This window comes from Gemmatimonadota bacterium (genome assembly GCA_016720805.1).
Lineage (GTDB): Bacteria > Gemmatimonadota > Gemmatimonadetes > Gemmatimonadales > GWC2-71-9 > Palsa-1233.
Genome location: JADKJZ010000015.1, coordinates 160,172 through 202,955 on the forward strand (window position 1 = coordinate 160,172; position 42,784 = coordinate 202,955).

Genomic DNA, 42,784 nt, shown 5'->3' on the forward strand with positions numbered 1-42,784 from the left:
GAGGCCGGTGTCGTGACGGCAGTCGGCCCAGGCAAGGCAGTGATCCGCGCGGGAACCGCCCTCGCTCGGGAGGCGGGGAACAATTCGGTGAACACGAACATCGCCACCGCCGATTTCCCGGTCGAGGTGGTGCGGACGCCGATCGCCAGCTTTACGGTGACCCCGGGAACCGTCGACGCGAAGACCGGTGATGTGCTGCACTTCGGCGTCGACGTGCGCAGCACCGGTGGCGCGTCCATCACGGGTCTCACCCCGACCTGGTCAATGTCGCCGGGGCAGGGGGCGATCACCACGGACGGAGCATTCGTCGGGTACGAGGCCGGGACCTACACGATCGTCGCCAACCTGGGCGAACGGAGTGCCGTCGCCACCGTCCGCCTCACGCCGCGCGACGTGCGTCGGCAGGCGGAGGTGGTCGGCAGGCTCCCGCGCACGCTCTTCACGACGGAAGAGGTCTGGCTCCACCCGAACGGGAAGAACCTCTATCTCGGCACCGGGAGTGGAGGCGACCGGATGTATGCGATCGACGTCAGTGCGCCGGGGGCGCCAGTCGTGACCGACTCGCTCGTGTCGAATACCCGTCGCGTCAACGACATCATGACCACGCCGGACGGCAAGTTCATGGTGCACACCCGGGAAGGGGCATCGGACCGCAAGAACGGCATCGTGATCGCCTCGCTCGAGGACCCAGCGCACCCGAAAGTGATTTCGGAGTTTACCGACGGTGTCACCGCCGGCGTGCACTCGGCGTTCATCTTCCAACAGCCGAAGTACGGCACGCACGTCTACATCACGAACGACGGCACCGGCGCGCTGCACGTGATCGACATCAACGACCCGTACCATCCGAAGCAGGTCGCCGAGTATCGCTTTCCGGGGCCGATGGCGGGGAATTCGCTGCACGATCTCGACATCCAGGATGGCCTGGCCTACCTGTCGAACTGGAACAACGGTCTCGTCATCCTCGATGTCGGCAACGGGATGAAGGGCGGCTCGCCGATGAAGCCCGTGCTGGTGAGCCAGTACAAGTATGACCTCAACGCGCTGTATCGCGATGTCGAGGCGAGCGGCGGCCCGGGGTTCATCCGTGGGACGCACACGGCATGGCGCCACAAGAACTACGTCTTCATCGCGGACGAAGTCTTCCCGGCGAGTCAGGTCGAGGGCGCGAAGGACGCGGCCGCCGGCCGAGCCTATGGCCGCTTGCAGGTGATTGACGTGTCCAACATCGAGCAGCCGAAGTCGGTGGCCTGGTACGAGCCGGAGTTTGGCGGCGTGCACAACGTCTGGGTCGCGGGGGACACGCTCTACATGGGCGCCTACAACGCCGGCTTCCGCACCTTCGACATCTCGGGCGAATTGATGGGCGACCTGCGGGCACAGCAGCGCGAAATGGTCCACGTCAACACGGCCGACATGGAGGGGACCGCTGGCGGCCGCAACACGGCCATGACGTGGGGTGTGGTGGTGCGCGACGGGCTCGCATACGTGAACGACGACAACAACGGATTGTGGATCATCCGGATGAAGCCGAAGCAACCACCCACCGTTCTCGTCCCATGACGCGGTGGGGCTGGATGGCGGGGGCTCTACTGGCCCTGGGGTGCGGCGGATCGCCGCCGACCCCTGCAACGGTGCCCGTCCCCGCGGCGACGCCGGCGGTGACACCAGCGCGTGACTACCTCGTGCTGATCGCCGCGGAGGCTACGGACCAGATCACCCTCGCGCGCTTCGGCGCGGGGGCGCCGCGGGTGGAGCGCGTCCAGGTCACCGGGCTTCAATCCCAGCGAGCCGGATGGACCGCACGGGCTCGCCGTGGCGCCAGGAGGCGCGACCTTTTTCGTGACCACCGCGCACGGAACGCCGTTTGGCTCGCTGTGGAAGTACAACACCGCCACTGGGGCGCAGCTCGGCCGGGTCGAGCTCGGTTCCTTCCCCGCATCGATGCAAGTCTCGCCCGATGGGCATTACGTGTATGTCGTCAACTTCAATCTCCACGGCGACATGGTGCCCTCGTCGGTGTCCATCGTCGCGGCTGACCAGATGCTCGAGGTCGCGCGCGTCGAGACCTGCACGATGCCCCATGGCTCGCGCCTCAACGCGGCAGGGACCCGGCAGTACTCCACCTGCATGATGGACGAGGCGCTGGTGGAGATCGATGCCACCACGTTTGCCGTGGCGCGGCACTTTGTGCTGACCAAGGGCGGGGAACACGGGATGGCGGGGACACCCGCCGCCCACGCGATGGGGGCGACGGGTACGCCGGCCGCTGGGAAGTGCTCGCCGACGTGGGCGCAGCCCTCCCCGGACGGCAGGCACGTCTTCGTCGCCTGCAACGGTTCCAACGACATCGCCGATGTGGACGTCGCGACCTGGGCACTGGTGCGGCGGATCCCGGCGGGGACCGGTGTCTACAATCTGGCGATCACCCACGACGGCACCCGGTTGATTGCCACCAACAAAAGGGCGCAATCGGTGTCGATCTTCGACGTGACGAGTGGCCGTGAGCTCGCACGGATTCCGACCAGGCGCCGCTTCCCCCACGGGGCGGTCGTCAGCGACGATGACCGCTACGTCTTCATCTCGGTCGAGGGGTACGGCAGCGAACCGGGGACCCTCGAGATGATCGACCTGCTGCGGATGGAGCGCGTTGCCGCGCTCGACGTCGGCCAGATGGCCGGCGGGATCGACTTCTGGCGCAGTGAGGCGCGACGGTAATCAGCGCGACGCCGCGCGCCGAATCCCAGTGATCACGATCGGTGGGGTGAGGTTCTGGTCGGTGTGTGGGGCCTGTTGAATCATGCGCACGACGTCCATGCCTGACGTCACCCTCCCGAACACCGCGAACCCCTGGCCATCGAGGTTGCGATGGCCCCCCTCGTCGAGGGCCGCCTGCGCGCCGATGGTGATGAAGAAGGCGGAGGTGGCGCTGTTCGGGCCGCTCCGCGCCATCGAGAGCACGCCATCGCCATGCCGCAATCCGGTGATGCCGGTCCGCTCGAGCGGGATCGGCGCGAAGCCGGAGTCCGGGCGACGTACGGCGCGCGCGTCCCTGGATCACCTCGATCTTCACCGAGTCGCGCGGCTGGTTGTCGGGCGTCACGGTCCGGTGGAAGGCACCCTGGCTGAAGAGCCCGGCGTCCACATACCGCAGGAAGTTGGTCACCGTGATCGGTGCGCGTGCGCTGTCGAGCACGGCGCGGATCTCGCCGCGTTCGGTGTTGATCACGATGGCCACCTGACCCGACTGAGCCGGGGCCGCAACCGGCACCAGCAGCAGGAGGGCGGCGACGCTCGCGAAACGGTGGAAGGTCATCGAGCCACTCCGGTCAGGGCGGTGAGGATCAACAATGCATACTGGGGGCCCTTCCAGGCGTCCGCGGTCTCCTGGTACCACTCGGACGCGCCATGCGCGCCACCGCCGCCACCACCACCGTTGATCGCGATCGCCGGAATGCCCAGGGAGATCGGGATGTTCGCATCGGTGGAGGAGGCGATCGTGCGGGGCATCCAGGTGAGGCCGTCGTCGAGCAGGCCAGCCGCCGCTTTCGCGACGCGCACGAGATAGGCGTCGTCGCGTTGGCCACCCGTCGGCCGGATGCCGATGGTGTCGTAGCGCACCGTGATCGGGGCCTTCGACGCCGGCCAGCGCGCCAGCTCCTCCGCGACCCCGCGCGCCACGGCGGCTCGGACGCGCCGATCCATCTCGAGCAGGTTCTCGGCGGACTCGGAGCGGATGTCCACCTCCATCTGCGCGAGCGGCGTGATCGTGTTGACACTCGTCCCACCGCGCACGATTCCCACATTGAAGGTGGTCTTGGCGCCAGCCGGCGGCTGCAGGTCGGCGATATGGGCGATCGCGCGTCCCAGGGCATGTGCCGGATTCGTCATGCCGAATGCCTCGAAGGAATGCCCCCCGGGACCGGCGAAGGAGATGGTGTAGCGATGGCTGCCGACCGCGCGTGAGACGATCTCGGCGCCGCCCCCGCCGTCGACCGACACGAAGTAGTTGATGGTACCAGGGAATTCGGTGCCGAAGAGGTGACGGGTACCGCGCAGGTTGCCCGGCCCCTCCTCGCCAACGTTGGCGACCAGGTACACCCGCCCCGCGGGCGTGAGTCCGGTTTCCTTCAGCACCTTCGCCAGCGTGAGCAGCACCGCGAGGCCGCGGCAGTCGTCGCCGATTCCTGGCCCGGCGATCCGGTCGCCCGTGCGGGTCGTCTTCACGTCGGTCCCTTCCGGAAAGACGGTATCGAGGTGCGCAGCGAACATCACGGTGGGCCCGCCCCCGGCGCCGAGCTGGCTGATGACGTTGCCGACCGCATCGATGCGCGTGTCGGCGTAGCCGAGGGCGATCATTCGGCGCTTGAACTCGCCGGCGCGCACGGCCTCCTTGAACGGCGGCGCGGGGATCTCGCAGATCGATATCTGCTGCTGGAGCGTCCACGCCTGCAGTTGCTGTATCGAAGCCATCGCCGTCACGACGGTCGGGTGCTGGTTCGCGAGGCGGATCTCCTGGGCGCCGAGTGCGGCGGGCAGGAGGAAGGCAATGACGGCGGCGCGGCAGGGAAGGGGCATGCGGGTCTCGCGAGGTTGGGTAGAGGTCACTGCGTGGCGCCGATGCCGTGCGGCTTTCCCTGCGCGCTCCAGCGCACGCCAAGGGAGACGACGCGCCCCTCGAGCTGGCCCCACGGCGCGGTGGTCCAGCGGCCATCCGAGGCGCGCGAGGGGAGGACGATCCGCGCCACGTCGGTCTGACGCGCGTCGGTGAGGTTCTCGGCGCTCAGGAAGACGCGAATGCCGCCGAACTGCTGCGCGACGAGGAGACCGACGACCGTGTACGGCTTCGTGCGACTGATGAACGGGTCCTCCTCGGTCTGCTGTGTCCCGGAGTAGAAGCCTTCGAGTGCGATCCACGTTCCGCTCTCGGCGTTCTCCCACGTGAGGTCGATGCCGCCGGTGTGCCGCGGAAAGTACGGCGTCTCGCGAACGGAAGTCGTCCCGAACACCGACTCGTGCCCATCGGTGTAGGTATAGAGCGCCGTGGCGAAAAAGTTCTGCACATTGTACGTGGCAAACGCTTCGGCTCCGCGTGCTGTCACGGGCGCGTCGGCGTTGCGCAACACGAGCGCGCCCTGCGTGCCCTCCGATTCCACCGCGTCCGTGATCCGCGTGTCGAAGGCGCTCAAGCTCAACTCGAATGGACCGGCCGTGCCGGTCAGGTCCGCGGACGCGTAGCGGGCGCGTTCCGGGCGAATCCCCGCGAAGCCAAGGATGCGCCGGACGCCGACGGCCTGGGTCGCCTCGACATACGGCGACGGGGCGCTGCGCCCACTCGAGTAGTTGGCGCGGGCCGTGAGCCCCTGCCGGATGGTGTAGAGCGCGGAGAGTCGGGGAGAGACCAGCGTCCCGTAGCGCGAATGATCATCCGCGCGGGCGCTCCCGGTGACCGCCAGTCGAGGGGCCACGTGCCAGACGTCCTGCGCAAAGGCCGACCAGGTGGTCCAGGCGTAGTCCAGCCCGGGTGCCTCGCGAACGCTATTCTCGTCGCGCTGGCCAGCGGCACCGATCAGGAGGTCGTGTCCGTGCACCATCCGGCTCAACGACGCCTCGATGAACCTGGCATCGCGCTGCGTCCGTTCGTTGGCGAGGCCGAAGCGCTTCTGCTGGGTCTCGCGACTTGCCGTTGCCCTGAGCTGCAGCAGGGTGCCGCCGAGGAGCGTGTGCCCGATGGCGCCGACATCGCCGCGTGTCGTGCCGTACGCCTCGGTGTAGGTCGTGCCGTCGGGGGCCAGCCGGCCCGGCATGAAGCCGGCGTCGCGATCCTCGTGCATCCCGCCGACGGTGACGAGGAGGGAGGAACCGTGCCTGCTGTCGTAGAACAGCCGCGGCCGGGCCTCGACGCGCGTGAAGCCGGGCATCTCCGCCCATCCGTCGGCGTCGCGGTCGCGACGCGACTGGGTATGCGCCCCCCCCATCGCCGTGATGCCCCAACTCGGCGACAAGGCCTGCGAGTACCAACCGAAGGCGTTGGTGCCGCGCTGCGAGGACTGCTGCACCAGCAGGTCGCGCTCCGGCCGATCGGCGTTCGGCCGCTTCGAGATCAGGTTGATCGTGCCGCCGAGTGCGGAGAGGCCGTAGAGCGCGGTGGCTGGTCCCTTGATCACTTCCACCTGTCGCAGATCCACCGGCGGCAGCTGCAGGATGTCGAGGCCTGACCCCGAGCCGACGAGCGGCAACCCGTCCGACAACATCAGCGTGTAGCGCGGCCTGAGTCCCTGGAGTCGGACACCGGCGGCACCTGTGGAGGCGGCGGTGCGCTGGATCCGGACCCCACCCATCTCGCTCAGGAAGCCGGTCGCGTCGGACGGGCGCATCTCGGTCTTCTCGGCGACATCCTCGCCGGCGAGGACCTCGACGCGTGTGGGCGCCTCCTCGATCCGACTCGCGCCGCGCGTGCTGGTCACCACGATGCTGGCGAGGTTGGTGATCGACTCTTCGAGATCGACCACCACGCTGGTGTCGTGCCCGGGCTGGAGCGTCAGCCACAGCGAGTCCGGGGTGTAGCCGATACGGGCCACGTGCAGCGCGACGCGGCCGGCTGCGAGTCGCAGCCGTGCTACGCCGACGGCGTTGGTCATCGCGCGCGCCGCTCCGGCGGCCACCCGTGCTTCGGCGAGCGGGCCGCCGCCGGTGCGGACACGGACGATGAGCTGGAGCGAGTCGCCCCGCGGTGCCTGAGCGTGCACTGGTGCGGCAAGGCCGACGAGGAGTGCCAAGGCGAGGCAGAGCGGGGAGCGAAGGCGTATGATGGGCATTCCGGAATGTAGCGTCGCCAGCACGTTGGGCAGAGCAGAGGCGCCTGTCGCTTGCCCCGGCACCGCCGCCGCGGGCACCTTTCGTCCACATGCCCCCACACTTCATGCGTGAGCTCCGCCCGTGACCGCGGCGCCGCTCTCCCTGCCGACCCTCGACGCCTCGCGTGATGCGCGTCGGGTCATCGTTGCCTCGTCCCTCGGGACCGTCTTCGAGTGGTACGACTTCTATCTCTACGGCTCGCTCGCCGCGATCATCAGCCGGCAGTTCTTCTCCGGGGTGAACCCGACCGCGGGGTTCATCTTCGCCCTCCTCGCCTTCGCCGCCGGCTTCGCGGTCCGCCCCTTCGGCGCCCTCGTCTTCGGCCGGCTCGGCGACCTGGTCGGACGGAAGCACACCTTCCTCGTGACAATCGTCATCATGGGCGTCTCGACCTTCGTGGTCGGCGTCCTGCCCGGATACCGGACGATCGGCATCGCCGCCCCGGTGATCCTGATCCTGCTCCGGCTGCTGCAGGGGCTGGCACTCGGCGGGGAGTATGGTGGGGCCGCGACCTACGTGGCGGAGCACGCGCCGCACGGACAGCGGGGCGCCTACACCTCGTGGATCCAGACGACGGCCACGCTCGGGCTCTTCCTGTCGCTGCTTGTCATCCTTGGCTGCCGCGTCGCCCTCGGCACCGAGGCATTCGAGGCCTGGGGATGGCGCATCCCGTTCCTCGTCTCGCTGCTGCTGCTCGGCGTCTCGGTGTGGATTCGTCTCGCGCTCGACGAATCGCCAGTCTTCAAGGCGATGAAGGCGGAGGGAACCCGGTCGAAGGCGCCACTTCGGGAATCGTTCGCCGAGTGGGGCAACCTGAAGATCGTGATCCTGGCGCTGTTCGGATTGACGGCGGGGCAGGCGGTGGTCTGGTACACCGGACAGTTCTACACACTGTTCTTCCTGACCCAGACCCTCAAGGTCGAGGCCCAGACGGCCAACATCCTGGTGGCCGTGTCGCTCTTGCTCGGCACACCGTTCTTCGTCGTCTTCGGCAGGCTCTCGGACCGAATCGGTCGGAAGCCGATCATCCTCCTTGGTTGCGCGCTCGCGGCACTGACGTACTTCCCGCTCTTCCGCGCCCTCACGCACTACGCGAACCCCGCCCTCGAGGCCGCGCAGCTGCGCGCACCGGTCACCGTTGCGGCCGATCCGGCGGACTGTTCGGTGCAGTTCAATCCGGTGGGGACGAGCAAGTTCACGTCACGCTGCGACGTCGCGAAGGCCGCGCTCGTCGCGCGCGGGGTGCCCTACCTGAACCTCGTGCTGCCGGCCGGTGGGGAGGCGGTCGTGCACGTCGGCGCGACGGTGATCGCGTCGTTTGACGCCGCAGCCGCCGATGCCACGGAACGGCGACCCGTTTTTCAGGAAGTGCTCGGCAAGGCGCTCGACGAAGCCGGCTATCCGGTCAAGGCCGATCTCACCGCGATCAACCGGCCGATGGTCGTGCTGGTCCTCTGGATCCTCGTCCTTTATGTGACATTGGTATATGGCCCGATCGCCGCGATGCTGGTCGAGATGTTCCCCTCGAAGATCCGCTACACCTCGATGTCGCTCCCCTACCATATCGGCAACGGCTGGTTCGGCGGCTTTCTCCCGACGACGGCGTTCGCGATCGTCGCCGCCACCGGCGACATCTACTCCGGACTCCGCTACCCGGTGGCCATCGCCACGATGACGCTCATCGTCGGTGCCCTGTTCCTCAAGGAGACCAAGGACGTCGACATCGTGGCGACGGACGGCCCCGCGGCCGGCTAGAAGTCCGTCGAGATCCGCAGCATGATGTCGCGCCCGGGATTCAGCGCGAACTGCTTGTAGCGGCTCAGGAAGTCCTTGTAGGCGACGTTGCCGGCGTTGTGGACGGCGAGGTCGATCTCGAGGAGCCGACCACCAACCATCTGCTGCACGCCACCCTCGATCTCGACCAGATGGTAGCTGTCGGTGGCGAGGTCGAGCGCGGCCAGCCGGTCCTGCTTGGCCACGGACACCAGGTCGACGCCGAGGTGGGCGTGGTGCGCGGCCGCGTTGTGCCATTCGAGCCCGATGACGCTGCGCGTGGGCGGGATCAGGGGCAGGGGGGCATCGGTCTCCCGGTTGGTCGCATGGACACCGTCGATCCGAGCCCGCGCGGTGAACGCCTCAGCCAGGTCCACCTCGGCCTCCGCCTCGGCGCCGGTCAGCAACGCATCCGCCTGCCGGTACTGATAGACATCGAGGCCGCCATTCGTGGTGCCGGTCGGCGCGATGTAGATGAAGTCCTGCACGAGGTGACGGAAGGCGGTGATCTCACCCCGCACATGAGCCGCCTGCCAGCGGAGCGACCCGTCGAGGGTGGTGCCGACTTCGGCCCGAAGATCGGCGTCGCCGATCTCGTATCGCGCCTCCGACACCTTCGGCCCGTTCGTGAACAACTCGAAGAGGTTCGGGGAGCGCCACGCCCGGCCACCGTTGACGCGCAGGGCGACACCGTCGGTCAGCGCGTAGCTCACGCCGACGTTGCCGGTCAGGGCCGAGAACGACTTGCTCGCCCCGGTGAAGGCGAGGGTGGCGTTCGGGTCCCCCTCGACCCGGGAGGCATCGCCGCGCGCCCCGACGAGCAGGTTCCAGCGACCTTGATGGACCTCCGCGACCGCGAACCCTGCGACTCCGTTTGTGGTGGCGTTCGGTACGAGCGGGATCGGCCCGCGCGTCGCGTTCGACTGATGCACTCCGGTCGCCCCGACGGTCAGGGCGATGGGCCCGCCGACGTCGTGGTGCGCCGAGGCCGTCGCCGAGATGGTGTTGAGGCGGAGGTCGAAGGCGGTGGCCTCGGTCCCGGGCGTGCCGCTGGCATCGTCGGAGACCTCGATCAGGCCGTGTTGCTGGAACTGCGCCTGACCATTGAGGCGCCACGCACCGGCGACGCGCACGGCGTCGACCTGTACCCGCTCGTCATGGGACTTCCGCTCCGGTCCGGCATCCTTGACCCCGGGGACCTCCACCGGACCGTTGGCCTCGAGCAGCTTGAACTCGCCGCCGTTGTGCGCAACCCGGAAGGTCACCGAGCCGTGGTCGTTCCGGATGGCATAGGCCCCCTCGCCGTTGACCGCGACGTAGCCGGTGTTCTCGAGTTCGCCGTTGGGGGTGTGGAGGGCGGCGGCCCGGCGGAGCAGGCCGGTGAGCCGGTACCCGGAGCGTCCCTTCGACCCCGACAGCCCGAGCATCGTCCCGGTCTCGGCGTTGTTGCTCGCCCCGGAGAGTTCGGCATGCCAGCGGGTGGCGGCACCGGCCTCGGGTAGGGCGGCGGGGATGGCGTTGACGACACCCGCCAGCGCCTCGGATCCATAGAGGAGCGACATCGGGCCGCGAATCACCTCGACCCGCTCGGCGAGTCGGGCGTCGAGGGACGGGCCGTCCTCGTCACTCCAGGAATAGTCCGACAGCCGGTGGCCGTTCTCGGCCACCAGGATACGATCTCCCGAGAGGCCCCGGATCATCGGTTTGGCGATCTGCCCACCCGTGGTCAGCGACCGACCACCCGGGAGGAGCTCGATGGCCCGAGCAATCGACACGCTCTGACTCCGGCGAAGGGCGTCTCCCTCGAGGACCGTGGCGGCGAGGGGGGAGGTCAGCGAGGTCCCCGGGGTCGGGGCCGCCGAGACGACGATCGGGGGGAGGGCGACGGCCGAGGGGGTGAGCTGGACCGAGAGGTCGGTGGCGCCAGCGATGGTGACGTCCTCGAGGCGGGGGGCGAACCCGCCCTGGGCAAAGCTCACCCGGTACCGTCCGTCCGGGAGGTCGGCCAGCCGATAGCGACCTTGGGCGTCCGAGGTGGTGGACCGCTGCAGTGCCCGGATGGTCACCGTGACCCCGGCGACCGGATGGCGGTCCCGATTGGTGACCTGACCGGTGAGCGACCCGGGGGTATGGTCAGGGGTCGCGGAGAGGAGGGTCGGCGTCAGGAGGACGAGGCCGAGTCCCAGGGTGGCACCCAGGCGGCGGAGTTCAATCATGGAGTTCTCACGAGGGGGGCGAGGAATTCCGGGACCGAACCGAAGGAGGTTCGGCGGGGCAGACCGAATACTACGCAGCTGACTGGGCGATGGTTGCCGTCGACGGCGAGCGACGCTGCGACCATCGCATCGGCAGATTACAGCGACAGCTTTCGACGGGGAATGTTTGTTGGCTAGCGCTGTAAGGCACTGGCATACAATTAGTTAGATCGCTTTCAGGTGGGTGGATATTCTGGGATATGAATATGACGTATAAGATGTATTATGTTAAGTAGCCATGAGGATAAGTGGGGATAACTGCCAGATCTCCACGACAGTGCGGTACTCCCCTGCTTCAGGCGGTGCCGCTCCTCCGTTGGGAGCTGCCCGGAAACGGTGAGGGGTGAGGAGTGAGGGGGTCGCCCCCTTACCCATCACCCCTCACTTTTTGAGACATCAGGTACTCGGACGTCGCCCCCCTCAGGGCGTCAGCTCCTCCGACGTCCCCGTGGAATCGGCGTCCCCGGCCTCGAGTTCCGCCACGATCTCCATCGCCTGCAGTTCCATCGCGGCCGGGACCCAGACTTCCGGATACGGCCCGGACCCCATGGGGGTCGGGCCAGCCTTGATGGTCGCCGGGATGCCGGCGGCCTCAAGTTCCAGTCGAATCAGGTCGGCCTCGATCTGGTTGGTGGCTACATAGATGCAGATCATCGAAACCCTCCGGTAGTGGTGGTCACACGTCCAGCCAGACCCCTCGGGCCACCAGGCGGCCCTCACCGCAGAGCCAGATCTGGGTGGCCCGGCCCCCCTCGAGGCTGGCATTGACCGCCAGCAATCGACCACTCTCGGTCCGGAACCGGAGCGGCAGCTGGTCCATGCCCAGGGCGGCAATCGCCAACGCCGCGGTCACCGTGCCGGTCCCGCAGGCCATCGTTTCCGCCTCAACTCCTCGCTCGTAGGTCCGCACAGCCCACTGCGGTTCATCCACTTTCGAGGTTGCAGTTCCAGTAGAACGTGAGGTCCGCGACACGAAGTTGGCGTTGGCCCCACCCACGCCGGCCAGCTCGTGGAACCGGAGCTCCCGGCCCCGGGTCGGAAGGTCGACCGCGGCCACGTCTTCCGTCATGACGACCAGATGCGGCACCCCGACACGACCCAGACGGACCCACCCCTCCCCTGCCACTGTCGGAATCCCGGTCTCGACCGGGATGTCGGTGTCGGGGAGATTGAGCTCTGCCATGTGCCCTTCCCCGACGCACCGGGTCCGGAAGCTCCCCGCCCCGGTGACCAGGGTCATCCCGGCCGGGTCGGCCATCTCGAGGTGGGCGGCCAGACGGGTCGAGCAGAGGGCGGCGTTCCCGCACATCGGGGCCGCCGAGCCGTCGGAGTTGTAGAAGGTCATCTCCACGGCGTCCGGCCCGACCGGTGTCAGGATCACGAAGCCATCGGCTCCGATCCCGTTGCGCCGGTCGCAGATGGCCCGGATCCGCTCGACCGGCCAATCGGCCGGGGTCGTCGAGCGGCCGTCGACCATGACGAAGTCATTCCCCGAACCGGTCAGCTTGAAGAAGACCACGCTCATTTGAGCCTCCCGAGGATCGCCTGGAGTTTGAGCCACCAGACCATCCAGACCGCCTCCCGGACAATCCTCTGGTCCATCTTGCTCTGCCCCTCGACCCGGTCGACGAAGATGATCGGAATCTCCTTGAGCCGGAAACCCTTGCAGTAGGTCCGGTAGGACATCTCGATCTGGAAGGCGTAGCCGTTGCAACGCACTTCCTCGAACGGGATCGCCGCCAGGACCTCCCGCCGGAAGCACTTGAACCCACCGGTGGCGTCGGTCAGCGGCAGCCGGGTGATCCAGTGGACGTACTTGTTGGCAAACCACGACAGCAGCAACCGGCTCATCGGCCAATTGATGACGTTGACCCCGGTCGCGTACCGGGAGCCGAGGACGAGGTCGGCATCCTGAATCGCGGTCAGGAAGGCCGGGAGCGCCTTGGGGTCGTGGGAGAAGTCGGCGTCCATCTCGAAGATGAAGTCATAGCCCTTCGGCAGCGCCCAGGTGAAGCCGGCCAGGTAGGCCCGCCCCAGCCCCTGCTTGGCGGTTCGGTGCAGCACATGCACCCGCGGGTCGGCCGCCGCCATCGCGTCGGCCAGCTGCCCGGTCCCGTCGGGGGAGCCGTCATCGACGACCAGCACCTCGAGACGCGGGTCCTGCGCCAGGATCGCCGGGACGATCTGGGGAAGGTTCTCGCGTTCGTTGTAGGTCGGCACCACCACCAGCGCACGTTCAGGCATTCATGGTCCGCGGCCGGAATCGTCCGGCCGCCAGCAGCAGGAGCGCTCCGGCGAGCGACCCCAGGGTGATCAACTTGCCGGTCCCGTACCCCGGCGTCTCGTAGCGCAGCGTCACTTCCTTGGCCCCCGGCGGCACCGCTACCGAGAGCATCGCGTGATTGGCCCGGAGGGTCGGAGTCGGCGTCCCGTCGACCACCGCCGTCCACCCCGGATACCAGTTCTCCGCCACCAGCAGATAGGTGGTCTTCGGGTCACTGCCGCTCAGTACGACTTTCATCGCGCCAGGTTCCCAACTCGCCAGCGACGCCGTCACCGGCGAGGGCTCGGGGATCGCCTGCCCCGTCTGCACCCCCGGCACCGTCGTCGTGTCGTCATAGAGCACCACTCGGCTCACCGGGAAACGCGGATCCACCACCGTCGGGATGATCTGGGCGTCGGGCACCTTCACGGCCCCCGGGACGATCCGCACCCACTGCGCCGTGCTGTCCCGCTCGAACAGGTGGCCGGCCAGGGCGGCCCGGCCCATCGTGCTTGAAAACGAGACCGGGCCGAGGGTCTGACGGTATCCCGGAAACGCCTTCGCCACATCCTGGTTGGCGACGATGTACTTGACGGCGTACAGATCGAGCAACGTCGGGGCGAACTGGTTCGGCCAGTCGTTCTTGCCACCAAAGAGCTCGTCGAAGAAGCGGCTCTCGTTGCCGTGGTACCCGAAGAGCGTCGGGATGGTGTCGGCCATCAGCCACGATCCCTTGTACAAGTTCGCTGCGTCTCCCCTCCCCAATGGGTCGTAACTCCGGTACGGGTGGGTCGACTTCCGCATCTCGGTCATCAGCTGGTCGTCGGCGTACGTGACCGAGGCCGGCGGCAGCCACTCCGGGAAGCGGCGCAGCAGGCTCCAGTTGTCGCCCCAGAGCGCGATGATCATCGCCCCCGCAGCCAGTGCCCCGGTCAGCGCACGGCGCTGGACCGCGACCAATAGCCCGCCTCCAAGGAGGACGACCAGCAACATCCGAAGCGAACCGGCCCGGAGCTCGCCGGCGTTGGCGCTGACTTGCTGGGTGATGCGTCCCGTCATCTGCGGGTCGAGACCCGAGCCGATGCTGCTCGCCACGCCCTCGGCGACCCCTTGCAGGGCGCCCGCCACGCCGAGCACCGCGATGAACGCGAAGACGCCCAGGACGATGTTGAGATGCTTCGGGCTGACCTCCCCCTTGAGCAGACGCTCGGCGCCGAGGCCCGCCCAGACGCAGATCGGCAACGCGACCAGGAAGAAGGCCATGCCGGCCGCGCGGACCTTCTGCATCATCGGCATGACTTCGAACCAGAGTCGGTAGAACGGCGTATGCCCGCCGAACGCCACCAGCAGGAAGAGCGCGGCGATCATGCCGAAGCCGAGAAGCAGGCCGCGCCTCTTTGCGGCACCGAGCCCGAGAATGGCGAGAATGATCACGATTGCGCCGACATACTCGGTGTGGCTCTTGAAGAAGTTGCTGCCCCAGTAGTTCTCCATCATCCCGTTGAACTGCGGCAGGATGGTGGTCATCAATTCTTCCACTGGCATCGCGTAGGACGTCGCGTATGCCCAACCCGACGACGCACTCCCGGGCGCACGCGGCGAGAAGGGGATGTACTTGAGGAACGGCAGTCCCTGGATCATCCCGATGCCGACGCCGAGCGCCACGCCCATCGCGGCAAGCCCCATGTCCGCGATCGGCGCCTTGGGGCGCTCCCGCTCCTTGTCCCAGAAGGTGAGCCACAACGTGAACAGCCCCGACGCCACCAGGAGGTAATAGGTCATCTGGTAGTGGGGCGACAGCATGCAGAGGCCGATGATCAGCGCGTACCAGCCGAAGGCGCTCACCTTGCCGTGGCGGATGCCGCGGAGCAGGGCCAGGAAGGCGAACGGCGCCAGCGCCGAGACGAAGAGCTTGCCGTCGTGCCCGTTGCGCATCATCGAGACGAGGATGCCCGAGAGCTCGTAGCCGAGGCCGCCGACGACGGCGGCCGTCCAGGAGAGCTTGAGCGCGCGCAGCAGGGAGTACATGGCCACGCCGGCGATGATCAGGTGCAGGAAGAAGCCGAGCGACATGCCGAGGTCGGTCGGCACCAGCCAGCGGAGCCAGGCGGTCGGGTAGAAGATGTCGCCGTGCATCGCCGCGATGAACGGCATCCCGCCGAAGATGTACGGGTTCCACTGCGGGATGCTGCCGTGCGCCTTGAAGTAGTTGGCGCCGAACTCGCGGAAGGCGTATCCCGCGATGACCTGGTCGTCACCGCCGAGATACTGGCCCGTGAACAACGGCCAGCAGAGCGTGAGTGCCGCAAGGACGAAGACGACGCCGGCCCACAGCAGGGGCGGACGCGGCTCAAAGGCAGGGCGCGAATCAGGCGTCGTCACGCGACGGTCTCCGCATGAGAAGGAACGGCACCGCAGCGCCGATTTCGTTGATGGTGAGCGTGATGCGGGAGGCGGCTGCGAGGGCGACCGCCGGTCCGATGCCAAGTGATCCCTTCAGCAACAGCACCAGCACCCCTTCCCGCACGCCGAGGCCGCCGGGCACGACGAGGGCGAGGTAGCCGACGATGTAGGACGCCGCGAAGGCACCGGTTGCGGTGGTCCAGTTCAGGTCGAGGGACGGGATCGTCCCGAGCAACAGCAACTGGAACGCCAGGCCGTAGCCGCCCCATGCGAGGAAGTTGACGAAGAGCGCGCCGGCCAATGCACCGGGCTCGACCGGCTTCACCGAGTCGGGCTTGCCGATCAGGTGGCCCAGGCGCCGCGTGAGTGACGGCAGCGTGAGGGCGAACGCGCAGAGCAGCGCGAAGGCGGCGCCGGCAAAGGCCAGCAGGCTGCCGTATGGGGTGTACGGGGCGAGCACGCGGTCGAGGACCACCGTGCCCGTGAACATCAGCGCCACCACCGCACCAGTCGCCAGCGACACGAGCTGCATGATGACGGCCGACCCGATCGCCGCGACGCCGGAGACGCCCTGCTTCTCGGACATCGCCGCCATCCCGGCGATCGACCAGACCTTGCCGGGGATGTACTTGCCGAGCGAGGAAAGGCACCAGATGCGCGCGGCGTCGACGGCGCGGATGTACTGCCGCCAGCCGTGCAGCACCGCGCGCCACCCCCAGATGAGCAGGCCGTACATCACCCAGGTGACCAGCAGCGATGCGATGATGAACTCCCATCGGAAGTGCCACTCGATCGGTTCCGAGGTGACCAACGACCAGTCGTCGGCAAGCCGGAGCCCGATGAAGACGATGATCGCCACCCCGGTGACCGTCTGGATCACCCGCCAGAATTGCTTACTCATCGAGCGCCTCGCCGTACCAGGTGAGAAAACGCTCCGCCACGAACTCGGGAGCCAATCGGATTCGCCAGGCCTCGCCCGTCACCCGGGCCGTCGTCTTCGCATCGGGATCGTGCAGCACGGCCATCAGCGCCGTCGCCAATGCGGCAGGCTCCGGTGCCACCCGGCGCCCCGCCCCCTCCACCGGCACCACGTCGAGCAATCCGCCGCCATCGGTGCAGGCGATCACCGGGACGCCCTGCATCAGGGCCTCTGCGGCCGCGAGCCCAAACCCTTCGCCCTGCGCCGGCATCAGGCAGGCATCCGCCGTCGCCAGAAGGGCCGGGACATCGGTCGGGGCCACCGCACCGAGGAATCGGACGGAGGCCGAAAGGCCCAGTCCGCCGACCTGCGACTGCAGCCCCGCGCGTGTCGCGCCATCTCCGGCGATCACCAGGGGCAAGGTGCAGCCCTGCTGCCGCGCAAGCGCGTATGCATCAACGGCGAGGTGGACCCGCTTCTGCTCGGTGAGCCGACCCAGCACGACGATTCCCCCACCACCGACGCTCCACGGCCGCTTCATCGCGGTCACCGGCATCGGGACGACGCTGTCGTCGTCAACCCTGGCGCCGTGCAGGCGAAGCGCGTCAGCGAGCGAGCGTGAGACCGTGGTAACCCGCCTCGCCCGACGGAATGGCCGTTTCGCCAACCACCTGGCCGGCGCACCCTTCTCGAGCATCCGCACATCGGTGCCGTGACAGGTGATCACCAGCGGTGTGTCGGATGGGGCGGCGAGCCCCGACGGAAACCACCAGTGGGCGTGCACCACCCCGCGTGCCGCCCCCTCCAGCTCTTCGCGCGTGCCAGCCCGGAGGGAGCGGATCATCCCCGCGAGTGCCCGAAGCCCCTGCGGGGACTTGATGGCGGTCGCGAGCTTGCCTGATTGGGCGAACTGTTCGCGTTCCGGCGTTCCATACCTGACGCGATGCACCGGCACACCATCGAGCGTTCCGCGTCCTCCCTTCCCCGCATCGCTCGGCGTCACCACCCGGACATCCACGCCGCGGTCGCGGAGCGCCACGGCCAGCGGATGGAGGAAGGCCCCTGCCACATCACCCCGCTCCCGCGGGTAGTTGTGGGTGAGGAACACCACGCGGAGCGGCTCAGCCACGCCGGTCGGACTCGAGGCGACGCACCAGTTCGCGCTGCTCCTCGCGAAGGTTGGCCACCAGCTCGCCGAGGAAGCCGAATCCGAAGAGCACCACACCCATGATGAGCAGTGTCTGCACCAGCGACACCAACAGCGCCACGTCGGCGTGGATGGTGAAGCGCAGCACGATCGCCACGACGCCGGCCACGAAGCCGAGGAGGAAGATCAACGCGCCCGCGAGGCCGAAGAAGAGCATCGGCTTGCGGCCAAAGCGGAGCTGGAACCAGACCGAGAGCAAGTCGAGCACGCCGATCGGAATGCGCGTCCAGGTGAACTTCGACGTCCCCGCCGTGCGTGGATAGAGCGGCACCGGGGTCGACGTCAGCCGGAAGCCGTCCGCCGCGGCGATCACCACCATGAAGCGATGCCAGTCGGGCCGCATCGGGACGTGTGCCATCACCTCGCGGCGGTATGCCTTCACCGAATTCAGGTCGGTGACGCGCACGCCGAAGAGCCAGCGGCAGAGGGTGTTGTACACCGTCGAGACAAACGCCTTCTCGTACTTCCCCTGCTTGGTGCCGGTCACGATGTCGGCGTTGCCGGCCAGGATCGGGGCGACCAGCTGCGGGATGTCTTCCGGCTTGTACTGCAGGTCGGCCGGGTAGAAGACGAAGATGTCGCCTTCGGCCGCATCCCCGCGCTCCGCAGCGCGTCGGCGATGCCACGCTGCCGGCGATGGGTCACCACCCGAAGGAAGGAGTACTGCGCCTGTAGCTGCGCCAGCACCTGCGGCGTCGCGTCACGAGACCCGTCGTCCACGACGACGACCTCGGCGGGTGCCCCGATTCTCGGCAACGCCTCGGCGCACTGCCGCAGGAACTCGGGGAGATTCTCGGCCTCGTCCTTGGCCGGCACCAGCACGGAGACAATCGCGCGCTCGCTCATACGCGCTTCCGCATGCGGGCCGGGAGGATGCCGAGCTGGTCGCGATACTTGGCCACGGTCCGCCGGGCGATCTGGATGCCCTGCTCCTCGAAGAGGTGGACGATCTGCTGGTCGGTGAGCGGCTTCGCCGGCTTCTCCTCGGCGACCATCTTCTCCAGCTTGGCGCGGATCGAGCGGGCCGAGGCGTCCTCGCCCGAGGCGGTCGAGAGCGCCGACGAGAAGAAGAACTTGAGTGGCAGCACCCCGCGCGGCGTCTGGACGTACTTCTCGTTGGTGACGCGCGACACGGTCGACTCGTGCATCGAGATCACCTCGGCGACCTCGCGCAGTGTCAGCGGCTTGAGGTACTCGACGCCCTTCTCGAAGAACTCGCGCTGTCGGTCGACGATGAAGTTCATCACCTTGAGCATCGTCTGCCGGCGCTGCTCGATGGCTTGCACCATCCAGGTCGCGCTGTTCATCCGCGAGGCGATGAAGTCCTTGTTTTCCTGCGTCATCCCGCCCTTCTGCCGGGCGATGTCCTGGTACGCGCGGGAGAGCCGGAGTCGCGGCACACCGGTGTCGTTGAGGAATACCTGGTAGCGGCCCTCGATCCGGTCGACAATCAAGTCGGGCGTGACATAGGCCTCGGCGCGGTCGGCATACTTGAGCCCCGGCTTCGGATCGAGCCGGCCCAGTTCGTCGGCGGCGGTCTGCGCCTCACGCGGTTCGACGCCGAAGCGGCGGGCCAGGTCGTTCCATCGGTGCGCGATCAGGTCCGGAAACGCCTGTTCCACGATCCGGTACGAGAGCGAGGTCGAGTCACCGACGTCCTTCAACTGGAGCAGCAGGCACTCCTGCAGCGAGCGAGCCGCGATGCCGGCCGGGTCCAGCGCCTGCACCACCTTCAGGGCCGCGTCGAATTCCTCGGGCATGAAGATCGTCACGCCTGCCGGGAGGCCGGCCGCGTGGCCGTTGGTCAGCACCGGCGCTTCGTCGAGCTCCTCCTCCACGAGATCGAAGGGGTCGTGGTCCTCCGGATCGAAGGCCGGGCGCAGCGCGGGGTTGTTGGAGAGGAGCCAGTGGTTGGCCGAGGCGAGGATCACCTCGGCGTCGCAGCCGAGATAGCCATCGTCGTTGATGTTGCCGATGATCTCCTCGCAGAGCAGCCGCTGCCGGGCCGGGAGGTCGAGCATCTGCAACTGGTCACGGAGGTGATCGGCGAGGTCGCGGCTCTCGACCGAGACGGGCTCCACGTACTCCAGCTGTTCGTACTGCTCCTTCTGGCCGCCGACGTCGAAGCCATTCAGGAGGATCTCCTCCCAGTCGACTTCGTCGTCCTTCTTGACCTCTTCCTGCTGCTCCTCGGTGGTCTTCTCGGGGACTTCCTCTTCCTCCGGTTCCTCGAGCTCGAGGAAGGGGTTGTTGAGGAGCTCGGCCTGCAGATGCTGCTGCAGGTCGAGCATCGGCATGTACAGCATGTCCATCGCCTGGTACAGGCGTGGGTTGATCCGCAGCTCCTGGCGGAGCCCCGTCTGCTGCTGCATGCCAGTCTTCATGCGGGCTGCTCCGTCCGCGCCCGAAGGCGTGCGGTCAGGGTCGGTCCGAGATAGACATCCGCGACGTGATCGTTCCACACCAGTTCGGCGACAAGGCCAGCCGCCTGGACCGTACCGGAATGCATGATGTAGGCGCGATCGACGATTTCCAGCGTCTGCTCCACGTTGTGATCCGTGATCAACACGCCGATGCCCCGGTCCCGAAGCGACGCGACGATCTGCTGAATGTCGTGCACCGCGATCGGGTCGACGCCGGCGAAGGGCTCGTCCAGCAGCATGAACTTGGGATTCGTGGCGAGCGCCCGGGTAATCTCCAGCCGACGCCGTTCGCCACCCGAGAGGGTGTAGGCCGGGGATTTCCGCAGCGATGTGAGATCGAGCTCGGCCAGCATCTCGTCGAGCTTGGCCAGTCGCTCGGCCTTGGCGAGCGGGAGCGTCTCGAGGATCGCGAGCACGTTCTCCTCGACCGTCATCCGGCGGAAGATCGAGGGCTCCTGCGCCAGGTACCCGATGCCCATCCGTGCCCTGCGGTACATCGGCTGATCGGTGAGCTCGGTGTCGTCGAGGAAGATCCGACCGGCATCCGGGCGAATCAATCCCGTGACGAGGTAGAAGGTCGTCGTCTTCCCGGCACCGTTGGGGCCAAGGAGCGCGACGATTTCTCCCTGGGCAAGCTCGATCGAGACGCCGTCGACGACGGCGCGCTTGCGATAGCTCTTCCGCAGCCCTTCAGCCTTGAGGACGCTCATGGGGTCGGCCTCTTGGCTGGCAGCACGGCCTTCTTGCCGAGCGACGCCGTCTCGAGCTGGACGCCGTCGACGTGTCCGTTCATGCGGACCTCGTCGAAACCACTGCCGGGATACGGCTTCATCGTCACCCGAATGGTGTCGGCACGAGAGTAGTTGATCGTCGGGGTGGTCTTGCCATTCTTCTCGACCTGTTGCGTCATCAGGGACCGGGCCGTGCCGATCGCCTCGACGTGCAGCAGGCGGGTCAGCATGGTGCCGGCAGAGTCTGCCTGGGCAAACTCCGCCGCGATCCGGTTGCCCCACAGGGTGTCACGTTCGCGTGTGGGCGTCGCGGTGCTGTCGGCAGTGCTGTCCGGAGCAGGCAGCGCAATCGTCGTGTCGACCGGGTTCTGGATCGATCCGCGCCCACGCACGAAGATCGACTGCAGGACCTCGCCCGGCGTCTTGACGACAAGCGAGTCGCCGCGGATGTCGTACCCGGCTCGGGTCGCGTGCGCCTGCGTGGCCTTTCCCCAGGCGTCGGTCTGCTCGAGCTTGCCGTCCTTGAAGCGAAGCGCCACCGAGTCGCCGGAGACTCGGGTGGAATCCTGGTGCACGTCGCCGTCACCGTAGGCACGCAAGTCGTCGAGCACCTCGTTGGTCAGGCCAAGCCGGATGTCCTTCCCGGTCACCTTGAAGGAGTCGGAACCAGTGCGTCGCCAGCTCGCGGGAGCCCCGGTGAGGATGGTCCGCCCCGCAGTGCCGCTGGTGTAGAGGAGGGAATCACCCTGCCCTGCCAAGTCGCTGCGATTGATGGTGACATTGCCCCGACCGCTCAGCCGGGACGATCCGAACCCCCGGAGCAGGTCGGCCACGATCGTGTACGGTCCCTTGTCGGCGGTGGTGTCGGTGACGGCGCGCTTCGGCTTGACCTTGAGCGTCGGTCGCTGCATCGCCACCGACTCGGCGCTGTCGCGGACCCCCTTCACGGCGCGGAGATAGTCCAGGTAGGGGCCGTCGAGCGTCGACGAGTCACGGCTCGTGATGACGTGGACCGCCCCGCGGGCCTCGAGGCGCTCTCCCTGCTTGTAATAGGTGAGCGTGTCGGCCCGCACGGCCACATCGGCGTCGCGATAGTAGGCGCGGGTGATGAAGCGGACCACGTCACCGTTGATCGATTCCACCGAGTCGGCGCCGATGCGCACGTTCTGGCCTTGGCAGCGGAAGCGGACGTCCCCGCCGAAGTAGTAGTTCTCGTTCCCCTCGAACGGGACGATCTGCGCCGCTTCGCGCCCGACGGCACGCTCAAGCTCGAGAATGCAGCGCTTGGGCGCCGGGGCCCGACGCTTGGGCTGTTGCGCCGAAACGGGCTGGACGGCAACGACCACCAGGGCCGCCAGCATGAGGAGGAGACGTGCCATCACTTCCCGCCTCCCTTCACGACCGGCTTTGGCGCAGAGGCCTTCGCGGTCGGCTTGTCGTCTTCCTGGCCCGGCAGCACGAATCCCTTCCCCTTCACACGGCCACCCATCCGCTGCGAGCGGATCTGCTTGAAATCGGGGTCCGCAGTGAAGGACGCGCCGGAGCCGGCGCCATCGGGTGACGTGAAGGTGTAGGTGGTGTCCGAGTAGATGAGGTTCTGCACCTTGTCATAGACCAGGTGCGGACTCTTGAGGACCTTGCCGTTCGCGGCGGTGGCGACGACGTTGCCGCGCGCGTCGAGGGTCTGGTCCTTCTTGTTGTACGAGCCGCTGTCGGCGGTCACCACCGAGGTCTCCTTGCCGGTGGCCTTGTCGTAGAAGGTGACCTTCAACTTCTTGAGGTCGTTCATCTGGCGGGCGTTGTACACCCACGCCGACTCGGCCTCGACCTTGGAGATCTTCACCCCTTCCGTCGTGACGTTGAACGCCATCCCCTTCATGACCTGGTCGGCCGAGTCTCCCGCCGCCGCGACCGGTGGCTCGATGCCGCGGTCGCCACATGCGGCCAACAGCAATGTGCCCATCAGCATGAGCCGCCGCATCAGACCACCCCCGCCCGCAGCAGGTCATGGAGATGGACCACGCCGACCACTCGCTCGTCGGCATCGAGAACCGGTGCCGCAACGATCCCGTGCCGTTCCATCAGCCCGACCACGGAGGCGGCCAGGTCGTCGGCGTGCGCCGTGCGCGGTCCGCGGGTCATCACCTCTGCGGCGGGCAGGCTCAGGAAGTCGGCGGTCCGCTCGGCCACGCGGGTGAGGTCGCCCGCCGAAATGACGCCGGCCAGCGTCGAGCCATCCACGATCAGCGCCAGCCCGCGGCCCTTCGCGAGCGCCACCACGACCTCTCGCATCGATGCGGAGGCTGGCAATTGCCATTCGGCAGGGACCATCACATCCGCGACGCGTACGAGCAGGCGGCGTCCGAGGCGGCCCCCTGGATGCAGCGCCGCAAAGTCCTCGCGCCGAAATCCCTTTCGCTCCAGCAACGCGACGGCCAGCGCATCGCCCAATGCCAACGCCACGGTCGTGCTGGTGGTTGGCGCCAGGTCATGCGGGCACGCCTCTTCGGCCACCGCCCCATCGAGCGCAATGGTGGCTGCCCGACCAAGCGTCGAGTCCACGGCGCCAACGATCGCGATCAGCGGCACGGCACGACGCGCGAGCTCGGCGAGCAGCCCGACCAGCTCGTCCGTCTCGCCGCTCTTGCTCAGGATGATCGCCACGCTGTCGGCATCGACGAGGCCGAGGTCGCCGTGGAGCGACTCGATCGGATGGAGGTAGGTCGCTGCAGTGCCAGTTGAGGTGAGCGTCGCCGCGATCTTCTGCGCGATCACTCCCGACTTGCCAATGCCGCTCACGATCACGCGGCCACCAGTGGCCAACAACTCGACCGCGCGATCAAAGCGCTCGTCGAGGCGCGCGGCCGCGGCCATCACCGACTCGGCCTCGAGCAGCATGGTGCGTCGACCGGCGGCGAGTGCGCTGGTCACGCGTGCCACTCAGGCCGGCCGAGGTAGCGCGCGACGGATGCCTCGAAGGTGCCGCGGCTCTTGAGGAGCCGTTCGACGACTTCGCGGACGGCACCATGGCCGCCGCGCGACTCGGTCACGTGATGGGCGGCGCGCTTCGCTTCGTCACGGCCATTGGCGACGGCGATCGCGAGGCCGACCTTCTCGAAGACGGGCACGTCGGGAAGGTCGTCTCCGACAAACGCCATCTGCTCCCACGTGAGGCCCTTCCGCTCAAGCAGTGCCTCGATGTGGGCCACCTTCGTGGTCGAAATCACCTGCAGCACGTCGGGGACGCGCAGCTCCTGGCCACGGTGCGTGGTGGCCTCGGACTGCCGGCCGCTGATCCAGGCGACCTCGATGTCGTTCCCCTTGAGGAGCGAATGGGCGAGTCCATCATGAATGTCGAAGCGCTTGAACTCGACGCGCTGCCCCCCGACGTCGCCGATGAAGACGGCGTTGTCGGTCAAGACGCCGTCGACGTCGAAGCCAAGCAGCTTGATCTTGCGGGCGCGGCCCATGTCAAACATCGCCGGCCTCGCGGGCGGCGTGCCAGATCGCCATGGTGCGCCCGAGCAGCGCGTCGAGGCGGTCGAGCGGCCACTGCGTCGCGGCGTCGGAGAGGGCACGCGCGGGCTCGGGATGGGTCTCGAGGAAGAAGCCGTCGGCACCGGCTGCCGCCGCAGCGCCGAGCAGTGCGGGGATGAACTCACGCAGGCCGCCGCTCGCGCCACCGGCGGCCTGCCCGGGCTGCTGCACCGAGTGGGTGCCATCGAAGATTGTCGGGACGCCGGTCGCCTCGCGCATCCGCACGAACGAGCGCTGGTCGACCACCAGGTCGCCGTAGCCGAAGAAGGTGCCGCGCTCGGTGACCGCCACCTCGCTGCGCCGGCGCTCTTCACCTTGGCGACGGCACCCGCCATCGCCTCCGGCTGCATCCACTGACCCTTCTTGATGTTCACCGGCTTCCCCGTCGCCCCAGCGGCGACGAGCAGGTCGGTCTGCCGCACCAGGAAGGCGGGGATCTGCAACACGTCGACCACCGACGCGGCGGCCGCCGCCTGATGCGACTCATGAATGTCGGTGAGCAGCGGCAGGCCGGTCGCGGCGCGCACGCGCTCAAGCGCCCGCAGTCCGGCCTCGACGCCGGGACCGCGCGGCGAGTCGCCGCGGGCGCGATTCGCCTTGTCGAACGAGGCCTTGAAGCAGACGCGGAGCTGGTGCTTCTCGCCCATCCGGGCCAGCGTCTCGCCGACGCGGAGCATCGTGTCGTCGTCCTCGACGACGCACGGCCCAGCGATCAAGAAGGGGCCTGGCCCGAATTGCCAGAGTGCCATCAGCCGTGGCTCCGGGTGTGCTTGGCGAGTGCCGCGCCGACGAACGCCGCGAAGAGCGGGTGCGGCCGCGTCGGGCGGCTCTTCAGCTCCGGATGGAACTGGCAGCCGACGAACCACGGATGGTTCGGCAATTCGATCATCTCGACCAGCCCGCCGTCGGGCGATTGCCCCGAGAGTCGCAGGCCGTGCTCCGCGAGCACGTCGCGGTAGGCGTTGTTGACCTCCCACCGATGCCGATGCCGCTCCGAGATCTCGAGCGTTCCGTACGCCTCGGCGGCGTGGCTCCCGGCGCGAAGCCGGGCGGCATACGCACCGAGGCGCATCGTCCCGCCCAGGTCCTTCACGTCACGCTGCGACGCCATCAGGGCGATGACGGGATCGGGGCAATCGGGCGCGAACTCCGTGGATGTCGTGCCCGTCATACCGCAGACGTTGCGGGCGAATTCGATGATCGCGACCTGCAGGCCGAGGCAGATGCCGAAGAACGGCAATTCATGCTGCCGCGCCCAGCTGATCGCCTGGATCATTCCCTCGACGCCACGCTCGCCGAAGCCGCCCGGCACCAGCAGTCCGTCGTAGTCCTTGAGGATCTCGCCGGCCGCCTCGGGTGAGGTGAAGCGGTCGCTGCCGAGCCACTCGATCGAGACGCCGGTGTTGTGGGGGATGCCGCCGTGCAACAAGGCCTCGCCGACCGACTTGTAGGCGTCGTGGAGGTCGGTGTACTTGCCGACCACGGCAATGCGCACCCGATGCTGCGGCTCGAGGATCCGGCCGACCATCGCCCCCCAGGTGCTGAGGTCCGGCTCCGGCGTCTCGAGGCGGAGGCGCGAGCAGACCTCGCGATCGAAGCCCTGCTCCGAGAAGCGCAGCGGCAGCTCATAGATGCTCTTCACGTCGGGCGACTCGATCACCGCGGAGAAGTCGACGTTGCAGAAGAGCGCGATCTTCCGCTTGATGTCGGCACCGAGCGGCCGCTCGCTACGGCAGATCAGCATGTCGGGCTGGATACCGACCTGCATGAGGTCGCGCACCGAGTGCTGCGTCGGCTTGGTCTTGAGCTCGCCGGCTGCGGCAATCCACGGCACCAGCGTGAGGTGCACGAACAGCGCATTCTCGCGGCCGACATCCTGGCGGAACTGCCGGATCGCCTCGAGGAACGGCAGCGACTCGATGTCGCCGACCGTGCCACCGACCTCGATCAGCACCACGTCGTGGCCCGGCGCGGTGCGGCGCAGTGCGCTCTTGATCTCGTCGGTGATGTGCGGAATCACCTGCACCGTCCCGCCATTGTACTCGCCACGGCGTTCCTTGCCGATCACGGTCTGGTAGATCCGGCCGGTGGTGATGTTGTTCTGCTGCGAGAGGGAGCGGTCGATGAAGCGTTCATAGTGGCCGAGGTCGAGGTCGGTCTCGGCACCATCATCGGTGACGTAGACCTCGCCGTGCTGGAACGGCGACATCGTCCCCGGGTCGACGTTGATGTACGGGTCGAACTTCATCATCGTGACCGAGAGCCCGCGCTCCACGAGCAGCCGTCCCAATGAGGCCGCGGCAATGCCCTTCCCCAATGACGAGACCACGCCACCAGTGACGAAGATGTACTTGGTGGTGCGGACGGGAGTGGTCATCGGGAATCCTCGGTCAGTTCGCGCCACCGCACGGCGGCGGCAGCCAGGTCGTCTGGGGTATCAATCCCGGCAGGCGCCGGGTTGTCGAGCAGGGCAACGCCGATCGTGAGACCGGCGTCGAGGGCGCGGAGCTGTTCCAGCCGCTCGGCGCGTTCCAGCATGCAGGTCGGGAGGGCGGTCACGCGGAGCAACGCCTCCCGACGGTAGGCGTAGACACCGAGGTGCTGCCACCACCGGGTGCCGGCGAGGTCGGCGGCGTCTCGGACATGCGGGATCGCGGCACGCGAGAAGTAGAGTCCCCGGCCATTGGCGTCGCAGACGACCTTCACCAGCGCCGGCTCGTGGCGGAGGTCGGGGTTGAGCGGCGCGGCCGCCGTGCCGATGTCGTCACCTTCCTGGGCCTTCCGGATTGCGCCTGCGACCGCCTCGGCGGGCATGAACGGCTCGTCGCCCTGCAGGTTGACCACGATGTCGTAGGCCGAGTAGACCGGGTGACGTGCGACCTCGGCCACGCGATCGGTGCCGCTCTCATGATCGGCCGAAGTCATGACGACCTCGACCCCCCACGGATCCACAGCTTCGGCGATCTCTTCGGAGTCGGTGGCGAGCACGAGGCGGTCGACGCCGCGGACCGTGCGGGCGCGCTCGATGACGCGGGCCACAAGTGGGGCCCCACCAAGGAGCTGCAACGGTTTTCTCGGGAGACGCGTCGAGCCGACGCGAGCGGGCACGACAAGCAGGACAGGCACGCTCTAAACTATGCGGGAGTGGCCCCGGAGTCAAAATGCGTGCCGGAGCCGCCAGAATGTGGGTAACTGCTTGATCAACAAACGATTAGCTGTCAAGCCCCGCGAGGCGGAGGAAGTTGACCAGCAACCGCTTCCCGTCCGGCGTCGCGACCGACTCCGGGTGGAACTGGACGCCCCAGACCGGGGCGGTCCGGTGCTGCACCGCCATGATCTCGCTCCCGGCAGGCCGATCCGTGGTCCAGGCCGTCACCTCGAGGACGGCGGGGACCGTCGGCGGGTCGATCACCAGCGAGTGGTACCGCATCACCGACATCGGGGCGGCGACGTCCTGAAAGAGGCGCGACCCGTCGTGGGCGATCTCGCTGGTCTTCCCGTGCATCAGGCGATCGGCCCGGACCACCGTGCCCCCGAAAGCCTCGCCGATCGCCTGGTGCCCGAGGCAAACGCCGAGCAGCGGGATGCCGGCCGCGGCCGCGGCGCGAACCAGCGGGACCGAGATCCCGGCCTCCGAGGGCGTGCAGGGTCCCGGTGAGACCAGAATGGCCGCGGGACGGAGTGCGATGGCCTCGTCGACCGTCACCTGGTCATTCCGGACCACCGACGGCTCGGCGCCGAGTTCGCCCAGGTACTGGACCAGGTTCCAGGTGAAGGAGTCGTAGTTGTCGAGGACGAGGATCATGGAAGGAAGATAGAGACCGCCGCTGATTCCGCGAACAGGCACTCGGGGTGATACTTGAAGGCCAGTCCGCATCACGGAGCCGACATGCGCCAACCCGCATCGACGACAATCGACGAGTACCTCGCGAAGCTTCCGGCGGCCCAGCGGACCGTGCTCCAGAAGCTCCGGAAGGCGCTTCACACCGAGGCCCCGGGCGCCGTCGAGTCGATCTCGTACGGCCTGCCGACCCTGAAGTATCAGGGGAAGGTGCTGATCTACTTCGGCGCGGCGACGCACCATTGCGCCGTGTACGGCGTACCGGCGCTCCCGGCCGCTGCGACCAAGGCCTACGACACCAGCGGCAAGGGGACGATTCGCTTCTCCCCCGACCAGCCGCTGACCCCTGCGCTGATTCAGCGCATCGTCGCCACCCGCCTCGCCCAGATCGAGGCAAAGCGGCGCTGACCTCCTCCGGGGCGGGGGCGCGTGGGTTTTCCCCGCCTCGGGTGTCATGTAGGTGACCCCTTCCCGGACCACAATGCTCCAGCCACCGACCGAAGCCGAGATCACCGCCATCTACCGCGAGACGGTGGTGGCGTTGTACGGCTTTGTGTCCCGGCGCTGCGGCGGGGAGCGGTCACTCGCCGAGGACATCACCCAGGAGGCCTGGCTCCGTGCCGTGCGCGAGTGGCGCCGAACCGGACTCCCCGCTGTCCCGTTGGCGTGGCTGACGACCGTCGCCCGCAACCTCCTCCTCAATCAGCTCCGCAAGCGCACCGTGCTCCCGATCGACGCGGTGCCCCCGGGGGAGATCCTCGACGCGCTCGAGCGTGATGTCGTCGGGGATTCGACCCTGATTGCGGTCGCGGTGACCGATGCACTGACTCGACTTCCCCCGGACGAGGCCCAACTGCTCGAGGCCTTCCACTTCGAGCGACTCCGCGTGGCGCGACTCGCCGAGGTGATGGGGATTACCGAACGCGCGGTCGAAGGACGACTGCGACGCGCGCGCGAGCGGTTGCGGCGCGAACTCGAACCGATTCTGCCAACCATCGAAGGAGGGCTGCCATGAGCACCCCGGACGACCTGCACGCCCCGACGCCCGCGTTCGTCGCCGGCCTCGAGGAGGCCGTGCTCCGTGCCTACCGAGAAGCCGACGCGATTCCCATGATTCCACGAGCTCCCTCGGCCCGCTGGCGCGACTGGGGACGCATCGCGGCCGTTCTGGTGCTCGGCGCCGCTCTCGGCGTTGGCGGCCAGTTCGCGTCCGCCCAGGTCCGGGATGCCCGGACACGGAGCGAGATCGAGCGGTCGATCCTGGCCGAGCGCGAGCTCCAGGGCTTTCGGCTCGACTTGGCGAAGGAGGAGGTCAAGCGGATCGATGCGGCCGTGCGCGTCGGGGGGATGCCGGCGCGCGCGCTGATGGAGGCCGCGCGCGAGCAGCGCGTGAGCGAGACCGAACTGCAGCGACTCGACCTCGATCTGGCCGAAGTGCGGTTGACCAATGCGCTGCCGCGGAACGAGCTCTCCGCGCCGCTGGTTGGCGGCCGCGATTTCGTCCTTGATCGGCTCAGGTTGCGGGCCCCGCTCGCGTTGCGGGAGGAGGACGGTGCCACGCGGCTGGCGGTGGAGGCCGACCGTCGCGTGAAGCTGGGACTCGACCCCCCGAGCGCTGCCATCGATGCCCGCATGCGGGCCGTGGATGCGCATCGGGAGATGCAGTTGGTCGCCATGCAGCTTCGCCTGCGCGCCCAGTTCCTCAAGGAGCGCCTCTCCCCCGCCGAGGTGACCCGACTCCAGCAGCAGGAAGCGATGCAGATCGAAGTGGGGCGGACAAGGGAACTGTTCGAGTTCGACAAGGAACGGCTTGCGCAGGCGGAGACGCAGCGGAAGGCGGGCACGATCACCGAAGTCGAGTTCCGGCGGGTCCAGCTCGAATACCTCGAGCGCGAACGCATGCTCTACCGCATGCAGGTGGAGCTCAAGTACATGGGCAAGAAGGACGACCTGTGAACGGACATCTCCTCGCGTTGGCGCTCCTCGCAGCCCCGCTCAGCTCCCAGGCCCCACGCGCCATCACCAGCACGCCGGCGATGTTTCCCACGCCGTTTTCTTCGGTAATGCACTTCGCCGAACTGGCCGACGGGCGCGTGCTGATCTACGATGCCGTCGAGCGGAGGTTCAGCGCCGCCGACTTCAGGAGCGGTCGCCTCACTGACGTGGCACGTCAGGGTGCCGGCCCCCTCGAATATCGCGTCGTCTCGGCACTCCACCGCGCCGCCGGCGACTCGGTCCTCCTCTGGGACCCCGCCAACAGCCGCATCTCCGTGATCGCGCCCAACGGCGCCATGTTGGGCAGCTGGGGTGACAGTCGCATGGGGGAGCTCTCACGCATCCTGCCTGCGGCCGTCGCTGGCGGCCGGTGGTTCGTCCCAATGCGACCGGCGTTCTCGCCCGATACCACGACGCTGGTTCGGGTCACGCTTGCCACCCAGCGGACAGACACCCTGCTCCGCTTCGCGACACCGACCCTTCGTCCCGATCGCACCGCTCCACCGGGCGTGGTGCGCGTCATCGCCCCGGGATTTCAGCCGGTCACCGGGTGGGGGGTCTTTCCGGACGGCCGGGTCCTGGTGGTGCATGGCGGCGACTATCGGCCGGAGATCTTCAACATCGATGGCATTAGCACGAAGGCCGCGGCGATTCCCTTCACGCCGACACCGGTGACGGCCGCCGACAAGGCCCGTCACCTGCAAGAGACCGTTGCTGAGCTCAAGCGTCGTCTCACTGGCGAGCTGGCGAGCGGTCCGGGCGGGAAGATGCCGAAGCTCGAGGCCGGTGCCCCCGACCGATGGCCCGCCACCCTGCCGCTAGTGCGTTCGGCCACGATCCATGTCGACTCCCGCGACCGCGCCTGGGTGCTGGTCACCGATCCGACGCGCGCCGCGGGCGACCGGTTCGATCTGCTCAACGCCCAGGGAAAGCACATCGACGCGGTGCGCCTCCCCCCGCAGGTCAAGCTCGTCGGCATGGGACGAGGCGTCTTCTACGCCACCCGCGAGGACGGGGACGGGCTGTTGCACCTCCTGCGGTATCCGCTCCCCTAGCGACGGATCCGCACGACGACCCGATTCGGCGCTTCCACCACCTCCATCCCCGCGAAGCGTCCCTGCAGTCCGGGGGCGCTGATCGTCACCACGCTTCCCTCCCGGGTGATCATCGGCTGCGACGGCAACACGAACTCGGCACGGCGAATCCCGTTGAAGAGCGGATGGGCACCCGCCGCCTCGGTCAGCGCCTCGAAGTCGACGCCCTCGCCATCGACCATGCTGATCGAGAGTGAATCATTGCCGAGCTTCAGCATCCGATGGTGCAGCGTGCCCCCGGCGACCTGGGCGATGTTCAGCGGGTCGAATCCCTGCGGCCAGAGCGGCGCCCCGATCGCCGGCTCGATCACCAGTCGCCACCCGGCGAGGCGGTCGAAGGCCAAGCGGGCGGAGATCCGCTCCGCCGCGAGGCGGCGAACATCAGCCGTCGCCGTTCTTGCCATTCGGGCCGTCACCCCGGCGGGCAAATCACAACGGCCTGGGGCGTCGGCGACGGCCTGCGCGAGCATCGGATCGAGTCGAAGCGAGTCGTTGCGCTCCAGCTCCTCGCGCCATCCTGGTCGCGCCGCGTCCAGCAGAAAGGCCAGCGCAGGCCCCGTGGCATAGACGCGCCGACGGACTGCAGTCGTCGGGAAGTCCCCCATCGGGATCTCGACACTCCGTTTGGCCACGGCGCGCAATTGCACATAGGTCGCGAGCCCCTCATTCATCTCGCTGTTGCGCTCATAGGCCACATGCGCGGCATCCATTGCCGTGAAGCGCTCTGCACGGCGCATCATCGCCATGCGGGTCAGGCAGCGCTTCGCCGAGGCGGCCGCGGCCAGCGCGCGACGCAGGTACTCGCTCTCCTCCCGACGCAATCGGAGGAGATCCGGGCGCTCGACCGGATAAGTGAAGAGATCGCCCTCGTTTCCCGCCCAGCTCGAGTGCACCGTCCGCTGGAAGACATGAAAGGCCTCGTGCAGCGCCACGGCCGCTTGGTCGGTGACGGGGAGCGCGCCACGTACTCCGTCGGCCAGGAGTGTGGCCGTGCCAATCCCCCCAATGGTTGCGCTGCTGTTGGCCGTTACCGCTGGGTGACGCCCGGGCATCGAGGCGACACCATCAACGGTCGTGAATTCCGGTGGGGGCGACGGATGCCGGAAGAGATAGGTGTGGTCGCCGGTGAACACCGCGAGCGGGATCCCCTCCGGTCGGTACCCGGGCCACAAGGCGGTCAGCGACGCGAGTCGCAGGAACTCGGCGTTGATCGAGACGGCGCGGGGCCGCTGGTTCAACGGCGACTGTCTGCCCTGCGCGCCGACCGTCGTCGGCCACAGGACGCAGAGCAAGAAGATTGTGCGGCGCATCGGGTCGACTCCAAGGGGGAGGGCGATCGTTGCGGGGGAGGATGCCCAATCCCGCTGATCCGTCGCCGTGACCACGACCCCTGCCCGCGAGGTATCTTCGAGCAGACACGTTCTCCTCTCCGGAGCCCCCCGTGGCCAAGCTGGTCTACGTTCCACCCCCCGATCCGATCCCGCATGCCGTGCCGCTCATGGTCGCGGGTGCAGCGCTGGCGTTTCAGTTGGGTCGGATCGGGATCCATGTCCTGCGTGGCCCGGGTGCGGTCGCGGAGGGACACTCACACCTCCTCCCACTGCTGCTGCCGGTGCTCGTCGGCGCCGCCGCTGTCGGTGGCATGCGGCTGTGGGGGCGGAAGCTCCCGCTGCGAATCCGCGAGCCACGCATCACGCCGGTGCGATTCGGCGTTCGAGTAATTCTCGTCGGAGCCGTGTGTGGGGTGATCGGGCTGCAAGTCGGCCTCGACAACATTCGCACGCTCCGCCCGATGGTGCTCATCGACAATGGACGCATCGTCGAATCCGCGGCGATCCCTACTGGCAACGACTCCACCATTCCTCAGCGATTGCTGCTCGGCCCGACCCGCCGCGACACGCTCACGCTGGCGGGTCACGTGGTGACCGTGGAGAAGGACAGTGCGTCGTTGACGTTTGCCGAGCAGGAGGGGGCGCGTCGCCTGACCGTGCCCATCCCCGCCCTTGGCCTGCCGCAGCAGATCGAGATCGTGCCGATGCGTGCCACCGCGCTGGAGCCCGTCGCGTTTGCCGTGCTGGTCACCGGGTCGCCGACGAGCAATCAGGCGATGTTCGCGGTGGCCGATTCCAGTTGGCGGCTCGTCTACCTGGAGCGAATGTATCGTCGTTGGCCGGCTGGTCCCCGTGTGCTGACCTTGCAGCGCGACACGGTCACCTCGCTGGACGTCGTGATCGTGGCGCGGGATGAATTGACGAAACGGATGTACCGACTGTCCGCGCAATAGCCGTTGCCGCAGCTGGCGTCCGTCTTTGGTGCCTGGGGCATCGGCGGAATGCCGAGCGGCGTGCTCCCATTACCGATGTGGTGTCCCGCCCCGCGCCTGACTTTATTCCGTCTCCAGACCAACTGAAGGAGCCCCTCGGTGCAGGCGAATCTCGAGACGACGGCAACGACGGACGGCCCCTCGATCGTCTACCGGATCGATGGCGCCGACTATCTCATGGAAGTCGGCGGCTCCTGGAACGACTTCGCCGAATCCAACGAGGGTCCCGAATTGGTTGCGGACGCCGTCCTCGGCCGTTCGCTGTGGGATTACGTCGGTGACCTTCCCACCCGACAGCTTTATCGCACCATGCTGCGTCATGTCCGCAGCGACGGCATCCCGGTGCGCTTCCGGTTCCGCTGCGACGGCCCGACCAGGCGCCGACTGCTCGAGATGGAGATCGCGCCGGTCGAAGGCGGGCACGTTCGCTTCTCGGTCGTCCCGGTGGCCGAAGCCGCTCGCCCCGCCGTCCCGTTGCTCGACGTGGCCCAGAAGGTCGCCCGGGGCGGGCAACTGATCATGTGCGGCTGGTGCCAGGACGTGCAGCTTCCCGGAAATCGATGGGTTCCGGCTGAGCAGGCCGTCGCGGCACTCGGAGTCTTTGAGGGGGCGGATGTGCCAACAGTCAGCCACGGCATCTGTCCGGACTGCCATGATGAATTGACCGGTGCGCTGCTTGACCCGAGCCTTTCGGAGTCGGGGAGCGTGACCCTGGGAGATTGGACCGTCGCCTAGCGCGCGGCGCTACTCCAGTTGTGGCGAGCGGATCGACGGAATCGCTGTCATGGCCTCACCCGATTCGAGCCGTTTGATGTGCGACTCGAGTTCCTGCTTGACCAGCGCCCCGAGCAAGCCGCGCTTCTCATGAGCAAACGGCCGCTGGTACGCCGCGATGGCGGCTGCGCGGTCACCCATCCTCAGGTACGCGTTGCCGAGCTCGATCGCCGCCGGCAGGTGCCACGGCATGACATCAAGGATCTCCGTCGCCTTCGCGGCGATCAACGCGTAGTCGGTGCCCTTCTCGTCGTAGACATACTCGAGCAGGCGCCGGAAGAGGTTGCTCGCCCGCGTCATCGGCAGCGTCTGCGTCCCCTGCCAGATCTCGACGATTCCCAGTCGCTTCACCATGGTCAGTCCGGCGAAGACTTTCGTCGGGTTCCAATCGGCGTTCGGATCCGGGCGCCGATCGCTCGCGGTGTAGATGAAGAAACCGGTATAGATCCCCGCCCGATTGCTGTCGGCCAGTGACTCGACCTTGCGCGCTGTGGTCAGCTTGAGCGCCTTGGCCTGCTCCTCTCCGAACCAGTAGGACGAGTAGGTCGGCAGCCCGGTCGGCACGATCGCCGAGTCGGAGAAGTGCTTGATCTCGTACGCGCGTTGTCCGAGGTCGAGTCCCTCGTTGCCGAAGGCCAGCGCGGCGTTCTGCGTTCCGCCAGCAAGCTCGTTGTGGTACTCCCAGAGCCGGGGGATCCGCGCGGTCATCACCATGGTCGCGGCGTAGAGCCCACCGACGCCCAGCACGGACATCCGAGTCCGGTGCTGCCACGCGAGCTGCACCCCTGCACCTGCGATGATGGCGAGCACTACGATCACGGGGAGCGCGTGCCGGACACCGGCGTAGGTGCCGAGGGAGCCACTGAGTGCGAACAGGTGGGTCGCGGCGAGCGCGAGGACACCGGCGGCGCTCCAGCGCTGCAGTGGCGTGGTGATGGTTCGACGCAGCGCACCCGCCCCCACCACAGCAAGGCCCAGCAGCGTCAGCGGCACCTTCGAGAGAATGAAGCTCGGCCAGGTGTACCACGGTGGCGCACCGTACACCATGGTGCCCCAGAGCAGGTGCTCGTTCGCGCCTCTCCCTTCGACCCCGGCACGGACCGTGTCGGCGAGCCCCCAGAGGTAGGAACGTGGCAGGATGTGCCAACGGTCGAGAACCGTCAGCAGGTCGCGCCAGCGGACCACGTGGAGGTCACCCAGCTTGGCGACCATGGTGCGGTTGAAATCGTCGGTGCCATTGGGACCGGCGTGGAAGTGGAAGCCGTAGAATGCCCACAACGTGGCGACGGCAACCAGCAGCACGACGACGAGCTGTCCGGCGTGCAGGGCAAGGGTATTCAGGTAGCGGCGTTGACGGTGCCACTGCCAGACCGCGGCAACGGCGGTGAACGCGCCGATCCCGGCAAGTCCTGGCAGCGCGGAATGCTTCGCGGCGAGGGCAACGCCCATGGCGAGCCCGAGGGCCATGGCCCAGCGCCACTGCCAGGTCATGATCAGGCGCGCGGCGGTGAGCGCCGCGATGGCGAGTGCCAGAGCGACCGGCAAATCGGTCATCACGACTGGACCGTGGGCCCCGACCGTCGGTTCCAGCGCGAGGAAGAGCAGCGTCCCGACGGCCCACGGCATCCCGAACGAGGCGGCCACGAGTGCGCCGAGCATCAGCAGCATGGCGCCGTTGAGGGTCCACACCGCGATGCGGGCACGGTCCTGGGCCAACCGGAAATCGTTGTCGAAGAAGAAGGTCTCCTCGACAAAATCCCGCTCCGCGCCCTTGTCCGAAAGGGCAGACTTCGGGCGGAGCGTGAAGGTGGCGGGCATGTTGGCCGCGGCCACCAGCTTCACGAGCGGCGGATGCTCGGGATTGAGCCGGAAGTCGTTGGTGCGCAGGTACTCGACGCCGGCCACGATGTGCCACGGCTCGTCGACCGTGAGCGAATCGAGACGGGTGCCGACAGCCGACCGGGCCGTGGCAAGGAGCACCGAGGCGAGGAGGACGAGCAACTGGGCCGGTGTCAGTCGCCGGGGTGTGGCTGGGGGAGTCACGATCTGTAGATACGGCGGAATTGTCGGAGCGGCAAGGGGTGGCGGGTGGTCTGCGTGCCACCGTGGTAACTTGAGGGGGTGAGATGCCCTGTCCCTGCTGGCACTCCTTGCAGCGATTGGAGGATTCATGATTGCACGACATCCGATGGTCGTGCCCGCGCTCGCACTCGCCGTACTCGCGAGTTGCAGCGACACGGGCACTGGCCCCAGCCCCGATCAGTTCATCCTGTCCACTGACCAGCCGAGCTACACCGCAGGGTACATCGGCGGCAGTGGCGCCCGGCGCCAGTACAGTTTCACGCTGGTTGCTCGCTTCACGAACAATGCCGAATCGACGGTCTACCTCAGTCGATGCACGCCCGACAGCCCACATCCGATCTTTGGCGTCAGCACAGTGGCCGGAACCGAGGACGCTGCCTACAACGGCCCGTGGGGCTGTGCGGGCCACAACCGTCATATCGCCGTCCGCGCTGGGCAGACCCGCATCGATACGCTGCTGCTCACAGGTCCGCTCGGATTCTCTGGTGGCCTGCCCCTCGGGACGCTCAGCGGACCGATGCGACTCGCCTACGAAGTCCAGAGCTGCCAGGGTGACGGCGTGTGTCCGATCGTCGGGGCTGGCGCTTCGAACGTCTTCACGGTGGCGGTGCAGCCCTAGCACGGTCCGGATATGATGCGCCCACTCGACCCCGCCAACGGTTACGAAGCCGCCGCCGACGAGTTCATCCGCCGCCGCGAGGGTTCGTCCATTGGCGTCGCCACGGTGCGCGCCTGGGCCGAGACGCTCCCGCCCGGTGCCTCCGTCCTCGACCTCGGCTGTGGTTCCGGCGCTCCCATCAGCGAAGTGCTACACCAAGCCGGCCTCATGGTCTATGCCGTCGAGGCCTCACCGACGCTCGCCGCAGCCTACCGGCACCGTTTCCCAGACGCTCTGCTCGCGTGTGAACGAGTCGAGGATTCCCGCTTCTTCGATCGGCGCTTTGACGCTGCGCTCGCCGCGGGTCTCCTGTTCCTGCTTCCCGCCGACGCCCAGCGCGCCACACTCCGAAAGCTGGCGACGGTGTTGACTACTGGCGGCCGATTCCTCTTCACCGCCCCCGCCGAGCCGTGCCGCTGGAGTGACGTGCTCACGGGGCGTGACTCGGAGTCGCTGGGTGCCGAGGCGTACCGCACTCTCCTGGCAGAGGCCGGGCTCACCGTGGTGGCCGAAACCGAGGACGAGGGGGGCAACCATTACTACGATGCGTTCAGGCAGTAACTTCAAGCGCCCCCCTGAGGAGGAACGCCATGATCGTCGAGGCAGCCGTGACTGTCGCTGGATCGCGCACCGCGGTCTGGGCCGTCATCACCGACATTGAACATGCGGCGACCACCTACAGCGGGATTGAAAAAATCGAGGTGATCGAGCGGCCACTCAGTGGTTTGGCGGGACTCAAGTGGCGGGAGACGCGGGTCCTCTTCGGCAAGCCAGCCGCCGTGGAGAAGTGGATCACCGACGCCGCGGAGCCGGACTATTACATCGCCCGCGCCGAGAGCGACGGATTCGTCTTCGTCTCCACGAAACGACTCTCCGAGCATGATGGAGTCGTTACGCTGACCGAGTCGCATGAATCCTTGCCGCAGACCCTGATGGCCAGGCTGCAGATGATTCCGATGGCGTTGTTCTTCAAGGGCGTGATCCGGAAAGCGATCCTGCAGGACCTCCATGATGTCAACGCCGCAGTCGGTGGGCCCCGATAGTGAGTCGCCAGGGTCGATCCACCATCCGGCTCCGCATTGTCGTCACCGACCCGGTGCCCGGTGTTGCGCTCGCCCTGCAGTCGGGGCGATTCGATCTCGTTGCACCGACATCGGTGACGGCGTCGGCGGTGGCGTTCGAATTGGCGGTGGAGGCGAGCCAGCCGGTCGCGGATGGTCCGGTCGTCTGCTACGGGCCATTCACCCAGGGGCCACCGACGGAGCGGTTCGTCTACGTCACCGTCGGGACACGGGCGGGTCAGCCCAACAGTCCCTATGAGCGGCGGGCGAAGATCCCTCTTGCCGGCATCACCCCCGCGCTCTTTCACCACGCGGTGACGGATCCTGGCAGCGTTCTCGAGGTGCGCGTCGGCGGTCGCGGTCGAGATGGCAGTCCGGTCTGCGCCTCGGTCAGGTTGCCGGCAGATGCCTGGCGGCTCGTTCCCTTCCATCCCGGCAAGGTGCGCTAAATGGCTTCCGCGTTTCGCTTCATGCTCGCTGCGCTCGTTGCCGCTGCCTTCTACTGGCTGATCAACCGGTTTCTCTGGCAGGACGAGCGCTCCTCCAGCACATTGATCATGCAGTCGTTGTCCTGGGGTGCGATGATGGCGGCCTTTGCGGTCTGGCAATCGCGCCGGGCGCGAGCCGGCAAGGTCAGCGACTTCCATCCCGCCTTCTATCTCGTGTTTCGGACTGTTCATGATTGCCGCGGGTATCGCGTGTTGGTTCGAAGCGTCCCCGCCAAGGTCCCCGAATGACGTGCTGAGTTCGGTCGGTGCGGCAGCCATCGGATTGTTCTTCCTGGTCTGCGGGGTCAGTGCGGCTCGCAACCGCAGGGTCAGTGGAGTGGCTGTCCCCGATCGAGAGGGCGTCTTGAGCGGAGACAGCCATGACTGAGCCTCGGTATACCGTGCTCGAGACATCCGTTGAGCCACGATTGGTCGCCGGGGTGCGCGCCCTGGTGACCCGCGGCCGTGTCGCTGAAGCGTTTGGCCGCCATCTCGACCTGGTCTAGCGGCCGGACGGGCGGGTGCCGTCGCGCTCGATGGGCAGAACATCTTCATCTATCGCGACTGCCAGGAGATCAGCTCACCGTGGACTTCGGTGTCGGTGCGAAGGCGCCGTTCGAAGCAGCCGGTTCCGTCCCCGCCCATCACATGGAGCGAACCGATGCGCATACGTGTAGTTGGATGCCTCGCCACCGCGCTTTTCCTCGGCGCAACCACCAGTGCCAGCGCGCAGCTGACTTATCGCGGGCCGACGGCGGTGTTCCGGGATTCCCAGACTGCCGTACCACTCTTCGCGTTGAAGCCCACGCTTGGCCCGTTTGCACGCGGCACGACCCCGGCCGCGCCCACCGCGTTGACGGTTCGACTTAGCGGCCCCGCCGGCGACCAGACCCCACCAACGCGCTGCCCGATCCGCACCTTCCTTCCCGACAGCACGAAGCAGGATCGGATGCCGATCGCCCAACCAAACCTCGCGACGGTCGAGCGGATGCCAGTCGACCGGAGCAGCTGTTCGATCCGGTAAGCACGCCTGAGACCACTACGCTCTACCCCGGAGTGCCCATTGTCGACCATTCGCCTGACGACCGTCGCTCTCCTCGCCATCATCGCTCCGATGGCGGCCTTCTCCCTTCAGGCGCAAACCCCCGTCGCAGCCAAGGCGTTGCTGCGCATCGACGCCGAGGCCGAGAATCTCAGCGCGATCTCGACGCTCGCGGTGAGCCCCTCCGGCATCCTCGCCGTGTACCTCCGGCAGGATGGCGTCATCCGCCTCTACAGCCCTGCGGGGAAGCCGTTCGCATCAGCGGGGCACGCGGGGAGGGCCCGGGAGAGTTTCGACAACTCGACGCAATCGGGTGGCTCGGCGATACCCTCTGGGCCTCCGATGGTCGCCTGCGTCGGTTGACTCGGTACTCCGCCGACGGAAAGTTCCTTCGCGCCATCCAGCTCCCTGACCGCATTGAGCAAACGGTACCCGGGCGGCACCGACGAGATATACCGGTGCCCGCCTGCAAGCGGCCTATCCCGACGGCAGTCTATTGCTGCAAGTGATGCTTTTCAGTCCGCCGAAGTCGGAGGCGCCGAAGGACGTCATGGGTGACCCGCGGTTCGCCGTCCGCACCTCGCTTGAGGGCGCGGTCCGCTTCGTCATCGCAACGGACCCTCCGAATCGCTGCATGGTCGCGGGGTCGGAAGTGATCATCAGCATGCCTGGGTCCTCCTGTCCCATGACGCTGCGCGCCATTCCGCCGAATGCAAGCCGGCGCGTCGCAGTAGTGCAGGAGACCTCGCCCAACGGGACGAGTTCGATCAGGGTCGTCGGCGTGAACGACCGCGGTGAACCGCTCTTCGAGCACAAACGGTCCGTCCCTCTGCGCCGGGTGCCGTCCGAGGCGCACGATCGCCAACTCGAAGGGGTGCCAAGCGAGATGCGCGAGCAGATTGAGGCGCGAACTCGGTTCTTCCCGCCCGCCTTCGAAGTGCACGTGGCGCCCGGCGGCACGGTATGGGTTGGCCTCGACGCCGCCTCGGGCAAGCTGCGCGAATGGTTCCGCCTCGATGCCAGCGGCAAGCCGCTCCCCTCCGTCTGGCTCCCTGCCTCGGCCAAGGGGCTCGCCATCGATCGACGCGGCGCGTGGGCGATCACCGAAACAGAAGATGGGGCGCAGAGCATTACGCTGTTCGAGGCGCGGCCATAGCCAGCCAAGCACCGCGCGATGCCTGCCTAGTTCCAATTGTCGATCTTCATGTCGTCCGGGGCGGGCCGCCCCTTCCCCGTCTCCACCAGTTCGCGCAGGGAGAGCAAGAAGACCGCCCACTTGGTGCTGCAGTGCGCAGTGAATTCCACTGCCTCCTGCCATCCGCGGTGACCGAAGAGCAGCACCGTCATCTCGCCGTCGTGGGTCAGATCGAAGGTCGCCTCGGTGCCGACCCATTCCGGCGGACCGGCCACGAAGCGCCAGCGCACGGCGTGGTTCGGCTCGAGCGCGGTGACCGCGAAGTCCATCTGACCAATCTCGTGGCCGTCCCCATGCCTGAACCTGACGTTCACTGTTCCCCCTGCTTCCGCCGTGCCGGTCGTGTCCCGGGTCCACCAGCCGGCCACACCTTGAACGGTGGCGATCGCCGCGTATACCTGCTCCAGTGGTGCCTTGATCCCGATGCGATGAATGATGTCAACCACGTCTGCTTCCTCTCCTGAAAGTGGACTATTCCGGTGCTTCGACGAACGCCTTGAGGCGTGCCGCTGCTGCATCCCACTGCGCCGAGACCTGGTCGAGATATTCTCGCGCCACGGTGAGGCGCTTGAGGTCGAGCGAGTAGAGGTGTTCCCGCCCCTCCTTGCTGTCGCGGACCAGACCGACCCGTTCAAGCGACTGCAGGTGCCGCGTGATGCCCTGCCTCGTCATCCCGCTCCCTTCGGTCAGGCGCGTGATCGAGAGGTCGCCCTCGACCGCGAGCCGCCGCACCAGGGTGAGTCGCGTGCTGTCGCCGAGGGCGGCGAACACTGGCGCCGCCTGACGGACGGCGTTGCCGCGGCTACTCGACATACCCGGCCAGCTTCTTCGACTGGCCATTCCACCCGCCAGTGTTCATCCGGAACGCCTCGACTCGGCGCGTGGCGGGCAGCTGGTCAAAGCCCGACTCGATGATGGTGATCGCGGTGCCGGTGGCCGTCTCCTTCAGAAGGAACTCCACCAGCGTCATCGGTTCAGTGGTGTAGTCGACCTTGGGGTCGATCGCCCCCGGGTGCCACTGGTACGAGAAGTAGCCCTCAGGCTCGACCCGCTCGATCCGCATCTCGAGTGTGACGTGCTCCAGGCCCGCCATCCGCAGGTTACCGTGGACCGTCGTGCCTGGGACAAAGGGCCCGTCGAGCGTGATGCCGAACCAGGTGCCGAACTCGGTGGCGTCGGACAGTGCACGCCAGACCCGGGCGCGGGGGCAGCAACGTCGAGGCGCTTTTTCGATCCAGTCGGTGGTCTCCGGGTTGTTCGGTGGCGGTACTCATGGAGAACTCCTGGCGGAAGTCGAAGGAACGACAATAAGCAGCGGCATGTTGCATATCATACCGGAACGCTCAGTGACGCGCAAGGGGGTTGGTTGCATATCTGGTCCGGGGACTGGAGGGTGGCACTTCGTGAAGCCGTGGGTGGATAACTTCCACCGTGTCGCCCACCCCTGCGGCCGTACCCGGACCCGGAGCCCGGCATGTGCAAGGGCCATACGCCAATCGTCGTCGCAATCCTCCTCCTCGGCGGGGCGTTTACCGCCGCCGCCCAGCAGTCTCCTCTCCCGGCATCCGTCGACAGCGGCAAGATGGTGCGGATGTACACCGCGACGACGATGATCCGCGGGCGGCTGCTCGCCTCTGTGCCAGCAAGAACAACTCCGGCCTTTACTACTGCCGTTTCCCCGGAGGCCGTGCCTCGGAATCAGACTCGGCCGCCATGCTCCCCGATTCGGTCCGGCGAGCTGCGGCGGCTCGACGTCTCGACCGGCTCGCATTAGCGCCGCGGCGGGCTGATCGGTGGCGTCATCAGCGCGCCCGCGATGCGGCGTCGCCGCGGCCGCGTTTGCGGTCAGCATGTGCGATACC

The 42,784-nt window shown here is 67.5% G+C and carries 43 protein-coding genes and 2 pseudogenes (1 of these 45 only partly in view); 18 read left to right on the forward strand and 27 right to left on the reverse strand.

All coding sequences use genetic code 11. From position 1 onward, the window contains the following. Positions 1–1,563, forward strand: the 3' portion of a protein-coding gene (locus tag IPP98_16165; protein MBL0180620.1) for an Ig-like domain-containing protein. Its footprint begins 507 nt before the window's first position; 1,563 of the gene's 2,070 nt are visible here — the last part of the coding sequence; the start codon falls outside the window, past its left edge; it ends in the stop codon at positions 1,561–1,563. Between the two features lie 279 nt (positions 1,564–1,842). Further along, positions 1,843–2,718 carry a YncE family protein gene (locus tag IPP98_16170; GenBank protein ID MBL0180621.1) on the forward strand — a complete coding sequence of 292 codons (876 nt, stop codon included), beginning with the start codon at positions 1,843–1,845 and terminating at the stop codon, positions 2,716–2,718. Here IPP98_16170 and IPP98_16175 read toward each other — a convergent pair. The 3 genes and pseudogenes from IPP98_16175 to IPP98_16185 all read right to left on the reverse strand — a co-directional run bounded on the left by IPP98_16175 (position 2,719) and on the right by IPP98_16185 (position 6,818). Continuing rightward, positions 2,719–3,316, reverse strand: a pseudogene (locus IPP98_16175) (peptidylprolyl isomerase). Next, positions 3,313–4,578, reverse strand: a complete 1,266-nt coding sequence (locus IPP98_16180; GenBank protein ID MBL0180622.1) for a M20/M25/M40 family metallo-hydrolase — start codon at positions 4,576–4,578, stop codon at positions 3,313–3,315. Before IPP98_16180 ends, IPP98_16175 begins: the two are co-directional and overlap by 4 nt. A 26-nt stretch (positions 4,579–4,604) precedes the next feature. Next, the gene (locus IPP98_16185) at positions 4,605–6,818 is read right to left on the reverse strand and encodes a TonB-dependent receptor (protein ID MBL0180623.1); all 2,214 of its coding nucleotides are present in this window, start codon (positions 6,816–6,818) and stop codon (positions 4,605–4,607) included. A 121-nt stretch (positions 6,819–6,939) separates the two neighbouring features. On the opposite strand from IPP98_16185, the gene IPP98_16190 reads away from it, so the two are divergent. Further along, the gene (locus tag IPP98_16190; GenBank protein MBL0180624.1) at positions 6,940–8,613 is read left to right on the forward strand and encodes an MFS transporter; all 1,674 of its coding nucleotides are present in this window, start codon (positions 6,940–6,942) and stop codon (positions 8,611–8,613) included. On the opposite strand, the gene IPP98_16195 is transcribed toward IPP98_16190, so the two are convergent. The 19 genes and pseudogenes from IPP98_16195 to IPP98_16285 form a co-directional block, all read right to left on the reverse strand. Next, positions 8,610–10,847 carry a TonB-dependent receptor gene (locus tag IPP98_16195; GenBank protein MBL0180625.1) on the reverse strand — a complete coding sequence of 746 codons (2,238 nt, stop codon included), beginning with the start codon at positions 10,845–10,847 and terminating at the stop codon, positions 8,610–8,612. The genes IPP98_16190 and IPP98_16195 overlap by 4 nt on opposite strands. Positions 10,848–11,306: 459 nt before the next feature. After that, positions 11,307–11,540: a DUF2007 domain-containing protein gene (locus IPP98_16200; GenBank protein MBL0180626.1), complete on the reverse strand. Its 234-nt coding sequence runs from the start codon at positions 11,538–11,540 to the stop codon at positions 11,307–11,309. Positions 11,541–11,562: 22 nt separating this feature from the next. Continuing rightward, positions 11,563–12,411, reverse strand: a complete 849-nt coding sequence (dapF, locus tag IPP98_16205; protein ID MBL0180627.1) for a diaminopimelate epimerase — start codon at positions 12,409–12,411, stop codon at positions 11,563–11,565. Continuing rightward, the gene (locus tag IPP98_16210; protein MBL0180628.1) at positions 12,408–13,130 is read right to left on the reverse strand and encodes a polyprenol monophosphomannose synthase; all 723 of its coding nucleotides are present in this window, start codon (positions 13,128–13,130) and stop codon (positions 12,408–12,410) included. The genes dapF and IPP98_16210 overlap by 4 nt, the downstream gene beginning before the upstream one ends. Further along, positions 13,123–15,531 carry a YfhO family protein gene (locus IPP98_16215; GenBank protein ID MBL0180629.1) on the reverse strand — a complete coding sequence of 803 codons (2,409 nt, stop codon included), beginning with the start codon at positions 15,529–15,531 and terminating at the stop codon, positions 13,123–13,125. The genes IPP98_16210 and IPP98_16215 overlap by 8 nt, the downstream gene beginning before the upstream one ends. Continuing rightward, positions 15,518–16,453 (reverse strand): flippase-like domain-containing protein, encoded by a 936-nt coding sequence (locus IPP98_16220; GenBank protein MBL0180630.1) that lies wholly within the window; start codon positions 16,451–16,453, stop codon positions 15,518–15,520. The genes IPP98_16215 and IPP98_16220 overlap by 14 nt, the downstream gene beginning before the upstream one ends. After that, complete coding sequence (locus IPP98_16225; GenBank protein ID MBL0180631.1) at positions 16,446–17,600, reverse strand: glycosyltransferase family 4 protein; 1,155 nt, start codon at positions 17,598–17,600, stop codon at positions 16,446–16,448. Before IPP98_16225 ends, IPP98_16220 begins: the two co-directional genes overlap by 8 nt. Further along, positions 17,593–18,165 carry a hypothetical protein gene (locus IPP98_16230; GenBank protein MBL0180632.1) on the reverse strand — a complete coding sequence of 191 codons (573 nt, stop codon included), beginning with the start codon at positions 18,163–18,165 and terminating at the stop codon, positions 17,593–17,595. Before IPP98_16230 ends, IPP98_16225 begins: the two co-directional genes overlap by 8 nt. After that, a complete protein-coding gene (locus IPP98_16235) occupies positions 18,162–18,524 on the reverse strand; it encodes a glycosyltransferase (protein MBL0180633.1) in 363 nt (120 codons plus the stop codon). Before IPP98_16235 ends, IPP98_16230 begins: the two co-directional genes overlap by 4 nt. Further along, entirely contained in the window at positions 18,521–20,062 is a 1,542-nt protein-coding gene (gene rpoN / locus IPP98_16240) for an RNA polymerase factor sigma-54 (protein MBL0180634.1), read from the reverse strand. The genes IPP98_16235 and rpoN overlap by 4 nt, the downstream gene beginning before the upstream one ends. Next, the gene (lptB, locus tag IPP98_16245) at positions 20,059–20,811 is read right to left on the reverse strand and encodes an LPS export ABC transporter ATP-binding protein (GenBank protein ID MBL0180635.1); all 753 of its coding nucleotides are present in this window, start codon (positions 20,809–20,811) and stop codon (positions 20,059–20,061) included. Before lptB ends, rpoN begins: the two co-directional genes overlap by 4 nt. Then, the gene (locus tag IPP98_16250; GenBank protein ID MBL0180636.1) at positions 20,808–22,211 is read right to left on the reverse strand and encodes a hypothetical protein; all 1,404 of its coding nucleotides are present in this window, start codon (positions 22,209–22,211) and stop codon (positions 20,808–20,810) included. Before IPP98_16250 ends, lptB begins: the two co-directional genes overlap by 4 nt. Beyond that, complete coding sequence (gene lptC / locus IPP98_16255) at positions 22,211–22,813, reverse strand: LPS export ABC transporter periplasmic protein LptC (GenBank protein MBL0180637.1); 603 nt, start codon at positions 22,811–22,813, stop codon at positions 22,211–22,213. Before lptC ends, IPP98_16250 begins: the two co-directional genes overlap by 1 nt. Continuing rightward, complete coding sequence (locus IPP98_16260; protein MBL0180638.1) at positions 22,813–23,730, reverse strand: KpsF/GutQ family sugar-phosphate isomerase; 918 nt, start codon at positions 23,728–23,730, stop codon at positions 22,813–22,815. Before IPP98_16260 ends, lptC begins: the two co-directional genes overlap by 1 nt. A gap of 29 nt (positions 23,731–23,759) precedes the next feature. Continuing rightward, a complete protein-coding gene (locus IPP98_16265) occupies positions 23,760–24,302 on the reverse strand; it encodes an HAD hydrolase family protein (protein MBL0180639.1) in 543 nt (180 codons plus the stop codon). Between the two features lies 1 nt (position 24,303). Then, positions 24,304–25,118, reverse strand: a pseudogene (kdsA, locus tag IPP98_16270) (3-deoxy-8-phosphooctulonate synthase). Further along, the gene (locus IPP98_16275; GenBank protein MBL0180640.1) at positions 25,118–26,746 is read right to left on the reverse strand and encodes a CTP synthase; all 1,629 of its coding nucleotides are present in this window, start codon (positions 26,744–26,746) and stop codon (positions 25,118–25,120) included. Before IPP98_16275 ends, kdsA begins: the two are co-directional and overlap by 1 nt. After that, on the reverse strand, positions 26,743–27,495 hold the full coding sequence (gene kdsB, locus IPP98_16280; protein MBL0180641.1) for a 3-deoxy-manno-octulosonate cytidylyltransferase: 753 nt from the start codon (positions 27,493–27,495) through the stop codon (positions 26,743–26,745). Before kdsB ends, IPP98_16275 begins: the two co-directional genes overlap by 4 nt. Before the next feature lie 85 nt (positions 27,496–27,580). Beyond that, a complete protein-coding gene (locus IPP98_16285) occupies positions 27,581–28,174 on the reverse strand; it encodes an aminodeoxychorismate/anthranilate synthase component II (protein ID MBL0180642.1) in 594 nt (197 codons plus the stop codon). Positions 28,175–28,258: 84 nt separating this feature from the next. Here IPP98_16285 and IPP98_16290 point away from each other — a divergent pair, with 84 nt between their 5' ends. The 4 genes from IPP98_16290 to IPP98_16305 all read left to right on the forward strand — a co-directional run bounded on the left by IPP98_16290 (position 28,259) and on the right by IPP98_16305 (position 31,260). Further along, positions 28,259–28,618, forward strand: coding sequence for a DUF1801 domain-containing protein (locus IPP98_16290; GenBank protein MBL0180643.1), 360 nt, complete (start codon positions 28,259–28,261; stop codon positions 28,616–28,618). A 73-nt stretch (positions 28,619–28,691) separates the two neighbouring features. Further along, positions 28,692–29,225, forward strand: a complete 534-nt coding sequence (locus IPP98_16295) for a sigma-70 family RNA polymerase sigma factor (protein MBL0180644.1) — start codon at positions 28,692–28,694, stop codon at positions 29,223–29,225. Then, the gene (locus IPP98_16300) at positions 29,222–30,166 is read left to right on the forward strand and encodes a hypothetical protein (GenBank protein MBL0180645.1); all 945 of its coding nucleotides are present in this window, start codon (positions 29,222–29,224) and stop codon (positions 30,164–30,166) included. Before IPP98_16295 ends, IPP98_16300 begins: the two co-directional genes overlap by 4 nt. Then, complete coding sequence (locus IPP98_16305; protein MBL0180646.1) at positions 30,163–31,260, forward strand: hypothetical protein; 1,098 nt, start codon at positions 30,163–30,165, stop codon at positions 31,258–31,260. The genes IPP98_16300 and IPP98_16305 overlap by 4 nt, the downstream gene beginning before the upstream one ends. On the opposite strand, the gene IPP98_16310 is transcribed toward IPP98_16305, so the two are convergent. Continuing rightward, positions 31,257–32,609 (reverse strand): hypothetical protein, encoded by a 1,353-nt coding sequence (locus IPP98_16310; protein ID MBL0180647.1) that lies wholly within the window; start codon positions 32,607–32,609, stop codon positions 31,257–31,259. The genes IPP98_16305 and IPP98_16310 overlap by 4 nt on opposite strands. A gap of 131 nt (positions 32,610–32,740) precedes the next feature. On the opposite strand from IPP98_16310, the gene IPP98_16315 reads away from it, so the two are divergent. Both IPP98_16315 and IPP98_16320 read left to right on the forward strand, forming a co-directional pair. After that, positions 32,741–33,583 (forward strand): hypothetical protein, encoded by an 843-nt coding sequence (locus IPP98_16315; GenBank protein MBL0180648.1) that lies wholly within the window; start codon positions 32,741–32,743, stop codon positions 33,581–33,583. Positions 33,584–33,721: 138 nt separating this feature from the next. Further along, positions 33,722–34,357: a hypothetical protein gene (locus IPP98_16320; GenBank protein ID MBL0180649.1), complete on the forward strand. Its 636-nt coding sequence runs from the start codon at positions 33,722–33,724 to the stop codon at positions 34,355–34,357. Positions 34,358–34,366: 9 nt separating this feature from the next. On the opposite strand, the gene IPP98_16325 is transcribed toward IPP98_16320, so the two are convergent. Then, the gene (locus IPP98_16325; GenBank protein MBL0180650.1) at positions 34,367–36,439 is read right to left on the reverse strand and encodes a phospholipid carrier-dependent glycosyltransferase; all 2,073 of its coding nucleotides are present in this window, start codon (positions 36,437–36,439) and stop codon (positions 34,367–34,369) included. Between the two features lie 127 nt (positions 36,440–36,566). Here IPP98_16325 and IPP98_16330 point away from each other — a divergent pair, with 127 nt between their 5' ends. From IPP98_16330 to IPP98_16365, 8 genes are all read left to right on the forward strand, one after another. Next, on the forward strand, positions 36,567–37,097 hold the full coding sequence (locus IPP98_16330) for a hypothetical protein (GenBank protein ID MBL0180651.1): 531 nt from the start codon (positions 36,567–36,569) through the stop codon (positions 37,095–37,097). Positions 37,098–37,112: 15 nt separating this feature from the next. Next, positions 37,113–37,697: a class I SAM-dependent methyltransferase gene (locus tag IPP98_16335; protein MBL0180652.1), complete on the forward strand. Its 585-nt coding sequence runs from the start codon at positions 37,113–37,115 to the stop codon at positions 37,695–37,697. 29 nt (positions 37,698–37,726) lie between these two features. Further along, positions 37,727–38,179: an SRPBCC family protein gene (locus IPP98_16340; protein ID MBL0180653.1), complete on the forward strand. Its 453-nt coding sequence runs from the start codon at positions 37,727–37,729 to the stop codon at positions 38,177–38,179. Then, entirely contained in the window at positions 38,179–38,646 is a 468-nt protein-coding gene (locus IPP98_16345) for a hypothetical protein (protein ID MBL0180654.1), read from the forward strand. Before IPP98_16340 ends, IPP98_16345 begins: the two co-directional genes overlap by 1 nt. 21 nt (positions 38,647–38,667) lie before the next feature. After that, positions 38,668–38,934, forward strand: a complete 267-nt coding sequence (locus tag IPP98_16350; protein MBL0180655.1) for a hypothetical protein — start codon at positions 38,668–38,670, stop codon at positions 38,932–38,934. A gap of 412 nt (positions 38,935–39,346) precedes the next feature. Beyond that, positions 39,347–39,709 carry a hypothetical protein gene (locus IPP98_16355; protein ID MBL0180656.1) on the forward strand — a complete coding sequence of 121 codons (363 nt, stop codon included), beginning with the start codon at positions 39,347–39,349 and terminating at the stop codon, positions 39,707–39,709. Between the two features lie 39 nt (positions 39,710–39,748). After that, positions 39,749–40,090, forward strand: a complete 342-nt coding sequence (locus IPP98_16360) for a hypothetical protein (GenBank protein ID MBL0180657.1) — start codon at positions 39,749–39,751, stop codon at positions 40,088–40,090. Between the two features lie 142 nt (positions 40,091–40,232). Continuing rightward, positions 40,233–40,883, forward strand: coding sequence for a hypothetical protein (locus tag IPP98_16365; protein ID MBL0180658.1), 651 nt, complete (start codon positions 40,233–40,235; stop codon positions 40,881–40,883). A 26-nt stretch (positions 40,884–40,909) separates the two neighbouring features. Here the strand turns inward: IPP98_16365 and IPP98_16370 are convergent, their stop codons facing one another. Genes IPP98_16370 through IPP98_16380 form a run of 3 tightly spaced genes read right to left on the reverse strand, consistent with a single transcriptional unit; the run spans position 40,910 to position 42,156 of the window. Continuing rightward, a complete protein-coding gene (locus IPP98_16370) occupies positions 40,910–41,368 on the reverse strand; it encodes an SRPBCC domain-containing protein (protein ID MBL0180659.1) in 459 nt (152 codons plus the stop codon). A 25-nt stretch (positions 41,369–41,393) separates the two neighbouring features. Next, positions 41,394–41,735 (reverse strand): winged helix-turn-helix transcriptional regulator, encoded by a 342-nt coding sequence (locus IPP98_16375; protein MBL0180660.1) that lies wholly within the window; start codon positions 41,733–41,735, stop codon positions 41,394–41,396. Then, a complete protein-coding gene (locus IPP98_16380; protein MBL0180661.1) occupies positions 41,725–42,156 on the reverse strand; it encodes an SRPBCC family protein in 432 nt (143 codons plus the stop codon). The genes IPP98_16375 and IPP98_16380 overlap by 11 nt, the downstream gene beginning before the upstream one ends. A gap of 240 nt (positions 42,157–42,396) precedes the next feature. Between IPP98_16380 and IPP98_16385 the strand changes: the two genes are divergently transcribed. Continuing rightward, positions 42,397–42,696 (forward strand): hypothetical protein, encoded by a 300-nt coding sequence (locus IPP98_16385; protein ID MBL0180662.1) that lies wholly within the window; start codon positions 42,397–42,399, stop codon positions 42,694–42,696. The last annotated feature ends 88 nt before the right edge of the window (positions 42,697–42,784 follow it).

Coding starts and splice junctions, on each gene's coding strand:
- IPP98_16285 (MBL0180642.1), bottom strand. CDS start 28,174: ATGATCCTCGTCCTCGACAACTACGACTCCTTCACCTGGAACCTGGTC.
- IPP98_16355 (MBL0180656.1), top strand. CDS start 39,347: ATGCGCATACGTGTAGTTGGATGCCTCGCCACCGCGCTTTTCCTCGGC.
- IPP98_16210 (MBL0180628.1), bottom strand. CDS start 13,130: ATGCCTGAACGTGCGCTGGTGGTGGTGCCGACCTACAACGAACGCGAG.
- IPP98_16220 (MBL0180630.1), bottom strand. CDS start 16,453: ATGAGTAAGCAATTCTGGCGGGTGATCCAGACGGTCACCGGGGTGGCG.
- IPP98_16310 (MBL0180647.1), bottom strand. CDS start 32,609: ATGCGCCGCACAATCTTCTTGCTCTGCGTCCTGTGGCCGACGACGGTC.
- IPP98_16275 (MBL0180640.1), bottom strand. CDS start 26,746: ATGACCACTCCCGTCCGCACCACCAAGTACATCTTCGTCACTGGTGGC.
- lptC (MBL0180637.1), bottom strand. CDS start 22,813: ATGCGGCGGCTCATGCTGATGGGCACATTGCTGTTGGCCGCATGTGGC.
- IPP98_16235 (MBL0180633.1), bottom strand. CDS start 18,524: ATGAGCGAGCGCGCGATTGTCTCCGTGCTGGTGCCGGCCAAGGACGAG.
- IPP98_16185 (MBL0180623.1), bottom strand. CDS start 6,818: ATGCCCATCATACGCCTTCGCTCCCCGCTCTGCCTCGCCTTGGCACTC.
- IPP98_16295 (MBL0180644.1), top strand. CDS start 28,692: ATGCTCCAGCCACCGACCGAAGCCGAGATCACCGCCATCTACCGCGAG.
- dapF (MBL0180627.1), bottom strand. CDS start 12,411: ATGAGCGTGGTCTTCTTCAAGCTGACCGGTTCGGGGAATGACTTCGTC.
- IPP98_16265 (MBL0180639.1), bottom strand. CDS start 24,302: ATGGGCCGCGCCCGCAAGATCAAGCTGCTTGGCTTCGACGTCGACGGC.
- IPP98_16250 (MBL0180636.1), bottom strand. CDS start 22,211: ATGGCACGTCTCCTCCTCATGCTGGCGGCCCTGGTGGTCGTTGCCGTC.
- IPP98_16385 (MBL0180662.1), top strand. CDS start 42,397: ATGTGCAAGGGCCATACGCCAATCGTCGTCGCAATCCTCCTCCTCGGC.
- IPP98_16375 (MBL0180660.1), bottom strand. CDS start 41,735: ATGTCGAGTAGCCGCGGCAACGCCGTCCGTCAGGCGGCGCCAGTGTTC.
- IPP98_16340 (MBL0180653.1), top strand. CDS start 37,727: ATGATCGTCGAGGCAGCCGTGACTGTCGCTGGATCGCGCACCGCGGTC.
- IPP98_16200 (MBL0180626.1), bottom strand. CDS start 11,540: ATGATCTGCATCTATGTAGCCACCAACCAGATCGAGGCCGACCTGATT.
- IPP98_16260 (MBL0180638.1), bottom strand. CDS start 23,730: ATGCTGCTCGAGGCCGAGTCGGTGATGGCCGCGGCCGCGCGCCTCGAC.
- IPP98_16290 (MBL0180643.1), top strand. CDS start 28,259: ATGCGCCAACCCGCATCGACGACAATCGACGAGTACCTCGCGAAGCTT.
- IPP98_16300 (MBL0180645.1), top strand. CDS start 29,222: ATGAGCACCCCGGACGACCTGCACGCCCCGACGCCCGCGTTCGTCGCC.
- IPP98_16330 (MBL0180651.1), top strand. CDS start 36,567: ATGATTGCACGACATCCGATGGTCGTGCCCGCGCTCGCACTCGCCGTA.
- IPP98_16350 (MBL0180655.1), top strand. CDS start 38,668: ATGCTCGCTGCGCTCGTTGCCGCTGCCTTCTACTGGCTGATCAACCGG.
- IPP98_16180 (MBL0180622.1), bottom strand. CDS start 4,578: ATGCCCCTTCCCTGCCGCGCCGCCGTCATTGCCTTCCTCCTGCCCGCC.
- IPP98_16335 (MBL0180652.1), top strand. CDS start 37,113: ATGCGCCCACTCGACCCCGCCAACGGTTACGAAGCCGCCGCCGACGAG.
- lptB (MBL0180635.1), bottom strand. CDS start 20,811: ATGAGCGTCCTCAAGGCTGAAGGGCTGCGGAAGAGCTATCGCAAGCGC.
- IPP98_16195 (MBL0180625.1), bottom strand. CDS start 10,847: ATGATTGAACTCCGCCGCCTGGGTGCCACCCTGGGACTCGGCCTCGTC.
- rpoN (MBL0180634.1), bottom strand. CDS start 20,062: ATGAAGACTGGCATGCAGCAGCAGACGGGGCTCCGCCAGGAGCTGCGG.